Below are 49,153 nucleotides of genomic sequence, written 5' to 3'. Positions count from 1 at the left end.
TGCTATCCTGAATGTGCTTCACCTCCCATTCAGGTGGTGCCGGGTCCGGGGTGATGGTCCCCCACACCCCCCTTTTTCTGTAAAGCGGAAAGGCCTGCCCGCACTCGTTCCAAAAGCCCCGCCCCCACCAAGGCCTTGGCCCGGAGAAGGGCGTTTTTCACCGCTAACGGGTCGGCGGAACCGTGGCCGACGAAAACCGCCCCCTCCACCCCCAGAAGGGGCATGGCCCCGTACTGGGAGGGATCCACCTTTTCCTTCAACTTTCGCAGGGCCCCCCGGGCCAAAAGGGCCCCCAGCCTGGCCAAAAGGCTTCCGCTAAGGGCCTCTTTGACCCAGCCCAAGAGCACCTTGGCCTCCCCTTCCGCCAGCTTCAGGACCACGTTTCCCGTAAAACCATCGGTGACCACCACCTCCGTGGTGCCCAAGAAGATGTCCCGCCCTTCCACGTTGCCGAAAAACCGCTCCCCCAAGGCCTTCTTCAGGAGGGGATAGGTTTCCAGCACCAGGGCGTTCCCCTTCCCTTCCTCCTCGCCGATGGAAAGGAGGCCCACCTTTGGCGCTGGCAAACCGTTGGCCTCGGCATAGGCCAGGCCCATGGCCGCGAACTGCACCAAGAAGGAGGGGCGGCAGTCGGCGTTAGCCCCCCCGTCCAGGAGGAAGGTGCGCCCCCTTTGGCTGGGGAACTCCACCAAAAGGGCGGGCCGTTCCACCCCCTTCACCCGCCCTAGGGTGAAAAGGGCCGCGGCCATGGTGGCCCCGGTGTGGCCCATGGACACCACCGCCTGTACCTGGCCCCGCTTTAGGAGGTCCATGGCCACCATGATGGAGCTTTCCCGACGCTTTCTCACCTCGGTGGCGTGCTCCTCCATGGGAATCCAGTCCGGGGCGTGGTGGATGGGCAAGGAGGCCCCATGGCGGGAAAGCTCCGCCCGCAAGCGGGCCTCTTCCCCCACCAAAAGGACCTCCACCCCTTCCTTGGCTGCCAGGAGGGCCCCCTGAACCGTGACCCCGGGGGCATGGTCCCCCCCCATGGCGTCCAGGGCGATCCTCATGCGCTTGGCGGCAGGTGCTTCTGAATCTTGGCCTCAAAGTTGCGCTTGGGCTGGGCCCCCACCAGCACCTCCACCGGCTGGCCGTTTTTGAAGAGGATCACCGTGGGAATGCTCATGACCCTAAAGCGCATGGCCGTCTTGGGGTTTTCGTCCACGTCCAGCTTGGCCACCACGACCTTCCCTGCGTACTCCCTGGCCAGCTCCTCCAGGATGGGGGCGATCATGCGGCAAGGGGCACACCACTCCGCCCAGAAGTCCACCAGGACCAAGGGATATCCGGCTAGGGTCTGGTCAAAGTTGGCGTCGGTAACCTCTATGGGCTTCGCCATACCCCACCACTTTAAAACAAAACCCCGAGGGCATACACCCCCGGGGGGAACCCTTAGGGTTATCGCTTCTTCTTGCCGCCCTTCTTACCCCCCTTGCCGCCGAAGCCCCCGGTGCCTCGGAGGAAGCTTTTCAGCTTGTTCTCAAACTCGGGGGATTGCTTGGGCAGGCGCCTGGGCCTGGGAGGTGGAGCTCCTTCTGGGGCAGGGGTGAGGTCCTTGATGGAAAGGTCCAGCCGCCCCTTGGCATCCCGGCCCTTTACCATCACCTGGACGATATCCCCCTCGTTGAGAAAGTCCCGCACGTTCTTCACGAACTCATGGGCGATCTGGGAGATGTGCACCAGGCCCTGCTCGCCCCCCGGGAGCTCCACAAAAGCGCCAAAATCCGTAACCCGCACCACGCGGCCCTCTACCACACTTCCTGCTTCTAGGTCCACTTTCCTTCTCCCTTTGCGCGGCGGTGATCCGCGATGCCCCCACTATAGCACAAAGGGGCGCACCCCCTTCCGGTCCAAGGGGGCCAGGAGCTCGGCAAAGGTGCGTCCAAGCACGGGGTGCCGCCCCTCAGGAATAAGGTCGGCCAGAGGCACCAGGACAAAGGCCCGCTGGGAAAGCCTAGGGTGGGGCACCTCGAGGCCCTCCTCCTGCAAGACCAGGTCCCCGTATAGAAGGAGGTCCAGGTCAATGGTCCTTGGCCCCCAAGGCTCCTTCCGCTCCCGCCCCAGGCTCTGCTCCACCGTCAAGAGGGCCTCCAGAAAAGCCCTGGGGGAAAGCTCCGTGTCCACCTCCGCCACCAGGTTCAGGTAAAGGGGCTGGGGCGGGCCCACGGGCTCGGTTTCGTACACGGGGGAAAGGCGAAGGAGACGGGTTTTCTCCAGGCGGGAAAGGAGGGAAAGGGCCTTTAGCAGGTAGCCTGCCCGGTCCCCCAGGTTGGAGCCCAAGCCCACATAGGCCAGCACCCTCCCAGTCTATCCGTTGACAGGAGGCCCCCATCCCCCTACCCTGAAGGGGAGATGGCCGCCTGGGGCAAAACCTAATGGGCCTGGGAAGCCTGGCTTCCCGGGCCTGCCCGGGGGCTTTTCTTTTGGAGGCGAGCATATGGTTAAGGAGGTCTACGAAGACTGGCGCACCCTCCTCGAGGCGGAAAAAGCCCTGGACACCGGCGTCTACACCAAGCACGACCTGCTTTTGGTGCGCGGGCAGGGGGCTAGGGTCTGGGATGCCGAGGGCAACGAGTACATTGACTGCGTGGGGGGCTACGGGGTGGCCAACCTGGGCCACGCCAACCCTGAGGTGGTGGCGGCCATCAAGGAGCAGGCGGAAACCCTCCTTTCCATGCCGCAAACCCTTCCCACCCCCATGCGGGGGGAGTTCTACCGCACCCTGGTGGGCCTTCTCCCTCAGGAGCTCAACCGGGTCTTCCCCACCAACTCCGGCACCGAGGCCAACGAGGCCGCCATCAAGTTCGCCTGGGCCCACACCAAAAGGCGCAAGCTGGTGGCCGCCATGCGGGGCTTCTCCGGGCGCACCTTAGGAAGCCTTTCCGTCACCTGGGAGCCCAAGTACCGGGAGCCCTTCATGCCCCTTTTGGGGCCGGTGGACTTCATCCCCTATAACGATGTGGAGGCCCTGAGGCGGGCGGTGGACGAGGAAACGGCGGCGGTGATCCTCGAGCCCGTCCAGGGGGAGGGGGGGGTGCGCCCCGCTACCCGGGAGTTCTTGGAAGCCGCTCGGGAAGCAACCCGGGAAAAGGGAGCCCTGCTGATCCTGGACGAGATCCAGACCGGCATGGGCCGCACCGGGAAACGCTTCGCCTTTGAGCACTACGGGGTGGTGCCCGACATCCTCACCCTGGCCAAAGCCCTGGGGGGCGGGGTGCCCATAGGGGCGGCGGTGATGCGGGAGGAGGTGGCGAGGAGCATGCCCAAGGGAGGCCACGGCACCACCTTTGGCGGCAACCCCCTGGCCATGGCCGCCGGGGTGGCGGCCCTGCGCTACCTGGAACGCACCCGGCTTTGGGAACGGGCCGCGGAGCTTGGACCGTGGTTCATGGAAAGGCTCAGGGAGATCCCCTCCCCCAAGATCCGCGAGGTGCGGGGGCTTGGGCTTATGGTGGGCCTCGAGCTCAAGGAAAAGGCCGCCCCGTACATCGAGCGCCTGGAAAAGGAGCACCGGGTCTTGACCCTGCAGGCGGGCCCCACGGTGATCCGCTTCCTCCCCCCTTTGGTCATTGAAAAGGCGGATCTGGAGCGGGTGGTGGAGGCGGTGCGGGCTGTGCTAACCTAAGATGAGCGCAAACGGCTTGGATCCCGTTGAGTTCCTGATGGGGGCCCTAAAGATCCCCTCCCCCTCGGGTGAGGAACGCCTGGTGGCGGAGTACCTGGCGGAGGGCATGGAACGGCTTGGGCTTAAGGCCTTCGTGGACGAGGCGGACAACGCCCGGGGCCAGGTGGGGCAGGGGCCCACCCAGGTGGTCCTCCTGGGGCACATCGACACCGTCCCCGGGGTGGTACCCGTAAGGCTGGAGGGCAACAAGCTTTTTGGTCGGGGGGCGGTGGACGCCAAGGGCCCCTTCGTGGCCATGGTTTTCGCCGCCGCTGGGCTTTCGGAGGAGGCGAAAAGGCGCCTTACCGTTCACCTGGTGGGGGCCACGGAGGAGGAGGCCCCTAGTTCCAAGGGCGCCCGCTTCGTGGCTCCCAGGCTGAAGCCCCACTACGCCATCATCGGGGAGCCCTCGGGCTGGGAAGGCATCACCTTGGGGTACAAGGGGAGGCTTCTGGTAAGGGCAAGGCGGGAAAAGGATAACTTCCACTCCGCCCACCACGAGCCCAACGCCGCCGAGGAGCTCATCAGCTACTTTGTGGCCATCAAGGCCTGGGCCGAGGCCATGAACGTGGGGCAAAAGGCCTTTGACCAGGTGCAGTACACCCTAAGGGATTTCCGCATCCAGCCGGCGGAGCTCAAGCAGGTGGCGGAGATGTTCTTTGACCTGCGCCTGCCCCCCAGGCTTCCTCCGGAGGAGGCCATCCGCCACCTCAGCGCCTACGCGCCCCCCACCATTGAGCTGGAGTTCTTTGGCCGGGAGGTACCCTACCTGGGCCCCAAGGACACCCCCCTGACCCGGGCCCTAAGGCAGGGGATCCGCAAGGCGGGGGGCAAACCCGTCTTCAAGTTGAAAACCGGCACCAGCGACATGAACGTCCTGGCCCCCCACTGGAACGTGCCCATGGTGGCCTATGGGCCAGGGGACTCCACCTTGGACCACACCCCCTACGAGCATATAGAGGTGGAAGAGTTCCTAAAAGGGATTGAGGCCTTACGGGAGGCCCTCGAGGCCCTGGCCAAAACCCACGCACCCCCAGAGAAGGTGGGCTAAACTTGGGGCGTGGTTGCCTATTGGCTTGGGTCCCTGGCCCTTATCCTATTCCTCGGCCTATTCCCTCCCACCGCTCCTTGGAGCGAGCGCTTTTTAACCCCCCTGGTGGCCCTGATAGGCGGGGGTATTCTCCTTGGGCACCGGGAGAAACCCTTTGGATTAGGGCTTTTCTTCTTGGGCCTGGGCGATCTGGCTTGGACCCTTGAGGACCTGGGCCGCCTGCCTCGAGGACTCTACCTGGAGTTTCCCTACCTTATAGGGTACGCCGCCCTGACCTGGGGACTCCTTTGGCTTCCGGGAAAACCGCCCCGCCTGAGCCTTTGGCTCCTGCCCCTGGGGCTTTTAGGCATGGGCTCCGCCTTTCAGCCCGAACTGGGTATAGACCGCCTCTACACGGTCTGGGACGCCCTCCTCCTTCTCCTCCTCCTGCCGCGGTTGGAACCTATTTTCCAAGAGGGCATCGGAGGACGGGCCCTTTGGGGGGCGGGTCTCCTTCTCTTTTTGGTGGCGGACATGGCCTACGCCTTCTTGGAGGCGGCCGGGGGGTACCCCACCGGGCACCCCGTCCACCTGCTTTGGACCCTGGGCTACCTCCTCCTGGCCCTGGGGGTGCTGGAGGAGCGAGCGGGGAGGGCCTCCTTTCTGGGGCAGGCCCTGGCCCTTGGGGGGCTCTTCCTGATGCCCGCTTCCTTGTTAAACGACCCGTCCCCTTGGGAAGTGCGGGTCCTGGCCCTTTACGGCGGTCTGGTGGGAGGGTTGGGCCTCCTTTACGCCAACCATCTGGAATGGCGCCGTACGGAGGAGAAGGGATTGCGTTGGACCCGGTTCCTGGAGGAGCTCGCCCGCCTCTCCCCCAGCGTGACCCAGACCTTGAGCCCAGAGGCTCTTCTAAGGGGGGCCCTCGAGGCCACCCGCCACCTCCTCCCCACGGCCGTGGGCCTGGAGGTGCGGGGGAGGCGGGGCCTGGTGGGGGAAAGAACCGCCCATGCCCTCACCATTCCTTTAAGCGGGGATGCCGCCTACCTCTACTTGCAAAAGCCTCTGGAAGAGCCCATCCCCCCAGGCTTCCTCTCCCTCTTGGGGGAGCGGATAAGGCAGGTGCTGCGCCAGGTGGAGTGGGGCACCTTAGCCCTCACCGATCCCCTCACCGGCCTCCTGAACCGGCGGGGCCTGGAGGTGGAACTGCCCAAACTCCTGGCCCTGGCCCGGCGCTACCAGGCTCCCCTAAGCGTGGTCATGCTGGACATAGACCATTTCAAAAGGGTGAACGACACCTACGGCCACCCCGTGGGGGATGAGGTTCTAAAGCTTTTGGGCCGCATCCTCAAGGCCAGCGTGCGGCAGGAGGACCTGGCGGTGCGCTATGGGGGCGAGGAGTTCCTCCTTTTCCTCTATGGCGCGGGCCGGGAAGCCGCCAAGGAGGTGGTGGAGCGGATCCGCTACCGCTTCCGCAGCCAAAAGGTGGACCCCATCCCCTACCCCCTCACCCTTTCCGCCGGCATTGCGGGTGGGGAGGTTCCCGAGAACGAGGCCCAGGTGGAGGAGTGGATCCTAAAGGCCGACTACGCCCTTCTAAGGGCCAAGGAAACGGGCCGGGACCGGGTAACCCTGGCGTAAACCCCTACTTCTTGGGCATCATCTTGGCCATGAGCCCCTCCAGGGCCTTCATGTCCTGGTTCAGGTGACCGAAGGCTTTGCCCAGGGCCTTAAGGAGGAGGAAAAGCACGCCCAAGGCCTTCTGCACCTCGGGGTCGGAAAGCTGCCTCAGAATCCCGGCCAGACCCACCCGGGGCGGGTCCCGCAGGACCTCGGGGGTGAAGGTCTCCCCCAGGCCCCGTTGCAAGGCTGAGGCCATCATGCCGATGGCCGCAGGCTCTATCCGGGAAAGGATGTCCAAAATGTTGGCCCCGTGGGAAAGAAGCCGCAGCACCTGGGGCTCCATGAGCATGCCCAAGCCCTCACCGAAGTTTTCCGTAAGGTGCCCCAGGAAGGCTAGGGCTCCCGATTCTTCCAACTTCTCCAGGGTGTCCGCCAGCTTCTCCAAAGCCTCCGCTTGGTCCAGAAAGCGGGCCAAGAGGGAGACCAGCTGCAGGTTTTGGGGCTCCATGAGAAGACCCAGGTTCTCCGCCAGGGTTTCCCCGGTACCTACCTGGGCCAGAAGGCCGAGCCCGCTTTTTTCCAAGACCTCCTCTATATGGGCTAGCCTTTCTTCCACCGTAAGCGTCTTTTCCATGGTCCCTCCTACTCGATCAAGGTGGCAAACCAGAAGCCTTCAAAGAGCATCTTGGTGATCCGCACCCACTTACCCACGGCCATCACGCCACAAGAAGGCATGCCGGTGCCCGCCAGGAGCTTTTCAAAGGAGCACTGGGGCAAAAGGGCGTTGTCCCCGAAGTCCATGATGCACATGGCCACGGGGTTAAAGGGCTCGCCAATGTAGGCCCCCTTGAGGTCGGAGGCGATGACCCCGGCCACGTACTCCCCTTGGAAGTGGGCCACTACCCCGGCTGGGGGTAGCAGGAGGGAGGGGTTCACCGTGTCCCCAATGACGAAGACGTTGGGGAACCTGGTGGAGCGGAAGGTCATCTTGTCCACCTCGGGGAAGCCGTTGGGCCCTGCCAAGGGGGATTCCCGCACCACCCGGTTGGGGGCAAAGGGCGGCGTGAGGATGAGGAGGTCGTAGGCCAGCTCCCGCCCGTCCTTGGCCTTCACCTTTCCTCCCTCAAAGGCCACCGGCTCAAACTCCCCGTGGAAGACGATGCCTTTAGAGCGGAGGATCTCTAGGACCTTTCCGGAGATCACCGGACCCATACCCGCCAGCGGAAGAGGATTCAGGTGGAACACCTCCACCGTGCTCTTCTGGCGAAGACCCTTTACCTTCAGGGCAAACTCCACCTGGCCCGCCACCTCATAGGGCGCTGGGGGACAGGGGTAGTAGGGCGAGGAAACCCCCACCACCACCTTGCCGCCCTTGAAGTTCTTGAGGGCCTCCCTCAGCTTCAAGGCCCCCTCGAGGCTCCAAGGGGCGTGGCCATCCGGGGCGGGGGAGGGCAGGGCCTCGGCCCCCAGGGAAACGATCAGGTAGTCGTAGGCCAGTTCCCCCGCGCTGGTCTTAACCCGGCTGTTGGCGGGGTCTAGGGCCTCCACCGTGGCCTGCAGGAAGGCAATGCCCCGCTTTTCCAGGTTGGCCAAGGGCCTACGCACCTGCTCGGGTTCGCGCATGCCAAAGGCCACCCAGGGGTAGGCGGGCATGAACTCGTGGTGGGTGCTCCTATCCACCAGGGTGACCTCCGCCTCCTTGCCCAGAAGCTTTTTCACCTTATTGGCCGCCACCAGGCCACCCGAACCGCCTCCTAGGACCAAAACCTTCGCTGCCATCTTCCACCTCCCGGGTACCCTTACCGTGTACCCCTAAGCCTAGGATGCTCCCCGCCTGCTTGTGAAGGTAGGTGCAAATGCCCCGAAGCCCAAAAAGAAAGGCCCCACCCGGGGTGGGGCCAGGCACAAACCCCGCCCTAGTCCGCGCGCAACCGGGAGAGGAAGAGGAGGGCCAAGCCCAGAAAGCCCACCACCTCCCCCACCCCTACCCCCCGCCCCAGGGCGGGAAGCACGTACCAGGCCAGGTGCAAAAGGCGGAAGAGGGGGATCCAAAGGGCCACGGGCAGAAGGTAACGGGCCTCCCGTTTGGGGAGGTTGGTGAGGAGGTAGAGGAAGGGGAGAAAGAAACCCCCCACCGCCCACAGGGTGGCCACGGTCCCCCATGGTCCTTCTAGCCGCCTCAGGTAGAACTCCACCTCGTGGGCTAGGTCCGCCCCCCAGATGATGATCAGGGTGGTGGCCTCCACGTAGATCCAGATGATGGAAAGGGCCAGAAGGAGATTGGTATGGTTCTGGGCCTGGCCCATGAGGGCCGCATTACCCTTGCGGGCCGCCAGGGCCACGGCCACCGAAAGCGCCAAGAGGGCGGCGGAAAGAAGGAGGATGGCCCCGAAGGAGGCGGAGTAGAAGTGGGCCTCGAGGGCCATGAAGAGGTCATAGGAAAGGAAGGTAGCGGCGGCGAATACCAGGGGCAGCCCCCAGGCCCCCACCTCCGAGCGGTGCTCCCCTGGCTTTAGCTTCAGCAAAACCCAAGCGAAGAGGGCGAAGAAGACGACATAGCGCAACAGCATAAAGGGGGCATTCAGGTACCCCGAACGGTGGGCCAGGATGGGATCCAAGTTGGCCCCAGGCCGGGCCCAGGGGAAAAACTCCGGCAGAAAGAGAAAAAAGGGGAGCCCCAAAAGCCCCATGAGGGGGAGGAGGCGGGCCAAGGGGTACAGATAGGGCTCTAAAGGAACCCCCCAGCGGCTGGTGAGGGCGTTGTGCAAGAGGAGAACCAACAAGGCCCCCAAGGAGAGCAGCAGGAAAAAGGCAAAGGGGAAGTAGGCTGCCGGAGCCCCAAAGAGAAAGGCCAGGGCGTAGAGGAAGATGCCCAAAAAGAAGGGGGCCGAACGGTTCCGCTCAATAGACCTCTGCATTCACCACCTCCAAAGGACAGGCCTCCTCCAAGAGGCACTGCTTGATGTAGCGGGCGATGAGCCAGCGCTCCCTTTCCGGGATGCGGCTCTTATAGGAAAGCATCCGGCCAAAGCCGTTGGTGGCGGCAAAATAGAAGTACCCCTCGGGCATGGCCTTTACCCCGGGGTCCTGGAAGGAACGGGGCTTGGGCATCCCCAAGGGAACCACCCGCCCGTCCCCCTCCGCGTTGAGCCCGTGGCAGATGGCGCAGAAGGTGCGGTAAAGGGCCTTACCCCGGATGAGCTCCTCCGTGGTGAAGGTGTAGGGGTTGTCGGCAAAGCCGCCCTCGGGCTTAAGCCCGGTGCGCACCTCCAGGTTCAGGTTCTCCCCAAAACGAACCCGTTCCGGAGCCACTTGCACCTGCAAGGGGGCCTCCCGGAAAGGCCGCACCTTGGGCTGGTCCCACATCCAGCCGCAGGCGGAAAGGAGGGGCAAAAGGAGAAAAAGGAGCCTAGTCACGCCGCACCTCCTCCACCTCCGCCCCCAGGCGGGCCAGAAGCCCCTTGGTGCCCTCCAGGTCAAACCGGGGATCCGAGGCGTAGACGAAAACCCCGTACTCGTCCAAAAGGACCCGCACGTACTCCCGGGCCTGCACTGCCGGGTGCCAGGAAAGGGGCAGGCCGTTGTTATAGAGCAGGAAGAGGAAGATGCCCACGGTGATGGTGAGGATGGTGAGCTCAAAGGTCACGGGGATGAAGGCGGGCCAACCCAAAAGGGGCTTGCCCCCGGCGTTATGGGGGTAGTCCAGGGTGGTGTAGACCTGCAGGAAAAGCCCCAGGCCCACTCCCAAGACCCCCAGGAAGAAGGCGATCCAGGGGATGCGGCCATCCCCGCCCAAAACCTCCTCAATCCCTTCCACGGGATTAGGGGTGAGGGCCTCGAGGCGCCGGTACCCCTCGGCCTTCAGGACCTTCAGGGCCTCAAGGAGCTTTTCTGGCGAGTCAAAATAGGCCATGAGTCCGTAGAGCATGCTTCCCTCCTAGTGCTTCCTCAGGCGGTGGAAGAGGTGGACCATCTCCGCCACGGCGATGGGGGGGAAGAGGCGGATGAAAAGGGCTAGGCCAAAGAGGAAGAAGCCGATGGTCCCCAAGAACAGGGTCCAGTCCACCCAGGTGGGGTAGTAAAGCTGGGCGTTCCCCGGCAAGAAGTCCTTGGACAGGCTGATGACCACGATCACAAAGCGCTCCAGCCACATGCCCACGTTGGCCAGGATGGAGAAGACGAAGAGCCAGGTGAGGTTCTTGCGGAAGCGGGGAAACCAGAGGGTCTGGAGGAGGACCACGTTGATGAGCATCATGGCCCAGTAGTAAGGGGCGTAGGGCCCGGTCATGCGCCAGATCTGCTGCGCCCACTCTGCGGGCTCCCCCGCATACCAGGCGATGAAGATCTCCAGGAGGTAGATGTAGGCCACCCCCAGGCCGCTGGCCAAGGTCACCTTGGCCATCCAGTCCAGGTGGCGCTCGGTAATCACCCCTTCCAGGCGGTACCACCTTCTTAGGGGGATGATCAGGGTGAGGGCCATGGCAAAGCCGGAGTAAATGGCCCCGGCGGCGAAGAAGGGGGGGAAGACCGTAAGGTGCCAGCCCGGAACCAGGCCATAGGCAAAGTCCATGCTCACCACCGAGTGCACGGAGATCACCACCGGGGTGGCCAGGCCCGCCAGGAGCACGTACACCGCCCTATAGCGTTGCCAGTGCACGGCATTCCCCGTCCAACCCAAGGAGAGCCACCCGTAAAGCTTCCTCCGCCAACCGGTGCTCCTCTCCCGTAGGAGGGCCAAGTCCGGAATCAGGCCCAGGTACAGGAAGAGGGTGGAGATGGTCAGGTAGGTCATGATGGCCAGCACGTCCCAGGAGAGGGGGCTCTTGTACTGGGGCCAGAGGGCCATGTGGGTGGGGTAGGGCATGACCCAGTAGAAGAGCTGGGGCCGGCCCATGTGGATGAGGGGGTAGGTGGCCGCCGCCAGCACGGCGAAGAGGGTCATGGCCTCGGTCACCCGGTTCAGGGAGTCGCGCCAGTTCTGGCGCATGAGGACCAGAATGGCGCTGATGAGGGTCCCGGCGTGGCCGATACCGATCCACCAGACGAAGTGCACGATGTCAAACCCCCAGGCCACGGGCTGGTTGATGCCCCAGGTGCCCAAGCCCTTCACGAAGGTAACGAAAAGGGCATAGAGCCAGACCAAGGTAAGGGCAGCCCCCACGGCCACCACCACCTTCCAGGGCCTGGGGGCCGGTTTCTCCACAGGCTCCAAAAGCTTTTCCACCAAGGTCTTTTCCGTCCACTCCCCTTGGATCAGGTCGTGGTCGGGATGGGGTTCCTTACGCGCCATGCTCCCCCTCCTTCAGCTTGGGATTAGGGTTTTTCAAGTGGGCCAGGTAGGTGGTGCGGGGCCAGGTGTTGGCCTCCTCCAAAAGGGCGTAGTGCCGCCCCTCCTTGCGGTGGGCCTGGATGGGGTCCTCCGGGTCCAGAAGATCCCCGAAGTGGATGGCCTTCCCGGGGCAGACCTCCTGGCAGGCGGTCTTGATCTCCCCGGTGCGGATTTTTCTTCCTTCTTGGGCCGCCTTAGCCCGGGTATTCTCAATGCGTTGCACGCAGTAAGTGCACTTCTCCATTACCCCACGGCTACGGATGCTCACCTCGGGGTTCATGAGGAGGGCCAAGGGGCTTTCCTTGGCCTTGCGGGGATCGCCTTGGCCCACAAAGGCCTCCCCGTAGGGGAAGAAGTTGAAGCGCCGGGCCTTGTAGGGGCAGTTGGCGGAGCAGTACTTGGTGCCCACACAGCGGTTGTAAACCATGAGGTTCAGGCCTTCGTCGGAATGCTCCGTGGCCGCCACAGGACACACCGCCTCGCAAGGGGCCTTCTCGCAGTGCTGGCACATGACCGGCTGGTGCACCACCCCTTCCTCGGCGAAGTAGCGATCTATGCGGATCCAGTGCATCTCCCGTCCCTTCTGCACCTCCTCCTTCCCCACCACGGGGATGTTGTTCTCCACCTGGCAGGCCAGGGTGCAAAGCCCGCACCCCAGGCAACGGCTTAGGTCCACGGTCATGGCCCAGGCGTGCTCCCCTTGGGGCCAAGGGGGGTAGAAGGAAACCCGCTTTTCCTTGTGGGGCTCGGCCTCGAGGGCCTTGGCCTCCTCCAGCACCTTCACCGCCTCCACCTCGCCCAGATACCCGTGGTACTGGGTGGAGACCAAGGGATAGTGCCGGCCTGTGGAGGAAAGTTCCAGGGGCCAGACCACCCCTTCGGGATGGAAGAAGTGGGAAAGGGGAGCCACCCCACTCCCCTTGGGTAAACCCGGCAAGGGCCATAGGGGCAGGAGGGCTTCCCTTTCCCCAGCTTTAACCCGCATGAGGGGCCGTTTGGGATCCGCCTTCCGCTCCCTAGCCCGGATATCCCCCAAAAGACCCAGGGCCTCGGTATCCTCCTCCCCCAGGAGCAGGGCCCCATCCCACACCAGGCGGCTTAGGGGCCGGGGAAGCTCCTCCAGGTAAGGGTTTTCCCGGTAGCGGCCGTCGTAGAGGCTGGCATCCGGGCGCAGGGCAATCTCCAAAGGAGCCTCCTGCCGCAAAGGAGGGAGGCGGCCCTCCAGGCCTGGGGATACCTCCAGGGAAAGCGCCTGGGCCTCGGCCAGGGGCCTTCCTTCCACCAGGGCCCGCTTCTCCTCGGGACTAAGGGCAGGAACCTCTTCCCCAATAAGCCCTGCCACCACCTCCTCCAGGCTCTTCCCGCCCCACAGGGGCTGGATGAGGGCCTGGGAGGGCCAAAGCCGCCCTTCGGCATCCCGGTACTGGCCGGAGGCCTCGAGGGGGTGGGCCAAGGGCAGGCTCCAGACCGCCGCCTTGGTGGGGTAAAGGGAAAGCGCTGCGGAAAAAGCCTTGTCGGAAAGGTTAGGCAAAGGGCCCTCCGCCGCCCACACCAGCCTTGGCGCCCTCTCCGCTTCCGCGAAGGCCTTGGGCGTGGCCACCTCCCGCTCTGGGGGCTCCACGTAGCGCACCGGAGCCTTAAGGGCCCCGTTGATGGCCATGGCCAAGGCCTGGGCCCCGGGGGAAAGCTGGGGGCCAGGAAGAACCACCCCACCCCGCCTCAGGTCCTCCGCCAATACGGGAAGGAACCCCCCGTACTCCGAGGCCGGGCTCCCCGGCACCACCCCCAGGGCCTGGGCCAGGGCCAGGAGGAAGGCCTCCACCTGGCTAGGCTTTAGGGCCAGGCGGTGGTCGGCCATGCTACCCAAAAGGCCCGCCCCGCTTTCCACCGCATAGATGCGGTTCATGGGGGGCAGGCGCCTTTGGCTCAGGGCCTCCCACCAGAGGTAGCCCGCAGGGTGCTCGTGGAGGTCCACATCTACAAGGAGGACCACCTCCGCCTTCTCCGGAGCGTAAACCGGCCAGGCCCTTTGCCCAAAGGCCAGCTCCGCGCCCCGGTAGATGTTCTCCAGGCTCCAGGCCTCAAACCGGGCTACCCGTAGGTTGGGGAAGCGGGCCTGGGCCCTTTCCAAGAGGCCCTCGAGCCTGGGAGAGGTGAGGCGGGGTAGGACCAAGAGGGTCTCCCCTTCCCCCAAGGCCTTCCGCCAGGCGGCATAAAACCCCTCCCAGTCCGGCGCCTTCCCTTGGCGAGCCGGGTCGTAAAGGGCGTAGAGGCCTGCCAAAGGATAGGGGCTCATGGCCCGTTGCAAAGGGGCCAGGAAGAGGGGCCTTTCCTGGTAGACCTTCACCCGCACCGGCTCGGCGAAGCCGGCATGGGGATAAGCGGTGACAAACTCCGCCTCCCCTCCTTCCACCACCCACTCCGGCTGGCGTACGTAGGGGACCCCCTGGCGGCGCACCACCGGGGTACAGGCCGCTAGGGACAAAAGCCCTAGGGCCAAAAACCCACGCCGGGTTACGGGGCCAAAGGGGAACTCCTCGCGGAAAAGCTCTTTTTCTAACGCACCTTCATAACCGCGCCGCTCTTTCATGGGGCCTCCTAACGGTGACAGGTGTTGCAACTGGTGAGGGCTTCCACCGAGCGAACCTGGTAGAGCTCCTTAAGCTTCTTCCCCAGTTCGGGGTCCGGGGTGTAGGCCATGTTGAAAACCTGGTCCTTGGGCCTGAGGTGGGCCTCAGGGTGCCGGTGGCAGTCCAAGCAGAACTTCATGGTGAAGGCCTGGGGCTGGTAGACCACCGCCATCTGGTCCACCCGGCCATGGCACTCCGCACACCCCACCCCCTTGGCCACGTGGGCCGCGTGGTTGAAGTACACGAAGTCCGGGAGGTTAATCACCCGGTTCCAGCGCAAAGGCTCGCCGGTCTCCCAGCTTTTGCGCACCAAGGCCAGGTTGGGGCTATCGGGCTTGATGAAAGTGTGGCAGGTCATACAGGTCTCCGTGGGGGGAAGGCCCGCATAGGAAGCATGCTCCACGCTGGAGTGGCAGTAGCGGCAGGAAAGCCCTAGGCCCCCAGCATGGAAGGCATGGCTGAAGGGCACGGGTTGCGCCACGGGCTGCGTGCGGTACTCAAAGGCTCCCACCGCCACCCCGGAAAAGACCACCACCAGGAGAGCGAAGACCCCTAGAACCGTTCCCCAGAAGAAGGTTTTCACCCATCGGTTGCGCCGGCGCATGCCACCTCCAGTCTTAAAGGGCAAGACTACGGGCAGGAGGAGAGAAGTTCAATCAAGGGGGTCTGGTGATTCCATAAGCAAGCTTCCCCTTCCCGTGTCTACCCTTTAGCAAGCTCTTCTCACGGGTACACTAGCGCAAAGGGGAAGGGACAAATGTCCCCCAGGCCAACCTTGACAACCGAAGGGCTTTTGTTAAACTGAAGCTTGCGCGTAAGGCGCGCCCTGCCGGGATGGTGGAACTGGTAGACACGCCATCTTGAGGGGGTGGTGCCCGCAAGGGCGTGCGGGTTCAAGTCCCGCTCCCGGCACCAAAAGGCCCTGAGGGGCCTTTTTCTTTATGGGGCTTCTCCTGGAGCGCACCCTTAAGACCCTCGAGGACACCCAGGCCCTGGCCGGGGAGGTCCTGCCCCTGTTGCCGGAAGGAAGCCTGGTGGTCCTGCAAGGGCCCTTAGGGGCAGGCAAGACCACCTTCGTCCGCTTCCTGGCCCAGGCCTTGGGCTTTGGGGGAAGGGTCACGAGCCCCAGCTACACCTTGATCCACACCTACCCCACCTCCGAAGGCCCCCTGGTGCACGCCGACCTCTACCGCCTTAAGGACCCCGCCCTTCTCCTTCCCCAGCTGGAAGCCTCCCGGGAGGGAGCCCGCCTGGTGCTGGTGGAGTGGGGGGATCCCGAGGCCCTAGGGGCCGACTTCCTCCTCCGCCTCACCCCCCAAGGGGAGGTGCGCCTCGCCCAGCTATGGCAGCTCCACCCCGGCCAGGAGGAGGGCATCCAGCAAGGCTTCCCGCCCAGCCCGCCCGGCGAATAGGGCCACCACCTTTCCCTCCGCGTCCACCACGAAGGTCCAGGGCTGGCCCACCACCTTGAAACGGTTGGCCACCTCGTGGGGCTTGTCCTTCTCCGAGGCCAGAAGGGGAAGGAAGCGGGGGTAGGCCTTCATGTACTCCAGCACCACCTCCCGGGTGTCCTTGGGCTCTCGGCTGATCACGTAGAAGGGCACCTTGGTCTCCTCCGCCACCCGGTGAAGCCCAGGGAACTCCGCCCGGCACACCGGGCACCAGCTGGCCCAGAAGACGATGACCGCAGGCTTCTTCATGGTGGCAGGGGTAACCAGGTTCCCCTTGGGATCCAAAAGGGAAAACTCAGGCAGGCGCTGGCCCAGCCCCACCGCAAGGGCCAAACCCAGAAGCACAAGCCACCCCACCCAACGCCCTAGCATGCCTCCATTGTGTACCCTAGCGGGGGTGGGTGTGTAAACCATCTCACCTTGGCCGCCGTAACCTTTTCAGATCGTGGTCCGGCCAGATGCCATCCGCCACCAGGTGAAGCCATTGGGAAAAGTAGTAGCCCAAAAGGGCAAAACCCCAAACCTCCCAAGGCCAAGAGGGTAGCCTCAGGGAAAACCCCATGCCCAGATACCCCGCGAGGCCTTGGGCCAGAACCGCCAAGCCCCCAAGGAGCCCCACCAGGTACCCCAGCCGGGTCAAGGGCCCCAGCACCCAGGTGTGGGAAAGCCCCCGGTGGCGGAATAGCCATCCGTAAGGGCGCCAAAGGAGGCCCAAGAGGCCCCAACGGCGTTGGGAACGCGTCCCCTTCTCCGCCAAGTCCAGGTCCGGGGAGAGGAGAAAGGTCCCCGCCAGGTAGGCCAGGGCAAAGGCCAAAGCCCTGGGCTCCTCCGGGGAACCCCCATAGGCCAGGTAGGCCACTGCCACCCCGCCCAGGACCGTCAGGTTGATGGCCTCGTGCACCCGCCCCGAGGGCATAGGGCCATCCTAAAGGGCAGGCAGGGGAAAACGCTCCCCCGCCGACAGGACATCCATCCGTAGCCCCTTAACCCCCCGGCCCGTGTACTCCGCCCCTCCGGCATCCACCAAGGTGACCTCCCCCGCCCAGACCTCGCCCAAGCCCCTAAGAAGGCGGAGGGCGGTGTTTTCCAATAGGCCCAGGCCCACCAGGTCCGGGTTGTCGGCCACCAGGCGGGAAAGGGCCAGAAACCGCCCCCGTTCCTCCACCCGGGGGAGGAAGACCAGGCCCCGGAGAAGGGCCAGGCCCAAGGCGGCCCTCACCTCCCCTTCCAGGGAGTAGAAGGCCGCCTCCCCCAGGAGGCCCGCCGCCTCCCCCAAGGCCACCACCCCACCCCCCTGCCGGTGAACCTCCAAAAGGGCCTGAAGGAGCGGGCTTCCCCGTATTAGATCCAAAAACTCCGGCAATCCCTCCGCGGCCAAGAAGACCAGGGGGCTTTGGGCCACTGCCTGGGCCACCAGGGGATCAAAGGCCTCCTCCCGGCGCCTGAGATAGAGCACCCGTCCCTGCCTGAGGCCCAGGCTGCGGTAGGCCAACCGCCAGGCCTCCGCCAGGTCCCGCAAGGGATAGGGCACCAAAAAGAGGGCCTCCCCCCGGGCCTCCTCCAGGAGCCTGGCCTCCACCGGACGCAAGGCCCCCCGAAGGGGATCGGCGGTCAGCAAGGCGAAAAAGCCCTGGCGCATACCGACCTCCTATACCCCTAGGGTAATGCCCTCCTCATGAAAGGAAAAGGGTGGTGTGGTAGACTTGAGGGCGTGGCCGCGATGGTATCCCCCCCGGGGGCCTTATCCAAGGACAAGAGGAGGGCCATCCTCGAGGCCACCTTGGAAATCCTCCGGGAGATGGGGCTTTCCGGGCTGAAGATGGAGGAGGTGGCCCGGCGGGCGGAGGTGGGCAAGGGCACCATCTACCTGTACTTCCGCGACAAGAAGGACCTCTTGAAAAACCTGGTGGAGGAAAGGACCTGGGCCTTCTACCGGGAGGTGGAGGAGGTGGTGCGCCAAAAGGCGCCCTTTTTTGTGCGCCTGGAAGCCCTCTTGCAAAAGCGCTTGGCCTGGATCGCCGAATGGCGAGGCCTGTGGGCCGCGGTAGCCCGGGAGGCCATGGAGGACCCCACCCCTTGGCTCAAAGGGCTTCACCAGCACTACCTGGACCTTTTGGAGGAGCTGGTGCGAAGCGGCCAGGAGGAAGGAGCCGTGCGCCCGGGGCTTTCCCCCAGGGCCACCGCCCACGTGATCGCGGCCTTGGGGTGTACGCCTCAGCTAGAGGTAGAGGCTTATTTGGAGCATCTCCTAGAGGTGCTCCGGAAAGGAGTGGCGCCGTGAAAGAGTTCCGTCCCGGCGACAAGGTGGTCCTGCCCCCTTACGGGGTTGGCGTGGTGGCGGGCATAGCCCAACGGAGCGTGAGCGGAGTAAGTCGGGCCTACTACCAGGTGGACTTCCCCGGTTCCCGCTCCAAGGCCTACGTACCCGTGGAAGCCCCCCAAAGCGTGGGCATGCGCAAAGCCCTGGCCCCTGAGGAGGTACCGGTGATCCTGGACCTCCTCAAAAATGGGCGCATGCCCCTGCCCAAGCAGTGGGCCGCCCGGCATCGCAAGACCAGCGAGATCCTGGCGGACGGGAACCCTTACCGCATCGCCCAGATGGCGGGCCAGCTCAGGGCTTGGGAGCTGGAGCGGGGCCTGCCGGACCTGGACCGCCAGGCCCTAAGGCGGGCCATCTACCTGCTGGCGGAAGAAGTTTCCCAGACCTTGGAGATAACCGTCCAAGAAGCCAAGCGCCTCTTTGAGGAGGCCTGGGGCGAAGAACTGAACTGAGGAAACGCTTGGCCGACCAGGGGCCCCGGAATCCGGGGCCCTTTCCCCTCCCGCCTCCGCCTAAAGGAGGAGGCTCCAGACTTTCTTTTCCATCTCCAGGATGCGGGCCAGGTAGCGCTCCACCACCCCAGGGTCCAGCCCCTCCACCTGGCCCTGGGCCATCACCTCCAGGTCAAAGAGCACCGCTTGGAACTCGGGAGCCGCCCAATGTTGGGAAAGTTCCTGCCAGGGTCCATCTCCCTCCACGTGGGCGTTCCAGGCCTCCAGGAAAAGGTGGTTCAGGAAGTAGAAGAAGACCAGGCGGTAGGGATAGGAAAACCCCTCCATCTCCTGGAGCAGGGCGACGTACTCCTGCCGCACCGGATGGACCGGCTCCTTAGGATCCGCCCCTTGGGAAAGGAGCCAGTCCAGCTCTTCTACCGTGGCCATGAGGGCCTGGACCAAAGGGGCCCGGTGGGGATGAGGGGCATCCCGCAAAAGCCCCACCTGAAACCGGTATAAGGCCTCCACAAAGGGGAAGTCCTGCTTGAGCCAAAAGGCGAAGCGTTCCTCATCCCAGCGGATGGACAAGGCCTTGATCTCTTCCAGGGCCTTGGGGCAACAGCCAAACAGGTCCCTAAACAGCCCCATGCTCCCCCCCCAGGACCCCATAGCGCACATACCCTGAATGCCGGAGGGCTTCCGCCACCTTCCTGGCGTGGTCCTCGCTCTCTGCAAACCCAAAAAAGGCGCTACCCGAGCCCGTCATGAGCACCCCCCTTAGCCCCTGATCCCGCAGCCTGGCCTTCACCCGGCGGAGTTCTGGATAAAGGCGGAAGGCAGGGGCCTCGAGGCTATTCCAGTAGGGGGGCTCCTCCCCTCTTCCGAGGGCCTCGAGGATCTCCCCCACGGGAAGGTCGGGCCCAAAGTCGTGGGGCTTGACCTCCGCATAGACCCTGGGGGTAGGAAGGCGCAGGCCCGAGGAAAAGACCACCACGAAACGAGGGGGTAGGGAAAGGGGCCTTAACCTCTCCCCCACCCCGCGGGCCTCGGCCACCCCCCCTCGGAGGAAGAAGGGCACATCCGCCCCCAGGGAAAGGGCAAGGGCCTGGAGGTCCACCTCCGCGGGATAAAGCTCCTTTAGGCCCAAGAGCACCTGGGCGGCATCCGAGCTGCCCCCGCCCAGGCCTGCCCCTTCGGGTAGGGCCTTTTCCAATACGATGCGCACCCCCCCGGGCCAGCCTGCCGCCTCCAGGTAAGCGGCCGCCGCCCGGTAGGCCAGGTTCCTCCGCCCGTAGCGCCCGCGGAACTCAATCCCCTCGGGGATGGGTTCCAAAAAGAGCCTATCCCCGAAGGAAAGCGCGGCAAAAAGGGTATGCAGCTCGTGATAGCCATCCGGCCTCTTGCCGAGGAGGGAGAGGCCCAGGTTCACCTTGGCCACCGCTAGGCGTTCCATACCTGCGCCAACGCCTCCGCCAAAGGCAGATCCTCCGGATAGGTGATCTTAAAGGCCGTCCTCTCCCCTTCCACCAGGGCCACGGGATACCCCAGGGCCCTCACCAGCTGGGCGTCGTCGGTGGCGGCCAGCCCCCGCCTCCTGGCGTAGGCATGGGCCTCCCGCAGGAGAGCGGTGAAGAAGCCCTGGGGGGTCTGGACCAGGCGCAGGGCCTCCCGGGGCACCACCTCCCCGTAGGCCTCCCCCTCTGGGCGGATCAGGGTGTCGGGAAGGGGCAGAACCGGCACCGCGGCCCCCGTGGTGCGGGTGGCCTCGAGGACCCGCCCTATCAGCCCCCGGCTCACGAAGGGCCGGGCCACATCGTGCACCAGGACCAAGGGGAGGCTTGCCGCTTCCAAAAGGCGGGAAACCGACTCCTGCCGGGTCCTGCCCCCCTCCAGAAAGGCGGCGCGAAGCCCCCTAGGGGCCTCCGCTCCCGGGGGAAGGGCCACCAGGACCTCCGCCGCCTCTTGGAAGGCCCCCAAGGCCCACTCCAAGAGGGTCTTCCCCCCCACCCGCAGGAAGGCCTTGGGCCCTAGGCCCAGCCGCTCCCCGTTCCCAGCAGCAGGGATGAGGACGGAGTACATCGCGGGCTCACCTCCGGGCAAAGCCGCCACGCCCCCATGGTAGCATGGGCCCCATGAGCCTTTGGGAAGCCCTTCTCTTGGGGGTGGTGGAGGGGCTCACCGAGTTCCTACCCGTGTCCTCCACCGGCCACCTCACCTTGCTCTTTCACCTCCTGGGCCTGCCCATCCAGGAAGACCCCTTCCTAAAAACCTTCCTCATCGCCATCCAGCTGGGAGCCATCCTGGCCATTTTGCTGCTTTATGGCCGGCGTTTTGCGGTGGACCGGGCCCTTTGGCTGCGCATAGGCGTGGCCTTCCTACCCACCGCCGCCATGGGCTTCCTCCTCTACCCCCTCATCAAGGGGAAGATCCTGGGGGATGACGGCATCGTGGTCTTCTTCCTCTTCTTCGTGGGCCTGGTCCTCCTCCTGGCGGACCGCCTGGCAGAACGGGCCCGCTATGGGGATGTGCTGGAGCTACCCTGGGCCCGGGTGGCCCTGATCGGGGTTTTCCAGGGGCTTGCCGCCCTCTTCCCGGGCACCAGCCGCAGCGGGGCCACCATCCTGGGAGGACTTCTTCTGGGCCTAAGGCGCAAGGCGGCGGCGGAGTTCAGCTTCCTCCTGGCCCTGCCCACCATGCTGGCCGCCGTGGGCTACGACCTCTTCAAGAGCGCCCCGGCCGTACCCCAAGGGGGCTGGACCCTCCTCGTGGTGGGCTTCCTCGCCGCCTTGGTCACCGCCCTCCTCACCGTGCGCTGGATGCTTTCCTTTGTGGAGCGCCACGGCTTCAGGCCCTTTGCCCTCTACCGCATGGCCCTGGCCCTGGTCTATGCCTACTTCTTCTTACGCTAGGGCCAGGACCCGGTCCAGGGCCTCGAGGAATCCCTGGTAAAGCTCCCGCCTGGCCCCCTCCCCCATGAGGCCAAGCCGCAGCACCTGGCCCCGGGTGGGCCCGATCCCCCCCGCCACCGCCACCCCTTGGGCGTAAAGGCCTTTCACCAGGCGATCCGCCTCCACCCCTTGGGGGGGGCGCACCACCAAAACGGTGGGCAAGGGGCTGGCCTTGGGGTAGAGGCGAAAGCCCCGCTCCTCCAGCTCCCCAAGGAGCCAGGCGTACACCTCCTGGGCCCGCTTTTGGCGGGCCTCCACCCCCTCCTCCAGGACCAGGTCCAGGGCCTCCAGAAGGGCGTAGTGCAGGAGGACCGGGGTGGTGTGATGGTACCCCCCCCGCTCCCAATGCTCCGCCACCCGCTCCAGGTCCAGGTACCAGCCCCGCCTAGCGGTGAAGGCCCGCCGGGCCTCGAGGCTCACCGCCACCGGGGCCAAACCCGGGGGGGCGGAGAGGCACTTCTGGCTCCCTGTGAAGACGTAGTCCACCCCCATCTCCCGCATGGAGAAGGGAAGCATCCCCAGGGTGGTGACGGCATCCAAAAAGAAAAGGGCCCCGGCCTCCTGGGCCAGGGCCCCGATCTCCCGGGCCGGGTTCAGCACCCCGGTGGAGGTTTCCCCGTGCACCAGGGCCACCATGCGGTAGGGCCTTTCCCTTAGGGCCTGGGCCACGGCCTCCGGGTCCACAGGCTCGCCCGGGGGAAACTCCAAAACCGTGGGCTCCAGGCCGTGCACCTGGGCCATCTCCGCCACCCTTCGGGAGAAGGCCCCGTTCACCAGCACCAAAACAGGGCCCCGATCCAGGTTGGCCAGGCCGGCCTCCATGCCCAGGCTTCCCGAGCCCGCCAAAGCGGCCACCAAGGCTCCTTCTCCGGGGTCAAAAAGCCAGCGGAGCCTCTCCTGGATGGCTCGGTTCACCGCCAGCACCTCGGGGTCTAGGTGGCCGCGCATGGGGCGCATAAGGGCCTTCTGCACACGTTCCGGGATGGGGGTGGGTCCAGGGGTCAGAAGCAGCATCTCGCCTCCTCTACGCCCGTGGGAAGCGGGCATAAGAAAAGCCCCCGCGGCCAGACCGGGGGGGCCCTTCCCGCAGGAAGGGGCCCCCTACCGGATAGCTCGCAGGAGCCTCATTGGGGAACACTTTAGCCTAAGCCCCTTTCCTTGTAAAGTGCTAGTTGGATGAAGGACTACTACGCCATCCTGGGGGTGGGCCGGGAGGCCACCCAGGAGGAGATCAAAAAGGCCTACCGAAGGCTCGCCCTCCAGTACCACCCCGACCGCAACCCTGGGGACAAGGAGGCCGAGGAGCGCTTCAAGGAGATCAACGAGGCCTACGCCATCCTCTCCGACCCCGAGAAGCGGGCCCAGTACGACCGGGGGCTTCTGGGGGCGCCGGAGTTCCAAGCGGAGGACCTCTTTGACCTCTTCGCCCAGGTCTTCGGCTTCCGCTCCGGGCGCACCGCTCCCCGGGGGGAGGACCTCGAGGCCCAGGTGGAGGTGGCACTGGAGGACCTGCTCGGGGGAAAAGAGGTGGAGGTGGCGTATGCCCGGCTGGTCCCTTGCGAATCCTGCCATGGCCAGGGGGGCAAGCGGGTGGCCTGCCCCACCTGCGGAGGCCGCGGGGTGGTGGAAACCTACCGCCAGGGCCTCTTTTCCGGCTTCGTCACCCGCTCCACCTGCCCCCACTGTAAAGGGCAGGGCTACCTCCTGGCCGAGGCCTGCCCCACCTGCCGGGGCCGGGGCCGGGTGGCCCGGGAGGAGAGGGTCCGGGTGAGGATCCCCCCGGGCATGGACGAGGGCCAAATCCTCCGGGTCCCGGGCTACGGCAATCTGGCCCCAGGAGGCCCCGGGGACCTCTACGTGCGCCTTAGAATCCGGCCCCACCCCCATCTGGAGCGGGAAGGCCCCCACCTGGTCTACCGCCTGAGGATCGGCCTAGCCCAGGCGGCCCTGGGCACCCGGGTAGAGGTACCCGGGCTCTCTGGGCCCATTCCCCTGGACATCCCTCCAGGCACCGGGCACGGGGAGGTGTTTGAGCTCCCAGGGGAGGGCCTTCCCTACCCCGGGGGCCGGGGAGCCTTAAGGGTGGTGGTGGAGCTTTCCGTACCCAAACACCTTTCCCCCAAGGCCAAAGAGCTCCTGAGGGCCTACGCGGAGGAGGTGGGGGAAAAAGTAGCCCCCGAGGGCTTTTGGGAAAAGCTCAAGGGGCTCTTTCGCAAATAGGACCCCTCGTGGTACACTGAGGCATTCCGGGTGGCTATAGGGTGGCCCCTGGGGTCTAAAGCAACCCCTAAAGCCCCGGATACGGGCCTAAGGGCCCGGAAGAGAAGGAGCAGTATGCAGAAGGGTCGGGTCAAGTGGTTCAACGCGGAGAAGGGCTACGGCTTCATTGAGCGCGAGGGCGACACCGATGTGTTCGTCCACTTCAGCGCCATCAACGCCAAGGGGTTCCGCACCCTGAACGAGGGCGACATCGTCACCTTTGACGTGGAGCCGGGCAAGAACGGCAAGGGCCCCCAGGCGGTGAACGTCACCGTGGTGGAGCCAGCCCGCAGGTAAAGGGTAACCTGGACCGCCGTGGGGAGGTCTCCCCACGGCGCTAAACTTTTGGGGAACCCATCACCCCATTCTCAGGCTCGGACCGGTAGCATGGGAGGGATGCGGACCCTCAGCATTAGCCTGCGCCCCGTGCATCCGGAGGACGCACCCCTTTTGCACGGGCTCTTCCTGCGAAGCCCAGGGTACTTCGCCTTGATCGGTATGGAACCCCCGGCCCTAGAGGACGTGGCCCGGGACCTGGCCACCCTAGAAAGGGACGAGCGCCGCCGGGCCTTTCTCCTCCTCCTGGAGGAGGAGGTGGTGGGCTACCTGGACTACAAGCTCCACTACCCCGAGCCCGAGGACGCCACCCTAAGCCTCCTCCTCATCCGGGAAGACCGCCAGGGCCAGGGCCTAGGACGGAGGGCTCTGGAGCATCTCCTAAACCACCTTACGGGGGCCGAGCGGCTTTATGCGGTGGTCTACGGCAACAACGCCCGGGCTAAGGACTTCTTCCGGGCCCAGGGCTTCCGCCACGTGAAAGACGGGGGCCCCACCCTAAGCTGGTACGTGCGGGAGTTATAAACAAAACCCCGCCGAGGGTCCCAAGCCCCCTGGGCCGAAGGTTTAGCCCTTAGCCCAGCCCGGCCAGCTTGCGGTTTTTCTCAATGTAGGACTTCCACTGCTCGGGAACGTCCTCCTCAGGGAAGATGGCGTTCACCGGGCAGGCGGGCACACAGGCCCCGCAGTCAATGCACTCCTCGGGGTGGATGTAGAACTGGTCCCCCCCGTCGTAGATGCACTCCACGGGGCAGACCTCCACGCAGGACTGGTCCTTTACGCCGATGCAGGGTTCACAGATCACGTGCGGCATCCTTCACCTCCCGAGCTACCGCTCCCCCCTATTTTAGGGCAGCAGGCCCTTTGTCAACCGCCTAGGCCCCCAGGTGCCGGAAGAAGGCCTCCCGGGAGATGGCCCCCAGGACCTCCTCCCCCCTGACCACCAGGACCAGGGGTTGACGCAGGAAAAGGGGGGAAAGCTCGCTCACCGCCACCTCGGCCTCCACGCTGGGCACCTCCTCTAAGGGCAGGATGTGGTCGGAAAGGCCCAAAAGCCCCACCGGACGCCCCTCCTGCACCAAAAGGGCCACCCCCCGGCCCTCGTAGGCCTCCAGGGCCTCCACCTGGGGCAAAGGCTTCGCCAAGCGGCGGGCCGGGGTGGGCCAGAGAAGCCCGGCGGTGAGCAAGGTGGTGCAGGGCACCCGTACCGCCTTCTTGGCCACGTAGAGGGCAAAGGTGAAGAAGAGGAGAAACCCTAGGCCTTCCAGGAGGCCGGTAAAGTTAAAGTGCTCCCACCCCAGCCTGCCCCCGCCCCCCAGAAGGGAGTGGAGGAGGTAGGAAAAAAGAAGGCCCAGCACCAAGGCAGCCAGATAGGCGAAAAGCCCGGCCAGGCGGAGTTCCTTCACCGTACGCATGGGCTTAGCTTACCAGGTCCTCCTCCCGGTCCACGTCCACCCCCACCTCGGGGTAGGGGGTGATGAGGGCCCTGGCCTCCACCCCCAGGATCCTCTTGGCCCGCGCCTCCAGCTCAGGAAGGGTAAGCCGGCCCAGGAGAAGCTTAAGGAGGATATCCCAGCCGATGAGCCGGGCCAGGGCCCAAGGCTTCTTCCTAAGGGCCACCACCCTTTGGGCCAGGGGCAGGGCCTGGAAGAAGAGCTCCTTGTGCAAAAGCAACAGGTTTCCCCCGGTGAAGACCCCTTCCCTAAGCCGGGCGTAGGTGCGCCGGGTATGGGGAAAACGGGCCTCCACCGCCCCTTTGGGCACGATGGGGTAAACCAGGGCGGCTTCCGGGGCCTTTTCCAGCACGAAGCGCACCGCCTCCGGGCTCAGGTGGGGGAGGTCCGCGGTGGCCACCAGGACCCGGCCCTCCGCGTGCCCCAGGGCCGCCTCCAGATTGCCAAGCAGACTCCCGGTGTCGGGCAGGGTAAGGCGGGGGGAGGGGGCTAGGCCTGGGTTCTCCCCCACGTAGATGGCGGAAAGCCCTGCCTCCTGCAGGGCGGAAAGCACCCACTCCGCCATGGGCCGGCCCCGATAGGGCACCAGGGCCTTGCTCCGCACCCCGTACTTGCGGGCCCAAGCCTCCTCACCGCCTCCCAAGACGATGGCCTCCACCTCCCTATGCTAACGGCTTATCCTTTGGGCATGGTCCGCTGGTTGGCCCCTTTAGGCCTTTTTCTCCTTTGGGCCCTCACCCTCTACGCCTATCCCCATCTGCCATCCTCCATCCCCGCCCACGGGAACGCCCAAGGGGAGGTCACCCGGTACGGAAGCCGCCTCGAGGTCCTCCTCCTACCCCTCGTCGTTACCCTTCTCCTCTACCCCCTCCTGGCCCTAGCCCCCAGGTCCTTGGGGAAACCACCTGCCATCTGGCCGTGGCTGGAGGCCGCCACCGTCTGGAGCTTCACCCTCCTGCAAGGCATCTTTCTCTACGCCGCTTGGGCCCAGGCCCAGGGGATACCCTTCCCCCTGGGAAGGGCTCTTTTTATAGGGGTAGGCCTGGTCTTCCTGGCCCTAGGCCTCCTCCTCCCTCACCTTCCCCCTAATCCCGTGGCCGGGGTCCGCACCCCCTGGACCCTGGCGGACCCCGGGGTCTGGCGGAAAACCCAGCGGATGGCCGGCCTTGTCCTTACCCTCCTGGGCTGCTGGGCCTGGGTAGTGGCCCTTCTGGGGGGTGAGGGACCCTGGCTTTGGGCCTGGCTTCTCGCCCTGGTCCTAGGGGGCCTTTACCTGGCCCTCTTTTCCTACCGGGCCTGGAAGAAGCCCCTCTAGAAGGCTTCCCGCCGCGGAAACCCACGGCGGGAAACCCCCCCTTGGCGGTGGCCCTCAGAGGGGTCTAAGGGTAAACCGCAGCACCTGGTTTCCGCTGACCTGCACCGTCTCCACCAGGGTGCGGTACCCAGGGGCCACCAGGGTGAGCTCGTGCTGGCCAAAGGGCGCCTCGAGGCGCAGGTAGCCTCCCTTGGCCACCCCCACCTCTTCCCCGTTCAAGAAGACCCGGGCCTCCACGTTCAGGTAAAGCTCCAACACCGCCCGCACCGGGAGGAGCTCCACATAAAGCCTCACGGACTCCCCGGGGCGCACCTCCACCTGGGCCCGGTACTCCCCGTAGCCGGGGGCCAGGACCCGCACCTCATGGAGACCGGCCTCCAGGCTTACCCTCAAGGGCGCCCGGCCCATGAGGCGGCCATCCACATAGACCTCGGCCCCCTCGGGCCTGGCCTCCAGGTAAAGCTCCCCGGTGCGGATGGGCCTAAGGCTGGCGGAAACCCGGGTCTCCCGGCCCCGCTCCACCCGCACCGTGGCCCGGTAGGGCTCGTAACCGGGGGCCCTAAACTCCACCTGGTAGGTCCCCTCATCCAGGACCAGGCGCAAGGGGGTGCGGCCCCGCAAGGTGCCGTTCACGTAGGCCTCGGCCCCCGTGGGGTTGGACTCCAGGAAGAGGGTCCCGGTGCGGGAAACGGGGTTAAGGCGCACGTCCAGCCGGGTGGTCTCCCCCCTTCGCACCTGGACCGTGGCCCGGTAGGTCTCATAGCCGGCCAGCCTAAGCTCCACCTGGTAGCGGCCTTCGGGCAGGCTTAGGGAAAGGGGGGTACGGCCCCGGAGGGCCCCCTCCACGTACACCTCGGCCCCCGAGGGAGTGGAGGAGATGACCAGGGTTCCCTGCCTGGGCTCGGGCACCAGCTGGGCGAAGACCTGCACCCGCTCCCCCGGCTTCGGGTTCACCGTCACCCGGTAGGGCTGGTAGCCGGCAAGCCGGAGCTCCACCTCCTGCCGGCCAGGGTTCACCTGGAGGGTGAGAGGGGTGCGCCCAGAAAGCCGGCCATTGAGGTAGACCTCGGCGCCGGTGGGCCTGGAGTCCACCACCAAGGTGGCCAGGGCCGGGCTAGGTGGGGGAGCCGTCACCCGGCCCACGTAGTAGCGGGCCACGTCCGTGACCCAGTCCTTGGGGGGAAGGGGCTCCACCACGATGGAAAGCGCCCGGGCCAGGCCTTCCGCCCCTTGCACCCGCAGCCGGTTGGCCTCCACATCCAGGATCTCCCCCAAGGAGAGGGGGCGCTTGCTGGCCACGGCCAGGATGCGGTCCTCCCCTTCCGGGCCGGTCACCGTGTAGCGGTAGCGGGCCCCTTCCGGGGGAAAGCGCCGGGTCTCCCCCGCCCGGAGGAAGTTCTCCCGCTCAAAGGCGTTGGGCAGGATGGGGTCAATCCTGCCATCGGCGTTGATGTTGAAAAGGTAAACATAGGCATCCTGGTTCACGTTCACGTAGATGAAGATGGGCTCACCGATCTGATAAACGCTCGTGCCCCGCTTTCCTGGATCCTTGTCCACCCAAACCCTTACCTGAAGGTCGGTGGGCACCGGGTTCACGAGGATGCCCTGGGGGCTTATCTGCTGGGCCAACGCCGCCCCCAAACCCAAAATGGCCAAAAGCAGTTTCCGCATAGCCCTCACCTCCGCCCTCAGGCTAAAGCCTCCCTGTGAAAATCCTGAGGGAAAAAGGCCAAGGCCCCTTAAGACTCGGCGTAAGCCCCTAAGGTGCGGAAGCGGCGGTAACGGTCTTGGTAGAGTTCCTCCGGGGAAAGCTCCTTGAGCTCCTCGAGGGTCCTTAGGAGGGCTTCCTTGATGTTCTGGATGGCCTTCAAGGGATCCTTGTGGGCCCCGCCCTCGGGCTCGGGAACGATGGCGTCCACCACCTTCTGGGCCAGAAGGTCCGTGGGCGTGAGCCTCAGGGCCTCGGCGGCCTTGGGAGCCTCCTTGGCCTCCCGCCAGAGGATGGCCGCGCAGGACTCGGGACTAATCACCGAGTACCAGGCGTTTTCCATGATGAGGACCCGGTTGGCCACCCCGATGGCCAAGGCCCCCCCGCTTCCCCCCTCCCCCAGGATGAGGGCGATGGCGGGAACCCTCAGGCGGCTCATGCGCTGGATGCTCTGGGCGATGACCCAGGCCTGGCCCCGCTCCTCCGCGGAAACCCCCGGGTAGGCCCCCGGGGTGTCAATGAAGGAGATGAAGGGATAGCCGAAGCGGTCCGCCAGGTCCATGAGGCGCATGGCCTTGCGGTACCCCTCGGGATGGGGCATGCCGAAGTTGCGCTGCAGGTTCTCCTTGGTGTCCCGCCCCTTTTGGTGGCCTACCACCACCACCTTTTCCCCCTCTAGGTAGGCCAGCCCCCCCACGATGGCGGGATCGTCGGCGAAGGCCCGGTCCCCATGGAGTTCCAAAAAGTCCTGGAAGGCCTTCTCCAGGACGTCCAAGGTGGTGGGGCGGCCCGGGGCCCGGGCCAGCTGCACCCTTTGCCAGGCGGTGAGATGGCCATAGACCTCCTGCTTGAGCCGGGCCAGGCGTTCTTCTAGGAGACGGATCTCCGCCTCGAGGTCCACCCCCGTGGTGCGGGCCGTCTCCTTCAGCTCGGCGATGCGTTTTTCCAGCTCTAGGATGGGCTTTTCAAACTCCAGTGCCATAGGAAACCCCGGGGTGCAGGTGGCGAAGGACCTGGACCACTTCCGCCTTCAGCCTCCTGCGGTCCGTGACCCGGTCCACCATGCCGTGCTTCAGCAAGAACTCCGAGCGCTGGAAGCCCTCGGGGAGCTCCTGGCGGATGGTCTGGCGGATAACCCTGGGCCCGGCAAAGCCGATCAAGGCCCCAGGCTCGGCGAAGATCACGTCGGCCAAGGCGGCGAAGCTGGCGGTAACCCCCCCGGTGGTGGGATCCGTGAGGATGGACACGTAGGGAAGCCGCCTTTCCCAAAGGCGGTCCAGGCTCATCACCGTCTTGGCCATCTGCATGAGGGAAAGGGCCGCCTCCTGCATCCTGGCTCCCCCCGAGGCCGCCACGATCACCAGGGCCCGGCCCTCCGCCGCCGCCCGTTCTGCTCCCCGGGCGATCTCCTCCCCCACCACGCTCCCCATGGAGCCACCGGCAAAGGCGTAGTCCATGACCATGAGGACCGCAGGCACCCCGCCGATGGCGCAGGTACCCCCCAGGATGGCGTCGGGGCGGCCGGTTTCCTCTTGGTAAGCCTTAAGCCTTTCCCGGTAGGGTTTGGTGTCCACGAAACCCAAGGGGTCCAAGGGCTTAAGCCGGGTGATCTCCTGGAAGGTGCCGGCATCGGCCAGCATCTCCACCCGCTCGGGAGCGGGCACCCGGTGGTGGTGGCCGCACTTGGGGCAGACGTACAGGTTCTCCTTAAACTCCTTCTTATAGAGCTGGGCCCCACAGGCCTCGCACTTGGTCCAAAGCTCGGGGACGTCCCGGTTCTCCCCGCTGGGCCTTTTCCTTCGGAAAAGCCGCTCTAGGGCCACGCTACGCCTCCTTGGGGGCTTCCAAGGCCCTGGTCTCCCCCGCCAGGCTCTGGCCGATGAAGACCGCCCCCGCTTCCACATCCAGGGCCTGGGCCCGAATGGTGCCGGTGAAGCGGGCCGTCTTGGAAAGGCTGACCTTGGTGGCCACCAAGTCGGCCTTGACCTCCCCGTGGATCTGGACGCTTCCTGCCTCCACCCTCTCCCCCTCCACCCGGCCCGTGCGGCCCACCTCCAACTCCCCTTCCACGTAGACCGAGCCCTTGACCAGGCCGTCAATGCGCACCTGGCCCTTGGCCTTCAGGTCCCCCAGGACCTCGGTGTCGGGCCCCAGGTAGGTGAGGGCCCCGTTTTGCCTCCTCCCCAGCATCCGCCCCATTTTAACGGGAGGCCCAAAGGGGGTCTAGGTAGGGCCTGGGGTCCAAGGGGGTGCCGTAGCGGTAGACGCTGTAGTGGAGGTGGGGGCCGGTGGAGCGGCCCGTGGAGCCCACGTACCCCAGGACCTGCCCCCTTTCCACCCTCTGCCCGGGGTGCACCGCCAAGCGGGAAAGGTGGCCGTAGAGGGTCTGGTACCCCTCCGCATGGTCCAGGAGGACGGCAAGGCCATAGGCCCCCATCCAGCCCACCTGGGCCACCACCCCGCTTCCCGTGGCGTAGACGGGAGCCCCATAGGGAGCGGCGAAGTCTAGGCCGTCGTGGAACTCGTACCCTGGGCCGAAGGGGTTTTTGCGCGTGCCAAAAAAGGAGGTGACCCCCTTGTACCCCCGTAGGGGCAGGCCCTGGGGAAGGCTTCGCTCCACCTCCAGGGTCCTTTCCAGAGCTGGGACCACCTCCTTAAGCTGGTTCTTGAGGTCCAGGACCTCCGCCCGCACCTCCGCCCAGCCCGCCAGGGACTCCTCGGCCACGGCCCCACCCCCCCGGCCCCCTTCCTGGTAGCGCACGGGAAGGGCGTTCAAGGGGGAAAGCCCCGCCCGGCGGCGGAGCTCTTCTATGGCCTTCTTGATCTCCTCCAGCTCCCTTTTGGTGCGCTTGGCCTCCTCCGAGAGGGCCCCGTTTTTGCTCCGCTCCGCCTCGAGGGCCAGGGAAAGCCTCCGGGCCTCCTGGGAAAGGGCCTGGAGGCGGACCTCCAGGGCGCGGGCCTCCCGGCTCCTATGCCAGAGGTAGAGGTTGGCCCCGGTCCAAAGGGTTAGGAGGGCCAGGAAGAGGGCCACGGCCCACCCCGGCAGGACCACCGCCCGGCTTCCCCCGCCGCTTCGGGCCAGGAACAGGGTATAGCGCACGGGCCTTTTCCAGCGTCGCTTCATCCGGCAAGAGTATACCCTACCCCCTCGCCCCTAAGGGCAAGGCCACTGGTTGGGGCCAATGGGTTGACCCTTAGGGCAAAGCGTCCAAGACCAGGGGCAGGGGGTTGGCCTCCTGGCCCAAGCGGAAGGCCTCCCTTAGATGGCCCAGGGCCTCCTCCAGGCCCCGGCCATGGTGGTAGACCAGGGCTAGGGCCTCCTCCCTTGCCACCCGGTCCCCGGGCTTTTTCAGGAGATGGACCCCCACCCCGGGGTCAATGGCCTCGCCCTTTTTCCTTCGCCCACCCCCCAGGGCCAAGACCGCCAGGCCCACCCGGTAGGCGTCCACCTCCTGCACCACTCCCTCCCCTTCCGCCAAAAGGGGCAACTCCTCCCCTAGGGGAAGCAGGGTGAAGTCCTCCACCACCCTGGCCTCCCCCCCTTGGGCCTCGAGGAAGGCCCGGAACTTCTCCAGGGCCTCCCCGCTTTCCCAGGCCCTCCGGGCCAGGCCCGGGTCCAACCCTTCCAGCCCCAAGGCCTCCTCCGCAAGGCGCAAGGCCACGGCCACCAGATCCTCAGGCCCCTTCCCCTTTAGGGTCTCTATGGCCTCCCGCACCTCAATGGCATTCCCCACCGCCCGGCCCAAGGGGGTCTCCATGCTGGTGAGAAGGGCCCTCACCCTGCGGCCCGCCCCCTGGCCGATCTCCACCATGGTCTTGGCGAGAAGCCGGGCCTCCTCCAGGGTCTTCATGAAGGCTCCCTTGCCCACCTTCACGTCCAACACGATGCTCCTGGCCCCAGCCGCCAGCTTCTTGCTCATGATGGAGCTGGCGATCAAGGGGATGCTCTCCACGGTGGCGGTCACGTCCCTTAGGGCGTAAAGCTTTCCGTCCAAGGGGGCCAGGTCCGGGCTTTGGGCGGCGATGACCAGGCCGATGCGCCGGGCCCTATCCAGAAACTCCTCCTCCGTCATCTCCCCCCGCCAGCCCGGCACCGACTCCAGCTTGTCAATGGTCCCCCCCGTGTGGGCCAGGCCCCGGCCCGACATTTTGGCGAAGGTGCAGCCCGCCGCCGCCAGGATGGGCCCCACCACCAGGCTCACCTTGTCCCCCACCCCCCCGGAGGAGTGCTTGTCCACGGGGTGGGGCAGGTGGGAAAGGTCCAAAACCTTTCCGGAATAGGCCATGGTTTCCGTAAGCCAAAGGGTTTCCTCCCGGTCCAAGCCCCTTAAGAAGGCCGCCATGAGCCAGGCGGAGACCTGGTAGTCCGCCACCTCTTCCTTCAGGTAGCCGAGGAGGAAGGCCTCGAGGTCCTGGCGCCTATGCCTAAGGCCCTCCCGCTTCTCGCGGATGAACGCCACCGGGTTCATGCCCCCATGCTACGCCAGGGCCACGGCCGGGCGGTACCGCCTTGGCATCGGGGGGTTAGGGCACCTCTTCCCTTCGGAGGTCTCCGAATCCCGCCTGGAGTATGACCGGGACGTCAAGCTTCCCCTTCAGTGTGTAGGAGAAACTGAGCCCTCCCAGGGGTGGACATTCCCTGGGCCCTGGGGTGATAATCTAGCTGATGGATAGGGGAAAGCCCAAAGGAGCGGAGCCAGAAAGCCGGGTGCTGAGCTTGGACCCCCGGGACCGCCCCCTTTATACCCTCCGGGAAGCCGCCCGTTACCTAGGCATCCCCGTAGCCACCCTTCGCACCTGGGTGCGTGGGAGAAGCTACACCACGGCCCAAGGGGCAAGGTGGTCTGAACCCCTGATAACCCCTCCAGAAGAAGGCCACCTGCTCTCCTTCCACAACCTGGTAGAAGCCAATGTGCTCGCCGCATTAAGGGAAGTGTTTGGTGTCTCGATGGCCAAAATCCGACGCATGGTGAAGTACGCCATGGAGCACCTTGGGGTAGCCCGCCCCTTGCTGCTTGACCTGAAAGCTGGCCTTGGCGACATCTTTGTTAGGGATCCTCAAGGATTGCTGTCGCTGAGTCGTTCCGGCCAACTAGCCTTGGAGAAAATCCTAGAGAGCTACCTGGCTAGGGTGCACCGGGATGCAAGGGGAAGGCCGCTTCGTTTCCACCCTCCCGTAGCTGACCAAATACGCAGCAACCGGATCGTGCTGGATCCGCAAGTAGCCTTTGGCGCGCCCACCGTGAAAAGTATCCGAACCCGCATCATTGCGCTTCGTTATGATTCCGGTGAAACCCCCACGTCCCTAGCTGAAGACTACGGCATCAGTGTAGAAGACGTGAAGGAAGCGATCCTTTTCGAGGGCAGGGCTGCGTGAGTCCCACCTACTTCTGTGACCGGAATCTTGGCCGCAAGTTCCCCTTACACCTTCGCCAACTAGGGCTAACCGTAGAACTCCACGATGACCATTTCTCCCAAGAGGAACGGGACGAAATATGGATTCCCCAGGTGAGCCGGAAACAATGAGAAAAGGAAGTGCTCCTAGCCTACAGGGCCAGGGTAATCCTCTTACCCAAGCCCAAGCAGCAAATGCCAGGCTGGCTTGTTCAGGTAGCCCAAGAGTTCGCAAATGCCCAAGCCCGGATCACACGGTTCATAGAGAGAACCCCCCCGCCCTTTGTAGCCCGATTCCGGATCACAGAGAAGAAAGGTAAAAAACGCTATCACCTAAAATGCCTTGACCTCTAGCGTTCAGTACGCCTGCCCCGTGGCCTTGGTGAGGAGAAGCCTGAACTCGTGGGGGCTGGTGGCGGCGGAAAGGGCGTCCTCCAGGGAGATGAGCCCCTGGGTGTAGAGCTCCACCAGGTGCTGGTCAAAGGTGTGCATCCCGTGGATGGAGCCCTCCATCATGGCCTCCTTGATCTGGGGAGTCTTGTCCTCATCCTTGATGAGCTCCCGCACGTAAGGGGTGGCGATGAGAACCTCCAGGGCCAGCACCCTCCCCTTCCCGTCTGCCCGGGGTAAAAGCCTCTGGGAAAGGATGCCCAGAAGGGACTCGGCAAGGAGAATGCGCACCTGCTGGTGCTCATGAAGCGGGAAAAACTCGATGATGCGGTTGATGGTCCTCGCCGCATCCAGGGTGTGGAGGGTGGAGAGCACCAGGTGCCCGGTCTGGGCCGCCATGAGGGCAGCCTCCACCGTTTCCTTGTCCCGCATCTCCCCAATCAGGATCACGTCGGGGTCCTGGCGCATGGCGTACTTTACCCCGGAGTAGAAGCTATCCGTGTCCAGCCCCACCTCCCGCTGCACCACCAGGCTCTTCTTGTGCTTGTGCAGGAACTCTATGGGGTCCTCAATGGTGACGATGTTCTTGGCGTAGTGCAGGTTGATATGGTCAATGAGGGCCGCCAGGGTGGTGCTTTTGCCGCTTCCTGTGGGCCCGGTGACCAGGATGAGCCCCCGCTCCTTGGCGGCGAGCCCCTCCATCACCTCCCGGGGCAGGCCCAAGGCCTCAAAGCTGGGAATCACCTCGGCCACCACCCGCATCACCAAGCCGAAGCTTCCCCTCTGCCTCAGGAGGTTGCAACGGAAGCGGGCCACCCCCGGGATGGTGTAGGCGAAGTCCAGCTCCTTGCGGTACTCCACCTCCTCCCACTGCTCCGGGGTAAGGAGGGCTTTGGCGATGGCCTCCGTGTCCTTGGGGGTTAGGGGCCGGTTGCCAAAGGGCTTCAGCTTCCCATCCACCCGGATCACGGGCGGGGCCCCCGCCTGCAAGTGGATGTCCGAGGCCCGGGCCTGGACCATGGCCTTGAGCATCTCCAAGAGGCTTTGCCTACCCTCCTGGGGAAAAGCTTCGCTCATGGGTAGACCTCCAGGTTATCGATCAGGCGCACCTCGGGAAAGCGGCCCGCCACGATCCCCCTGGCCCCGGGCACAAAGCGGGAAAGGGGCAGGAGGGTTTCCGGGTGCACGATGGCCAGATAGTCCGGGCGGAACTCGGGCACCCCCTTGAGCACTTCCTCCCCTTTTTCCAAGGCCTCGGCCACGCCTTTTCCCCCCAAGGCCGCCTCCCGCATGGCCCAAAGGGCCCGGTAGAGCACCGTGGCCTCCTTGCGCCTTTCCGGGGACAGGTAGACGTTGCGGCTGGAAAGGGCCAGCCCATCCTCCTCCCGCACCGTGGGCACCCCCACCACCTCCAGGGGAAAGCCCAGGTCCCGCACCATCTTGCGGATCAGCAAAAGCTGCTGGTAGTCCTTCTCCCCAAAATAGGCCCGGCTTGGCCCCACCAGGAGGAAGAGCCTAGCCACCACCGTGGCCACCCCTTGGAAGTGCCCAGGGCGCACCTCCCCCTCCCATAGGGCGGTGAGGGGACCCTCCACGGTGATGCGGCTGGAAAACCCCGCGGGATACATCTCCTCCACGCTGGGGGCGAAGAGGAGATCCACCCCCGCCTCCTCGAGCAGGGCCCGGTCCCGCTCCAGGTCCCGGGGGTAACGGTGGTAGTCCTCCCCGGGGCCAAACTGCAAGGGGTTGACGAAGATGGAAACCACCACCAAGGGGTTTTCCTTGCGGGCCCGCTCCACCAAGGCCAGGTGCCCCCGGTGGAGATACCCCATGGTGGGAACAAAGCCTATCCCCTCCCGAGGAAGGGCCTGCCGGAGCTCGGCCACGGTGTGCGCCACCTTCACGGGCTTAAGTATACTTTCCCCGTGGGCAAGAAGAAGCGTGAGGAAAAGCTCAAGAAAAAGGCCCTGAAGGAATGGGAGGAGAGGCGGCCCAAAACCTTCCGCGAAGCCCTTAGGTATTTCCCCGGAATCTTCTTCCGCACCACCTTGGTGGTGATGGCGGCCACCCTCCTCATCCTGCTCACCGCATCCCTGGGCCTCACCTGGGCCCAAAGCATGTGGTTCCAGATCCTGGTCTACCTGGGGTTTTACCTTCTCTTTCAGCGCTTCATCATGGGGCCCTTGGCCCCGCCACGGCTGAAATAGGAAGGATGGCCGGGGCCAGCCGCGGGCCCAACCTCCTGGGGGTGGCCCTTTTTCCCAAGGCCCCGTGGCGGCGTGGGGGCCACCAAGGGGGAAGCCCTTTTACGGGGAAAGCCCCTGGTCATGGAGGCCCTTTCCCCCGCCACGGGAGGCCCAGGACCGGAGGGAGAGGATGCGGGCCTACCTGGGCTTGGCAAGCCTTCAGGCCTAGCCCATCCTTAACCCCCAAAGCAAGGGGCTTGCAGGGTACTTCCGCGAGGAAATGGGCTATAGCCCTAAGGCCTAGCCCGGCGGCCCGGTGCCCTGCCTGGGTTACCCTTAGACCTGGAAGCCCTCTACTCGGCCCTGGACTAGGCCCAGGGCCTTAACCCTTAAATCCTCTCGGCGTCCGCCCAGAAGCCCTCGAGGTCGTAGTACTCCCGGGCCTCGGGGGTCATGAGGTGGACCACCACCTCCCCGTAGTCCAGGACCACCCAGCGGGGGCTCTGCCCCTCCGTGGGCCGGGGCCGAAGCCCCGCCTCCCCCAGCTTCTCCTCCACGTGGCGCTCCAGGGCCTGGAGATGGGGGGTGCTGGTGGCGCTGGCCAGGACGAAGTAGTCCAGGCTATCGGACACCGCCCTCAGGTCCAGGGCCACCACGTTTTCCGCCTTCTTTTCCCCAAGGAGATCCTTGATCCTCGCTACCAGCTCCACAGCCTCCAGGGTCTTTACCATCTGCCCCTATTCTACCAGGTCGGGCCCCAGCTCCACCACCACCCCCACCACCGGTTGGTGCGGCGCCAGAAGGGGCAGGTGGAAAAGCTCGGCGAAGTAGCCGCCCGCCTCGAGGTCCTTGGCGTACACAGCGCTTCGCCCCACCTCCGCCTCCTCCACCTGCACCTCCACCCCCTCCCGGGCCAAAAGGGCCTGGCCCCAAAGGACCAGCTCCCTTTCCCCCCGTAGGCGCACGGGAACCTGCGGCGGGGATGAGGGCAGGGTCCGGCCCATCCATGCGGCCAGGACCTGGGCCTTGGCCCCCTCGTCCACATAGAGAAAGGTCCCCCTCCCCTCCCGGGTGGGCAGGGTGGCCAGGGAAAGCCTGAGGCCCTGGACTGCGGGGAAGTGGGCCAAAACCTCCTCCAGGGAGAGGTCCGTGTCCAACTCCCGCCAAGCCTCCCTTAGGGCCAAGGCCAAGGCCGGCCAGGTGCGGGGGTCCTGGGCCTTCTTGAGCACCTGGGAAATCACCCCCTTGATGCGGTCCAAGCGGGCATAATCCCCCAAGGCATCGTGGCGGAAGCGCATGTACTTCACCGCCTCTTCCCCGTTTAGGTGAAGCCTGCCCGCAGGGAAGTCAATGAAGAGCTTGGCCGCCCGGTCGGTGTAGCGCATGGGGCGGTCCAGGTAGACCTCCACCCCCCCTACCGCATCCACCACCCGGGCCACGCTTTCCAGGGTGAGGATGAGGTGCCTTTCCGCCACCAGGCCCGTGGCCTCCTCCACCGCCCGCTTCAGGAGCTCGGCCCCACCCCGGGCGTAGGCGCTGTTGATCTTGCCCCCCGCCACGGGGCTAAAGAGGTCCCGGGGAATGGCCAAGGCCCTAGCCTCCCCTCCCCGGATGCGCACGTAAAAGATGGTGTCCGTGCGGCTTCCCGGGCCGCAAGGGGTGTGGTAGCCGCAGTACTCTATGTCCCGGGCCGCCACCACCACCCCCATCTCGGGCAAGGGTCCCGCCCTTAGGGACCGCACCTCCCCTTCCCCCAGAGGCCTGGGCCAGGAAAGCACCCCCCCAAGGGCAAAAAGGGCTAGGGAAAGGAGGAGAAAGGAAAGCCTAGGGCGCATCCTGCAAGCGATGGTAAACCGCCAAGGTCCGGGGATGCATGGGGATACCCTTGGCCTTCAGGTAGGCCACCTTGTTCCCCACCGCCAAGCGGTAGGCCTCAAGAAGCCGGCCCGAAAGGGCCAGGTCCCGGATCTCCCCGTTCACCCCCCGGCCCGGCTCGGAGATGTCGGCGATGTATAGGGCCATGCCCAAGGGGTTCCGGGGGTCTACCCCGTACACGTGCCCCTCCACCGCCTCCAGGACCTCCTGGTCCTCCACCCCCCAGCCCTGGGCCAGAACCCGGGCCGCCCGGCCGTGGAGGGAGAGGGGATGGGCCCTTTCCACCTCGTTTTCCGGTGGGGCCAGGCGGAGGAGCTCCTCCTCTCCCAGATCGCGGGCCGCGTCGTGCAGAATCCCTGCCAGATAGGCCCTCTCCCCATCCAGACCGTTCCGTTCGGCAATCTCCCGGGCCAGGGCCGCCACCCGCTCAATATGGGCCCAGCGCTCGGGGCGGACCAGGGCCTTCACCTTCTCCTTTAGCTCAGCGGTAGAAACCGTGCCGTTCAAGGTACACCTCCACGGGCCTAGGCACCCAGAAGCGCACGCTCTGGCCCTCCTTGAGGCGCCTGCGGATCTCGCTGCTGGAGATCCCCACCTCCGGGACCAAAAGGGGCACCACAGGCACCGGCATCCGGTCCAAGGGGTAGCCGGGCCGGGCCACGGCCACCAGGGTGGCCAGTTCATGGAGCCGGTGCCCCTCCTTCCAGGTGAGGACATCCCGGTAGGCATCCGCCCCGGTGATGAAGAAGAGCTCATCCCCTGGGAAAAGCCTCCGGGCCTCCCTTAGGGTGTCCACGGTGTAGCTCAGGCCAGGCCGGTCCAGCTCCAGCCTCGAGGGCCAAAACCCCTCCTCCTCCGCCGTGGCCAGGAGGACCATCTCGTAGCGGGCCCAGTCGGGGGCCACGGGGGTCTTGTGGGGGGGGCGGGCGGCCACCACGAAGAGCACCCGGTCCAGCCCCAAGGCCCTTTGGGCCTCACTGGCGGCGATCAGGTGCCCCAGGTGGATGGGGTCAAAGCTCCCGCCAAACAGCCCAATCCGCAAACCCGCCCTCCCTAGCCCGGGATGTACTCAAACTCCCGCTCCCCGATGCGCACGATATCCCCCGCCCGCACCCCCTTGGCCTTAAGGGCCGCCTCCACCCCATGGCGCCGGAAGACCTCCTGCAGGTAGCCGGCGGCCTCGGAAAGGTCCCCCTTAAGCCGCTTAAGGTAACCCTCCAAGGCGGAGGAGCGCACCTGGTACACCCCTTCCTCCAGGGGCACCACCTCCACCCCGGCCTCCACCTCCACCCTGGGGGTGGGCTTTGGAAGCTCGGGGGCCGGGGTGGCCTTCACCAAACTGAAGAGGGCTTCCTTTAAGGCTTCTAAGCCTTCTCCCGTTAGGGCGCTTACCGCAAGGACGGGAAGCCCCTCCTGGGAAAGCTCCGCCACCTTTTGGGCCACCTCCTCCGGCCCCAGGAGGTCCACCTTGTTGAGGGCGATGAGGCTTGGCCGCCTGAGGAGGGCGGGGTCGTAGGCCTCCACCTCCTTCCGCAGGGTGCGTAAAGTCTTAAGGGGCTCCTGGGTGGCGTCCAGAACGTAGAGCAGCACCCGGGTGCGGGCGATATGCCTTAGGAACTCAAGCCCCAAGCCCTTTCCCTGGCTGGCCCCCTCAATGATCCCCGGGATGTCCGCCAGGGTGAAGCGCTCCTCTTCCCCCACCTCCACCACCCCTAGGTTGGGGCTTAGGGTGGTGAAGGGATAGGGGGCGATCTTGGGATGGGCCCGGGTGGTGGCGGCCAGGAGGCTGGACTTGCCGGCGTTGGGGTAGCCCACCAGGCCCACGTCGGCGATGAGCAGGAGCTCGAGGCGAAGCCGCCTCCTTTCCCCCTCCTCCCCGGCCTCGGCAAAACGGGGGGCCTGGCGGGTGGGGGTGACGAAGTGCCTATTCCCCCTTCCTCCTTCCCCTCCCCGGGCCACCAGGAGAACCTGGCCTTCCTCCGTGAGGTCCCCCAGGAACTCCCCGGTATCGGCATCAAAGACCCGGGTACCCCGGGGCACCTCTAGGTAAAGGTCCCGTCCAGCACGGCCATGTTGGCCGCTTCCCTTCCCGTGCTCCCCGTCCTCCGCCTTGTAGGTGCGCTTGGAAAGCTCTGCGAGGGAGTCCACGCTTCCCCTAGCCCTCAGGTAGACGCTTCCCCCACGACCCCCATCCCCTCCATCGGGGCCGCCCTTAGGCACAAACTTCTCCCGACGGAAAGAGATGGCACCGTCGCCACCCCTACCGGCAGCGACGGTGATGGTCAGGACGTCTTGGAACATCCAGGCTGTCCCTTGGCCTAGGCCAAGGGGCGCACGTGCACATAGCGGCCTAGCCGCCCCTTATCCTGGAACTCCACCACCCCGTCCACTAGGGCGAAGAGGGTGAAGTCCCGGCCCATGCCCACGTTCTTGCCAGGCTTGAACTGGGTGCCCCGCTGGCGCACCAGGATGTTCCCCGCCTTCACCACCTGGCCGCCATAGCGCTTTACCCCTAGGCGCTTGGCCTGGGAATCCCGGCCGTTTTTAGTGGAACCCAAACCCTTTTTATGTGCCATGGCTCACCCCTGAATCTCCTTGATGAGGATTTCCGTATAGGGCTGGCGGTGCCCTTTCTTCCTGCGGTACTGCACCTTGGCCTTGAAGCGGGAGACGGTGATCTTCCTGCCCTTGCCGTGGCCCAGGACCTCGGCCACCACCTTGGCCCCCTCCACGAAGGGAGCGCCCACCACCGTCCTCTCCCCACCCAGGAAGAGCACGGGAAGCTCCACCTGGCTTCCGGGCTCGGCCTCGAGCTTCTCCACCCGCAGCCTAAGCCCAGGCTCCACCCGGTACTGCTTTCCACCGGTCTTGACAATGGCAAACATGGCTTCCCCTTCCTAAAGGCCCCCAAAGGGGCTACCGGCTTTCTACTATACCCAACCTAAGCCACTTCTTCAAGCACCGAAAAAGGCTGCTTCAGAGGCCGTTTCTAAGGACTAGCCTTTTGCCAAGCGGCTTAAACGATATGGTCTACCACCTCCCGGAAGTAAAGAACCGTCCGCTCCAGCCCCTCCCGCACTGGCACCTTGGGCTCCCAACCCAGGAGTCGCTTGGCTAAGCTAATGTCCGGACGGCGTTGCTTGGGGTCATCCTCGGGTAACGGCCGGAAAACAATGGGAGAAGAACTCCCCGTAAGCTCCCGAACTAGGTGGGCCAAGTCCAGGACCCGGTACTCCTCAGGATTGCCCAGGTTGACAGGATAGGGATACCCCACCTCCATAAGACGAAAAAAGCCCTCCACCAAATCATCCACGTAGCAGAAGGAACGGGTCTGGCTCCCGTCCCCATATACGGTAAGGGGCTCCCCCTTGAGGGCCTGCACAATGAAGCTGGACACCACCCGCCCATCCTCCGGGTCCATAAAGGGACCATAGGTGTTGAAAATGCGGGCAATGCGTATGGAAAGCCCGTGCACCCGGTGGTAGGCCACGCTCAAAGCCTCCGCATACCGCTTGGACTCATCATAAATGCTCCGGGGGCCAATAGGGTTCACGTTCCCCCAGTACGTTTCCGGCTGAGGGTGGACTAAGGGATCCCCGTACACCTCGCTGGTAGAAGCCAGGAAGAAGTTGGCCCCCTTGGCCAAGCTAAGGTCCAAAAGGTGCCGCGTACCCTCGGCGTTTACCAAAAGAGTCTCCAGGGGAAGTCTGAGGTACCGGGGTGGCGAGGCCGGAGAGGCCAGGTGGAACACCCAGTCCAAGGGGCCTTCCACCTCAAGCGGGTAGCGGACATCCGCTTGCAAAAAAGTAAAACCAGAATAGCGCCCCAAGCGCTCCAGGTTCCGCCTCTGCCCAGTGGCCAAGTTGTCCACCCCCAGCACCTCATGCCCCTCCTTGAGCAGCCTCTCCGCCAAATGGCTCCCCAAAAAGCCCGCCGCTCCCGTGATCAGGACCCTCATCTACCCCCTCCTAGGAACACCCGTTGGGCAGAGCCTCCAGAACACCCCTCGCCGGCACCCCCACCCCCAGGTAGCGGTATCCCGCCGCCCCCAGCCTATCCCGGTCCAGGTGGTTGCGGGCGTCCACCACCAAGGGAATACGCATCAGGGCCTTCAAAGACTCCCAAGGCCACGTCCGGTACTCCGGCCAGTCCGTGGCCAGAACCACCGCATCCGCATCCCGAAGAACCTCCTCCGGTCCTTCCCCGTACTCCAGGGGCAAGGCCACCTCCCTCCTGGCCCGGGGAAGGGCCATGGGGTCGTGGGCGCGGACAAAAGCCCCCCTCTCCAGCAGGGAAGCCGCCAGTTCCAGGGCAGGACTCTCCCGAAGGTCATCCGTATGCGGCTTGAAGGCCAACCCCAACAAGGCAATGGTGCGCCCCTTCAGGGTTTTCAGCTCCCCCAAAAGTTTCTCCACCACCCGCTGCCTCTGCAGGGCGTTCACCTCTCGGGTGGCCGCCACCAGGAGCATGGGCACACCGTATTCCCGCCCCATGGCCAGAAGGGCCAGGGTATCCTTGGGAAAGCAGCTGCCTCCCCAGCCCAAACCCGCCCCCAAAAACCGGTGGCCAATGCGGCTGTCCAAACCTATCCCCCGGGCTACCTCCCGGATATCCGCCCCCACCCGCTCCGCCAACCCGGCTAGCTCGTTGATAAAGCTGATCTTCATGGCCAAAAAAGCGTTGGCCCCATATTTGATGAGCTCCGCAGAAGCAGTATCGGTGGTGATAAAGGGCACCGCCCCCATTCGCTCAGGCCGGGGCAGAAAAGGAGGTGGGACAAAGCTCTGCTCCAAGATGGGTTCGTAAAGCTCCCGCAGCACCTCCAGGGCCCGCTTGTCCTCCGCACCCACCACAATGCGGTCCGGATAAAAACTGTCGTACACCGCCTGGCCCTCCCGGAGAAACTCCGGGTTGGAAGCCACCGCAAAGGCCAGCGGCTCCTCCCCGTATGCCTCCCTATAGGCCCGCCGCACCAGCGCCTCCACGTAGTTGCCGCTCCCCACAGGAACCGTGGACTTGTTCACCACCACCGTAAACCCCGGGCCTAAGTGCCGCCCAATACCCTCGGCCGCAGCCCGCACCTGGGAAAGATCCGGGGACCCGTCGGCCCCCGCAGGTGTTCCCACCGCCAAAAACACCACCTCGGCCCCCGGGATGGCCTCCTCATACCTGTGGGTAAAGGCCAAGCGGTCTTGGGCTAAACCCACCAACTCCTCAAGGTAAGGCTCAAAAAAGGGAAGCCTTCCCGCCTTCAGGCCCTCCACCTTCGCCTTATCCACGTCCACCACCGTCACGCGATGCCCCAGATAGGCCAACACCGCTCCAGTGGTCAGCCCCACGTAACCCGCCCCCACCACTGTTACCCGTTGCATATACGCACCCCCAAAAGAGAATAGCATACGGCCTCCATAAAATCCCAACGATGCCCGGTCGTGTAAGGTATGAAGGGGGCTTGCGTATAAATGTGGTAGCAGATAGATAATGCTAAGGGAGGGGAAACTGAGACCGAGGTTTTGCAGACCCTCCTAGAGGGCGACCGGGAGGTTCGTTTGGGGCAGGAGCCTCAAAACGGGCCAGCCTGGCCTAGGTGCGTTGCCAGGACAGGGCCTTGCTGGACCAGGACTTGGTCAGCCCCGTAGTTGGTTTGCCCTTCCAAACGTACCGCTGACACCAAGAGGGCTTGCCGAAACCCTGTCAGAAAGGCGTCATCCCCTTGCGGCTTCCGGCTGGGGCGGCCGCAGGGCCTCCGCCACAAAGGCTGCCATCACCCCCAGCACCAGCCCTAGGAAAACCGCCAGGGCCAGAATCAGGGCCCGCTTGGGGGCTACCTTCTCGTAGATGGGGTAAGCGGGGGCGATCACCTGGGCCAAGGAGTTTTGCGAGCTGGCCAGCTCAATCCGCAAGTCCGTGCGCTTCTGCGCCAGGGCCACATAGGCGTTGCGGGCCAGCTCCAGGGCCTGGCGCACCCGTTCCTCCTCCACCTGGGCCCGGGCCACCCGCTCCTTGAGCAGGTTGATGCGGGCCTCCACCTGGGCCATGCGGGCCTCGAGGGCCGCCTTGCGGGAAAGGAGCCGGGCCTCCTCCGCCTGGGCGTCAATGAGGGCGCTCCTCAGGCGCTGGTACTCGGGGTTGGGGTTGTCAAAGGCCAGGTCCGTAGCGGTAAGGTTGGCAATCTGGTCATACCGGGCGCGGAAGGCCTCGTAGGCCGCCTTTTTGGTGTTGAACTCCAGGAGGATGGCCTCCTTTTCCAGCTCCTGGGACGCAAGCTGGGCCTTAAGGGACCGGATACGGCGGTCGTACTCCCCTAGGTTCCGCTCCAAAGCCGCTTGCTCAGCCTCGAGGGCCGCCTTTTGCCCCTCTAGCTCCACCACCTGGTCCCGGAAGCGCAGGACATCCGGGCTCACCTCCCTCAGCTTCACCTCCGGCTTCGCCGCCAACCGCTTCAGGTTCTCCGCATACCGGTACACCGCATTGTAAATGTCCCGCGCCGTGTCCAGCTCCAGCAACAACCGCACCCGCCTGGTCTCTTCCTCCGCTATCCGCTCCTGCAAAGCCTCCACCTGCGGCAGCAAACGCGCCTCCTCGTCCCTTAAGGCCTTCTCCTCCCGATCCAGGGCTGCCAGATCGGCCCGCAAGTCCAAGGTTGTTACCAGGAGCTTCTGGTGGGTGGGGTTCAGCTCTTGATTCCTAAGTTTCAAACCCACCAACGCCTGAAGATCCCCTCCCCGAGCAATGGCCGCGGCCACCGCAGGATCGGCCACCACCTCTCTTTCCAAGGCCAACAGTTTGGGCTCTTGGGCAAGTTGCGCTTCCGCCTCCTCCAGGCGCTTTTGGAGCACAGCTCTGTCCGTGGGAATCTTTGCTAAACGCTGCCGTATCCCCGCCACCCGGTCAGCAAAACCCCCTAACTGCTGCTTCAACACGTTCAGCTGGCTCTCCCGCTGGTACGCCTGCCACGCCGCCTCCGCCGCCTTCACCCGGGCATCCGCCTCCCGCAAACGCTCCGCCACCAAGGCCTCCGCCTCCTCCACCGTCAAACCCGCCACCAGGTTCTCTATAGAGAGGCCAGGGAGTTGGGCCTTGTACTCCGCCAAGCGGGCTTGGGCTTCCTTTAGCCGGGTCTGAAGGACCGCCAGGTCCTTGCGAAGGGCCAGCAGCCTGGCCTGGGCCGAAGCATACCCTTCCGTATAGGCGCCCAACTCCGCCTGCCAAAGGGGAATGCGCTCCCGCCCCTGGAACTGCTCCAAGGCTTGGGCTGCCGCCACATAGCTCTGCCTGGCCCTTTCGGCTTCCCGCTTGAGATTCTCTTGGGCCTCCCTCAACCGCCTGCCGATGATGGCCAGCTGCTCAGGGCTGGTGCCAATGGGCACCAAGGCCGCCTGGCGCCGGGCCTCAGCCTGAAGGGCCTGAATCCTCCCCTGCACGGCCGCCAAGTCCCGCTCTAAGGCCGAACGCTCCTGGTCTAGGCTCACCCGCTCGCCGGTCTTGGCCTCCAGCTCCGCCTTGTCCTGGGCCAGGGTGGTGGAGCGCTGGAAGGCCTCAAAACGGGCCTGGGCCTCCTGGTAGGTTTTTTCCGCGGGGGCGATCTGCTCCTCTAGGGCCTCTAGGTTGGCCTCGAGGCGGGCCAAGGGAATGCGGTTCACCCGCTTCACCACCGCCTCCGCCCAGAGGTTGGCCGCTTTGGCCGCCACCTCGGGGCTTGGGGCCTGGACCGTTAGGGAGGCCACCACCGGGGGCACCTGCCCCTGGGGTACCACTTGCTGGCGGGGGGTTTCGTTCTTTATGCGAAAGTCCTTCACCATGCGCTCCACCCCGGGACTACGCCCCTGGTCCTGCCAGGCGGTGGGGAGCCTCCCCTCCTTGCGCAAGGCCTCCCACACCTCCCGCACCACCTCCTCGGAAAAGGCCAGGGCCTTTAGCCCCTCAAAGGTGAGGAGGCTTTGCCCCTGAACCTGAATGCGTTGCTCCAACTGCGCCTGCACCTGCACGGGAGCTACGTTCACCGTGGCGGTGGAGGCATAGCGAGGCTCCGCGATGAAAAACCCGTAGACCAGGGCCAAAGCGCCAAAGAGCACGGGAAGGGTGAGAATCCAAACCCGTTGGCGCTTGAGGGTTTCCAGGATGTCCCTTAGGGAAAGCTCATCGGAGGGGGTTTCCACCATAACGCCGCCCACTATACCCTATCCGAGCCAGGGGAAGGAACGCCCCCAGGATGATAGCTAGGAACAAGGTGCTGGAGCACTTCCCGAATCCTTTGCCCATCATAGAGGCGGGATACCCGATAGAGCTCCTCCAATAACTGGGGAAAGTCCGGGGGGAGTTGGCCCTTCTTGGCCACCCAGATCTTCTGGTGCCGGGAGGCCTCCACCCCCTCCTCGGCGGTGAGGAGCTCCTCAAAAAGTTTTTCCCCCGGGCGCACACCCGTAAACACGATGTCTATATCCCGGTAGGGCTCGAGGCCCGCCAGGCGGATCAGGTCCTTGGCCAGGTCCAGGATCCTTACGGGTTCTCCCATGTCCAGCACATAGACCTCGCCATTACCCCCCATGCCACCCGCTTGCAACACCAACTGGGCAGCCTCGGGAATGGTCATAAAGTAACGGCGCATTTCCGGATGGGTCACCGTCACCGGCCCCCCCCTCTTGATCTGCTCCAAAAAAATGGGCACCACGCTCCCTCGGCTTCCCAAAACGTTGCCGAAGCGGACGGAAACAAAGCTTTGCCCAGGCAAGGCCCGCAAAGCCGCCCAGGCCACCACCTGCTCCGCCACCCGTTTGCTGGCCCCCATCACCGACGTGGGGTTTACCGCCTTATCGGTGGAAATATTTACCAGGCGCTCCACCTTAAATTCCAGACAGAGTTCCGCCACGGTTTGCGTTCCGCGCACATTGTTAAAAATGGCCTCGTCGGGATGGGCCTCCATGAGGGGCACATGCTTGTGGGCAGCGGCATGGAAAACCACGTGGGGCCTATAGAGCTGGAAGATGCGGTGCATGCGGTCCTGGTTCCGCACATCGGCCACCACCACCTTGTACTGGAGTTCGGGATAGGAGGCTTCCAACTCCCTTTCCAAGAGGAACAGGCTATTCTCCCCCCTTCCCAATAGGATCACCAGCTCGGGGCTGAACCGGGCCACCTGGCGTACCAGCTCGCTGCCAATGGAGCCCCCCGCCCCCGTGACCAGGACCACCCGCCCTTCCAGGTAACCCGCTATTTCCTCCACCCTCAGGCGCACGGGCTCCCGGCGAAGGAGGTCCTCCAAACGCACTTCCCGTATTTGGGAAATCCCCACCCGACCGGAGAGGATCTCATAAATCCCCGGCAGGATGCGGTACTGGATACCTGCGGCCCGGGCCAGGTCCACCACCTTCCGCACCACAGCCCCGGGGGCTGAAGGAATGGCCACCAAAACCTCCTCCGCCTCAAGGGCCCGGGCCACCCGGGGCAGGTCGTCCAGGGCCCCCCACACCCGCACCCCAGCAATGGTCTGTCCCCTTTTGTTGGGATCGTCGTCCAGGAAACCCACCGGGTAGAGGCCAGCCTCCGGATGGCGGAGCATCTCCCGCACCACCATGCTTCCCGCCTCCCCCGCCCCCACCACCAAGACCCGGCGCCCTCTAACCCCCTTGCCCCTTTTGCTCTCCCAGTAGAGGCGCACCCCTAGGCGCATCCCCCCTAGGAACAGAAAGGCCAAAGCAGCAGAGATGATGGGCACGCTCCGAGGTAGGGGAAGATAAGCGCTAAGGAGCAGGGCAAAGGCAAAAAGGATACCGCCACCTGTGGCCACCGCCACACCTAACCGCAGGAGATCCCGCACCCCCACCCGGCTCCAGGCCTGGCGGTGGAGGCCAAAAAGGAGGATGAGAAGGGCCTTAAGGGGGACACCCAACAGGGTGTAGACAACCGCGGCTTCTCGGTATTGGGGCGGAAGCCCCTCCAAGCGGAGCACCAGAGCCAAAGGCGCCGCCAAGGTCCAAAGGGAGAGGTCCAAAAGAAACTTGATAAACCCACGCATTCCAGGCTTATCTTAAACGCAAGTGGGGTGAACGCACCCTGAATGTGACGACTCCCCGCTCTAAAGAGCAAGGCTTCTCGGCTCCGGGTGTAAACCCGTCACCGAAGGCTCCGTCCGAGCCCTGGCCAAGATGTTCACTGCCGCGGCCACGTCCCGATGTAGGAGAGTGCCACAAGAGGGACAGGTGAACTCCCTGACCCACAAGGGCTTCTTCTCCCGGTGTCCGCAGACAGGGCAATCTTGGCTCGTGTACTTGGGGTCCACCTTGATGACCCGCCTACCAGCTTCCGCCGCTTTGTAGGCAAGGATTTGGAGAAACTGCGCCCACCCCGCATCCTGTACACCCTTGGCGATGTTGGAGCGGGCCAAGGCTTGGATGTTGAAGTCTGCATGGACAATCACCCCGTAGCGGTTTACAAGCCTCCTGGCAAGTTTGTGGTGGAAGTCCCTGCGCTGGTTGGCGACCTTACGGTGCAGTTTGGCAAGCTGTTTTGTGGCCTTCTTGTACCGGTTGCTACCCCTTTTCTTTTGAGAGAGCTTCCTTTGGGCTTGAACAAGCTTTTCTTGGGCCTTCTGGTAGTACCTAGGGGCTTCTACCCTCTCCCCGTCAGAGGTGACAAGAAAGTGAGGGTTGGTGCCCAGGTCTATCCCCACCTGATTGTCATTGGGGGGTAGGGGTTTAGGGTCCACCTCACAGACGAAGATGATGTACCATTCGTCTCCTTCCCTTTTTACCGTAGCCGTCTTTATCTT

Annotated in this window: 56 protein-coding genes and 1 tRNA gene; 15 read left to right on the top strand and 42 right to left on the bottom strand. The window is 65.0% G+C overall.

Annotated elements, in window-relative coordinates; genetic code table 11:
- Positions 1 to 29 precede the first annotated feature (29 nt).
- Genes plsX through folK form a run of 4 tightly spaced genes read right to left on the bottom strand, consistent with a single transcriptional unit; the run spans position 30 to position 2,340 of the window.
- Positions 30 to 1,052 (bottom strand): phosphate acyltransferase PlsX, encoded by a 1,023-nt coding sequence (gene plsX / locus L0D16_RS07845; RefSeq protein ID WP_243031060.1) that lies wholly within the window; start codon positions 1,050 to 1,052, stop codon positions 30 to 32.
- Positions 1,049 to 1,381 (bottom strand): thioredoxin, encoded by a 333-nt coding sequence (trxA, locus tag L0D16_RS07840; protein WP_243031059.1) that lies wholly within the window; start codon positions 1,379 to 1,381, stop codon positions 1,049 to 1,051. Before trxA ends, plsX begins: the two co-directional genes overlap by 4 nt.
- Positions 1,382 to 1,440: 59 nt before the next feature.
- Positions 1,441 to 1,818 (bottom strand): RNA-binding protein S1, encoded by a 378-nt coding sequence (locus tag L0D16_RS07835; RefSeq protein WP_114313471.1) that lies wholly within the window; start codon positions 1,816 to 1,818, stop codon positions 1,441 to 1,443.
- 42 nt (positions 1,819 to 1,860) lie between these two features.
- Positions 1,861 to 2,340, bottom strand: coding sequence for a 2-amino-4-hydroxy-6-hydroxymethyldihydropteridine diphosphokinase (gene folK / locus L0D16_RS07830; RefSeq protein WP_243031058.1), 480 nt, complete (start codon positions 2,338 to 2,340; stop codon positions 1,861 to 1,863).
- Between the two features lie 139 nt (positions 2,341 to 2,479).
- Between folK and lysJ the strand changes: the two genes are divergently transcribed.
- The 3 genes from lysJ to L0D16_RS07815 are packed head-to-tail and all read left to right on the top strand — an operon-like array spanning position 2,480 to position 6,374.
- A complete protein-coding gene (lysJ, locus tag L0D16_RS07825; RefSeq protein WP_243031057.1) occupies positions 2,480 to 3,667 on the top strand; it encodes a [LysW]-aminoadipate semialdehyde transaminase LysJ in 1,188 nt (395 codons plus the stop codon).
- 1 nt (position 3,668) lies between these two features.
- Complete coding sequence (locus L0D16_RS07820; protein ID WP_243031056.1) at positions 3,669 to 4,757, top strand: [LysW]-lysine hydrolase; 1,089 nt, start codon at positions 3,669 to 3,671, stop codon at positions 4,755 to 4,757.
- A gap of 9 nt (positions 4,758 to 4,766) precedes the next feature.
- Positions 4,767 to 6,374 carry a GGDEF domain-containing protein gene (locus L0D16_RS07815; RefSeq protein WP_243031055.1) on the top strand — a complete coding sequence of 536 codons (1,608 nt, stop codon included), beginning with the start codon at positions 4,767 to 4,769 and terminating at the stop codon, positions 6,372 to 6,374.
- Between the two features lie 4 nt (positions 6,375 to 6,378).
- On the opposite strand, the gene L0D16_RS07810 is transcribed toward L0D16_RS07815, so the two are convergent.
- The 8 genes from L0D16_RS07810 to L0D16_RS07775 all read right to left on the bottom strand — a co-directional run bounded on the left by L0D16_RS07810 (position 6,379) and on the right by L0D16_RS07775 (position 14,919).
- Positions 6,379 to 6,990 carry a helical membrane plugin domain-containing protein gene (locus L0D16_RS07810; RefSeq protein WP_243031054.1) on the bottom strand — a complete coding sequence of 204 codons (612 nt, stop codon included), beginning with the start codon at positions 6,988 to 6,990 and terminating at the stop codon, positions 6,379 to 6,381.
- A gap of 8 nt (positions 6,991 to 6,998) precedes the next feature.
- Positions 6,999 to 8,135 (bottom strand): NAD(P)/FAD-dependent oxidoreductase, encoded by a 1,137-nt coding sequence (locus L0D16_RS07805; RefSeq protein WP_243031053.1) that lies wholly within the window; start codon positions 8,133 to 8,135, stop codon positions 6,999 to 7,001.
- A 137-nt stretch (positions 8,136 to 8,272) separates the two neighbouring features.
- Positions 8,273 to 9,274: a hypothetical protein gene (locus L0D16_RS07800; RefSeq protein ID WP_243031052.1), complete on the bottom strand. Its 1,002-nt coding sequence runs from the start codon at positions 9,272 to 9,274 to the stop codon at positions 8,273 to 8,275.
- Positions 9,258 to 9,722 carry a c-type cytochrome gene (locus L0D16_RS07795; RefSeq protein ID WP_243031063.1) on the bottom strand — a complete coding sequence of 155 codons (465 nt, stop codon included), beginning with the start codon at positions 9,720 to 9,722 and terminating at the stop codon, positions 9,258 to 9,260. The genes L0D16_RS07800 and L0D16_RS07795 overlap by 17 nt, the downstream gene beginning before the upstream one ends.
- Positions 9,723 to 9,765: 43 nt before the next feature.
- The gene (locus L0D16_RS07790; protein WP_243031051.1) at positions 9,766 to 10,284 is read right to left on the bottom strand and encodes a DUF3341 domain-containing protein; all 519 of its coding nucleotides are present in this window, start codon (positions 10,282 to 10,284) and stop codon (positions 9,766 to 9,768) included.
- 9 nt (positions 10,285 to 10,293) lie between these two features.
- Entirely contained in the window at positions 10,294 to 11,646 is a 1,353-nt protein-coding gene (gene nrfD / locus L0D16_RS07785) for an NrfD/PsrC family molybdoenzyme membrane anchor subunit (protein ID WP_243031050.1), read from the bottom strand.
- Entirely contained in the window at positions 11,636 to 14,275 is a 2,640-nt protein-coding gene (locus L0D16_RS07780; protein WP_243031049.1) for a 4Fe-4S dicluster domain-containing protein, read from the bottom strand. The genes nrfD and L0D16_RS07780 overlap by 11 nt, the downstream gene beginning before the upstream one ends.
- 8 nt (positions 14,276 to 14,283) lie before the next feature.
- Complete coding sequence (locus L0D16_RS07775; protein WP_243031048.1) at positions 14,284 to 14,919, bottom strand: cytochrome c3 family protein; 636 nt, start codon at positions 14,917 to 14,919, stop codon at positions 14,284 to 14,286.
- A gap of 224 nt (positions 14,920 to 15,143) precedes the next feature.
- On the opposite strand from L0D16_RS07775, the gene L0D16_RS07770 reads away from it, so the two are divergent.
- Positions 15,144 to 15,230 (top strand) — tRNA-Leu (locus L0D16_RS07770).
- Positions 15,231 to 15,256: 26 nt separating this feature from the next.
- Complete coding sequence (tsaE, locus tag L0D16_RS07765; protein ID WP_243031047.1) at positions 15,257 to 15,727, top strand: tRNA (adenosine(37)-N6)-threonylcarbamoyltransferase complex ATPase subunit type 1 TsaE; 471 nt, start codon at positions 15,257 to 15,259, stop codon at positions 15,725 to 15,727.
- On the opposite strand, the gene L0D16_RS07760 is transcribed toward tsaE, so the two are convergent.
- Genes L0D16_RS07760 through L0D16_RS07750 form a run of 3 tightly spaced genes read right to left on the bottom strand, consistent with a single transcriptional unit; the run spans position 15,656 to position 17,405 of the window.
- Positions 15,656 to 16,138: a TlpA family protein disulfide reductase gene (locus tag L0D16_RS07760; RefSeq protein ID WP_243031046.1), complete on the bottom strand. Its 483-nt coding sequence runs from the start codon at positions 16,136 to 16,138 to the stop codon at positions 15,656 to 15,658. The two genes, tsaE and L0D16_RS07760, sit on opposite strands and share 72 nt — an antisense overlap.
- Positions 16,139 to 16,181: 43 nt before the next feature.
- Positions 16,182 to 16,682 carry a DUF2227 family putative metal-binding protein gene (locus L0D16_RS07755; RefSeq protein WP_243031045.1) on the bottom strand — a complete coding sequence of 167 codons (501 nt, stop codon included), beginning with the start codon at positions 16,680 to 16,682 and terminating at the stop codon, positions 16,182 to 16,184.
- Positions 16,683 to 16,691: 9 nt separating this feature from the next.
- Complete coding sequence (locus tag L0D16_RS07750) at positions 16,692 to 17,405, bottom strand: type 1 glutamine amidotransferase family protein (protein WP_114313486.1); 714 nt, start codon at positions 17,403 to 17,405, stop codon at positions 16,692 to 16,694.
- Positions 17,406 to 17,477: 72 nt separating this feature from the next.
- Here L0D16_RS07750 and L0D16_RS07745 point away from each other — a divergent pair, with 72 nt between their 5' ends.
- Both L0D16_RS07745 and L0D16_RS07740 read left to right on the top strand, forming a co-directional pair.
- Positions 17,478 to 18,047, top strand: a complete 570-nt coding sequence (locus L0D16_RS07745) for a TetR/AcrR family transcriptional regulator (RefSeq protein ID WP_243031044.1) — start codon at positions 17,478 to 17,480, stop codon at positions 18,045 to 18,047.
- Positions 18,044 to 18,538 (top strand): CarD family transcriptional regulator, encoded by a 495-nt coding sequence (locus L0D16_RS07740; RefSeq protein WP_114313488.1) that lies wholly within the window; start codon positions 18,044 to 18,046, stop codon positions 18,536 to 18,538. Before L0D16_RS07745 ends, L0D16_RS07740 begins: the two co-directional genes overlap by 4 nt.
- Positions 18,539 to 18,598: 60 nt before the next feature.
- Here L0D16_RS07740 and L0D16_RS07735 read toward each other — a convergent pair whose 3' ends face one another.
- The 3 genes from L0D16_RS07735 to ispD are packed head-to-tail and all read right to left on the bottom strand — an operon-like array spanning position 18,599 to position 20,599.
- Positions 18,599 to 19,168 (bottom strand): TenA family protein, encoded by a 570-nt coding sequence (locus L0D16_RS07735; protein ID WP_243031043.1) that lies wholly within the window; start codon positions 19,166 to 19,168, stop codon positions 18,599 to 18,601.
- Positions 19,155 to 19,973: a 4-(cytidine 5'-diphospho)-2-C-methyl-D-erythritol kinase gene (gene ispE / locus L0D16_RS07730; protein WP_243031042.1), complete on the bottom strand. Its 819-nt coding sequence runs from the start codon at positions 19,971 to 19,973 to the stop codon at positions 19,155 to 19,157. The genes L0D16_RS07735 and ispE overlap by 14 nt, the downstream gene beginning before the upstream one ends.
- A complete protein-coding gene (gene ispD / locus L0D16_RS07725) occupies positions 19,961 to 20,599 on the bottom strand; it encodes a 2-C-methyl-D-erythritol 4-phosphate cytidylyltransferase (RefSeq protein WP_243031062.1) in 639 nt (212 codons plus the stop codon). The genes ispE and ispD overlap by 13 nt, the downstream gene beginning before the upstream one ends.
- A gap of 53 nt (positions 20,600 to 20,652) precedes the next feature.
- Between ispD and L0D16_RS07720 the strand changes: the two genes are divergently transcribed.
- A complete protein-coding gene (locus L0D16_RS07720; protein ID WP_479725468.1) occupies positions 20,653 to 21,429 on the top strand; it encodes an undecaprenyl-diphosphate phosphatase in 777 nt (258 codons plus the stop codon).
- On the opposite strand, the gene L0D16_RS07715 is transcribed toward L0D16_RS07720, so the two are convergent.
- Positions 21,421 to 22,482, bottom strand: coding sequence for an alanine--glyoxylate aminotransferase family protein (locus L0D16_RS07715; protein WP_243031040.1), 1,062 nt, complete (start codon positions 22,480 to 22,482; stop codon positions 21,421 to 21,423). The two genes, L0D16_RS07720 and L0D16_RS07715, sit on opposite strands and share 9 nt — an antisense overlap.
- 162 nt (positions 22,483 to 22,644) lie before the next feature.
- On the opposite strand from L0D16_RS07715, the gene L0D16_RS07710 reads away from it, so the two are divergent.
- The 3 genes from L0D16_RS07710 (at position 22,645) to L0D16_RS07700 (ending at position 24,588) form a co-directional block, all read left to right on the top strand.
- Positions 22,645 to 23,688 carry a DnaJ C-terminal domain-containing protein gene (locus L0D16_RS07710; protein WP_243031039.1) on the top strand — a complete coding sequence of 348 codons (1,044 nt, stop codon included), beginning with the start codon at positions 22,645 to 22,647 and terminating at the stop codon, positions 23,686 to 23,688.
- 114 nt (positions 23,689 to 23,802) lie between these two features.
- The gene (locus L0D16_RS07705; RefSeq protein WP_014516375.1) at positions 23,803 to 24,024 is read left to right on the top strand and encodes a cold-shock protein; all 222 of its coding nucleotides are present in this window, start codon (positions 23,803 to 23,805) and stop codon (positions 24,022 to 24,024) included.
- 90 nt (positions 24,025 to 24,114) lie between these two features.
- Entirely contained in the window at positions 24,115 to 24,588 is a 474-nt protein-coding gene (locus L0D16_RS07700) for a GNAT family N-acetyltransferase (protein WP_243031038.1), read from the top strand.
- Between the two features lie 49 nt (positions 24,589 to 24,637).
- On the opposite strand, the gene L0D16_RS07695 is transcribed toward L0D16_RS07700, so the two are convergent.
- The 3 genes from L0D16_RS07695 to L0D16_RS07685 all read right to left on the bottom strand — a co-directional run bounded on the left by L0D16_RS07695 (position 24,638) and on the right by L0D16_RS07685 (position 26,175).
- A complete protein-coding gene (locus L0D16_RS07695; protein ID WP_015716251.1) occupies positions 24,638 to 24,877 on the bottom strand; it encodes a ferredoxin in 240 nt (79 codons plus the stop codon).
- 61 nt (positions 24,878 to 24,938) lie between these two features.
- Positions 24,939 to 25,478 carry a CBS domain-containing protein gene (locus tag L0D16_RS07690; RefSeq protein ID WP_243031037.1) on the bottom strand — a complete coding sequence of 180 codons (540 nt, stop codon included), beginning with the start codon at positions 25,476 to 25,478 and terminating at the stop codon, positions 24,939 to 24,941.
- A 4-nt stretch (positions 25,479 to 25,482) separates the two neighbouring features.
- Entirely contained in the window at positions 25,483 to 26,175 is a 693-nt protein-coding gene (locus tag L0D16_RS07685) for an NTP transferase domain-containing protein (RefSeq protein WP_243031036.1), read from the bottom strand.
- A 30-nt stretch (positions 26,176 to 26,205) separates the two neighbouring features.
- Between L0D16_RS07685 and L0D16_RS07680 the strand changes: the two genes are divergently transcribed.
- Complete coding sequence (locus L0D16_RS07680; RefSeq protein ID WP_243031035.1) at positions 26,206 to 26,832, top strand: DUF1648 domain-containing protein; 627 nt, start codon at positions 26,206 to 26,208, stop codon at positions 26,830 to 26,832.
- 54 nt (positions 26,833 to 26,886) lie between these two features.
- Here the strand turns inward: L0D16_RS07680 and L0D16_RS07675 are convergent, their stop codons facing one another.
- From L0D16_RS07675 to L0D16_RS07650, 6 genes are all read right to left on the bottom strand, one after another.
- The gene (locus L0D16_RS07675) at positions 26,887 to 28,503 is read right to left on the bottom strand and encodes a PEGA domain-containing protein (protein WP_243031034.1); all 1,617 of its coding nucleotides are present in this window, start codon (positions 28,501 to 28,503) and stop codon (positions 26,887 to 26,889) included.
- Between the two features lie 68 nt (positions 28,504 to 28,571).
- Positions 28,572 to 29,522, bottom strand: coding sequence for an acetyl-CoA carboxylase carboxyltransferase subunit alpha (locus L0D16_RS07670; RefSeq protein ID WP_243031033.1), 951 nt, complete (start codon positions 29,520 to 29,522; stop codon positions 28,572 to 28,574).
- Positions 29,506 to 30,363 carry an acetyl-CoA carboxylase, carboxyltransferase subunit beta gene (gene accD, locus L0D16_RS07665; RefSeq protein WP_243031032.1) on the bottom strand — a complete coding sequence of 286 codons (858 nt, stop codon included), beginning with the start codon at positions 30,361 to 30,363 and terminating at the stop codon, positions 29,506 to 29,508. The genes L0D16_RS07670 and accD overlap by 17 nt, the downstream gene beginning before the upstream one ends.
- A 1-nt stretch (position 30,364) precedes the next feature.
- On the bottom strand, positions 30,365 to 30,730 hold the full coding sequence (locus L0D16_RS07660) for a bactofilin family protein (RefSeq protein WP_243031031.1): 366 nt from the start codon (positions 30,728 to 30,730) through the stop codon (positions 30,365 to 30,367).
- 10 nt (positions 30,731 to 30,740) lie between these two features.
- The gene (locus L0D16_RS07655; RefSeq protein ID WP_243031030.1) at positions 30,741 to 31,664 is read right to left on the bottom strand and encodes a peptidoglycan DD-metalloendopeptidase family protein; all 924 of its coding nucleotides are present in this window, start codon (positions 31,662 to 31,664) and stop codon (positions 30,741 to 30,743) included.
- 70 nt (positions 31,665 to 31,734) lie between these two features.
- Entirely contained in the window at positions 31,735 to 33,009 is a 1,275-nt protein-coding gene (locus L0D16_RS07650) for a thymidine phosphorylase (protein ID WP_243031029.1), read from the bottom strand.
- A gap of 197 nt (positions 33,010 to 33,206) precedes the next feature.
- On the opposite strand from L0D16_RS07650, the gene L0D16_RS07645 reads away from it, so the two are divergent.
- On the top strand, positions 33,207 to 33,917 hold the full coding sequence (locus L0D16_RS07645) for a DUF433 domain-containing protein (RefSeq protein ID WP_243031028.1): 711 nt from the start codon (positions 33,207 to 33,209) through the stop codon (positions 33,915 to 33,917).
- A complete protein-coding gene (locus L0D16_RS07640; protein WP_243031027.1) occupies positions 33,914 to 34,066 on the top strand; it encodes a PIN-like domain-containing protein in 153 nt (50 codons plus the stop codon). Before L0D16_RS07645 ends, L0D16_RS07640 begins: the two co-directional genes overlap by 4 nt.
- Positions 34,067 to 34,291: 225 nt before the next feature.
- Here L0D16_RS07640 and L0D16_RS07635 read toward each other — a convergent pair whose 3' ends face one another.
- Both L0D16_RS07635 and panC read right to left on the bottom strand, forming a co-directional pair.
- Positions 34,292 to 35,401 (bottom strand): type IV pilus twitching motility protein PilT, encoded by a 1,110-nt coding sequence (locus tag L0D16_RS07635; protein ID WP_243031026.1) that lies wholly within the window; start codon positions 35,399 to 35,401, stop codon positions 34,292 to 34,294.
- Entirely contained in the window at positions 35,398 to 36,228 is an 831-nt protein-coding gene (panC, locus tag L0D16_RS07630; protein ID WP_243031025.1) for a pantoate--beta-alanine ligase, read from the bottom strand. Before panC ends, L0D16_RS07635 begins: the two co-directional genes overlap by 4 nt.
- Before the next feature lie 21 nt (positions 36,229 to 36,249).
- On the opposite strand from panC, the gene L0D16_RS07625 reads away from it, so the two are divergent.
- On the top strand, positions 36,250 to 36,531 hold the full coding sequence (locus L0D16_RS07625; protein WP_243031024.1) for a hypothetical protein: 282 nt from the start codon (positions 36,250 to 36,252) through the stop codon (positions 36,529 to 36,531).
- 368 nt (positions 36,532 to 36,899) lie between these two features.
- On the opposite strand, the gene rsfS is transcribed toward L0D16_RS07625, so the two are convergent.
- The 12 genes from rsfS to L0D16_RS07560 all read right to left on the bottom strand — a co-directional run.
- Positions 36,900 to 37,241, bottom strand: coding sequence for a ribosome silencing factor (gene rsfS / locus L0D16_RS07620; RefSeq protein ID WP_243031023.1), 342 nt, complete (start codon positions 37,239 to 37,241; stop codon positions 36,900 to 36,902).
- 6 nt (positions 37,242 to 37,247) lie between these two features.
- Positions 37,248 to 38,345 carry an LCP family protein gene (locus L0D16_RS07615; RefSeq protein ID WP_243031022.1) on the bottom strand — a complete coding sequence of 366 codons (1,098 nt, stop codon included), beginning with the start codon at positions 38,343 to 38,345 and terminating at the stop codon, positions 37,248 to 37,250.
- Positions 38,335 to 38,892 (bottom strand): bis(5'-nucleosyl)-tetraphosphatase (symmetrical) YqeK, encoded by a 558-nt coding sequence (gene yqeK, locus L0D16_RS07610; protein ID WP_243031021.1) that lies wholly within the window; start codon positions 38,890 to 38,892, stop codon positions 38,335 to 38,337. Before yqeK ends, L0D16_RS07615 begins: the two co-directional genes overlap by 11 nt.
- Positions 38,867 to 39,427, bottom strand: coding sequence for a nicotinate-nucleotide adenylyltransferase (gene nadD / locus L0D16_RS07605; protein WP_243031020.1), 561 nt, complete (start codon positions 39,425 to 39,427; stop codon positions 38,867 to 38,869). Before nadD ends, yqeK begins: the two co-directional genes overlap by 26 nt.
- 11 nt (positions 39,428 to 39,438) lie before the next feature.
- On the bottom strand, positions 39,439 to 40,686 hold the full coding sequence (gene obgE / locus L0D16_RS07600; RefSeq protein ID WP_243031019.1) for a GTPase ObgE: 1,248 nt from the start codon (positions 40,684 to 40,686) through the stop codon (positions 39,439 to 39,441).
- Positions 40,687 to 40,703: 17 nt separating this feature from the next.
- Positions 40,704 to 40,961, bottom strand: coding sequence for a 50S ribosomal protein L27 (rpmA, locus tag L0D16_RS07595; protein WP_114313514.1), 258 nt, complete (start codon positions 40,959 to 40,961; stop codon positions 40,704 to 40,706).
- A 3-nt stretch (positions 40,962 to 40,964) separates the two neighbouring features.
- Positions 40,965 to 41,270, bottom strand: a complete 306-nt coding sequence (rplU, locus tag L0D16_RS07590; RefSeq protein WP_243031018.1) for a 50S ribosomal protein L21 — start codon at positions 41,268 to 41,270, stop codon at positions 40,965 to 40,967.
- A 131-nt stretch (positions 41,271 to 41,401) separates the two neighbouring features.
- The gene (locus L0D16_RS07585) at positions 41,402 to 42,343 is read right to left on the bottom strand and encodes a UDP-glucuronic acid decarboxylase family protein (protein ID WP_243031017.1); all 942 of its coding nucleotides are present in this window, start codon (positions 42,341 to 42,343) and stop codon (positions 41,402 to 41,404) included.
- 10 nt (positions 42,344 to 42,353) lie between these two features.
- Entirely contained in the window at positions 42,354 to 43,757 is a 1,404-nt protein-coding gene (locus L0D16_RS07580; protein WP_243031016.1) for a UDP-glucose dehydrogenase family protein, read from the bottom strand.
- Between the two features lie 333 nt (positions 43,758 to 44,090).
- Entirely contained in the window at positions 44,091 to 46,547 is a 2,457-nt protein-coding gene (locus tag L0D16_RS12420; RefSeq protein WP_279231260.1) for a Wzz/FepE/Etk N-terminal domain-containing protein, read from the bottom strand.
- Positions 46,548 to 46,558: 11 nt separating this feature from the next.
- Positions 46,559 to 48,400, bottom strand: a complete 1,842-nt coding sequence (locus tag L0D16_RS07565) for a polysaccharide biosynthesis protein (protein WP_243031015.1) — start codon at positions 48,398 to 48,400, stop codon at positions 46,559 to 46,561.
- Positions 48,401 to 48,460: 60 nt separating this feature from the next.
- Positions 48,461 to 49,153, bottom strand: a 693-nt coding sequence (locus L0D16_RS07560) for an RNA-guided endonuclease InsQ/TnpB family protein (RefSeq protein WP_243031014.1), incomplete at its 5' end; no start/stop codon positions are given.

It is taken from the genome of Thermus altitudinis (genome assembly GCF_022760835.1).
GTDB classification, from domain to species: Bacteria; Deinococcota; Deinococci; order Deinococcales; family Thermaceae; genus Thermus; species Thermus altitudinis.
Note: the sequence above shows the minus strand (reverse complement) of the source record. Positions and strands in the feature narration are given on the sequence as shown.

Bases quoted from the DNA above. Each gene is read 5' to 3' on its own strand.
- L0D16_RS07650 (WP_243031029.1), bottom strand. From the start codon at position 33,009: ATGAACCCGGTGGCGTTCATCCGCGAGAAGCGGGAGGGCCTTAGGCAT.
- L0D16_RS07635 (WP_243031026.1), bottom strand. From the start codon at position 35,401: ATGAGCGAAGCTTTTCCCCAGGAGGGTAGGCAAAGCCTCTTGGAGATG.
- L0D16_RS07775 (WP_243031048.1), bottom strand. From the start codon at position 14,919: ATGCGCCGGCGCAACCGATGGGTGAAAACCTTCTTCTGGGGAACGGTT.
- L0D16_RS07580 (WP_243031016.1), bottom strand. From the start codon at position 43,757: ATGCAACGGGTAACAGTGGTGGGGGCGGGTTACGTGGGGCTGACCACT.
- L0D16_RS12420 (WP_279231260.1), bottom strand. From the start codon at position 46,547: ATGGTGGAAACCCCCTCCGATGAGCTTTCCCTAAGGGACATCCTGGAA.
- L0D16_RS07805 (WP_243031053.1), bottom strand. From the start codon at position 8,135: ATGGCAGCGAAGGTTTTGGTCCTAGGAGGCGGTTCGGGTGGCCTGGTG.
- L0D16_RS07615 (WP_243031022.1), bottom strand. From the start codon at position 38,345: ATGCGCCCTAGGCTTTCCTTTCTCCTCCTTTCCCTAGCCCTTTTTGCC.
- L0D16_RS07720 (WP_479725468.1), top strand. From the start codon at position 20,653: ATGAGCCTTTGGGAAGCCCTTCTCTTGGGGGTGGTGGAGGGGCTCACC.
- tsaE (WP_243031047.1), top strand. From the start codon at position 15,257: ATGGGGCTTCTCCTGGAGCGCACCCTTAAGACCCTCGAGGACACCCAG.
- L0D16_RS07710 (WP_243031039.1), top strand. From the start codon at position 22,645: ATGAAGGACTACTACGCCATCCTGGGGGTGGGCCGGGAGGCCACCCAG.
- obgE (WP_243031019.1), bottom strand. From the start codon at position 40,686: ATGTTCCAAGACGTCCTGACCATCACCGTCGCTGCCGGTAGGGGTGGC.
- ispE (WP_243031042.1), bottom strand. From the start codon at position 19,973: ATGGAACGCCTAGCGGTGGCCAAGGTGAACCTGGGCCTCTCCCTCCTC.
- L0D16_RS07735 (WP_243031043.1), bottom strand. From the start codon at position 19,168: ATGGGGCTGTTTAGGGACCTGTTTGGCTGTTGCCCCAAGGCCCTGGAA.
- lysJ (WP_243031057.1), top strand. From the start codon at position 2,480: ATGGTTAAGGAGGTCTACGAAGACTGGCGCACCCTCCTCGAGGCGGAA.
- L0D16_RS07670 (WP_243031033.1), bottom strand. From the start codon at position 29,522: ATGGCACTGGAGTTTGAAAAGCCCATCCTAGAGCTGGAAAAACGCATC.
- L0D16_RS07755 (WP_243031045.1), bottom strand. From the start codon at position 16,682: ATGCCCTCGGGGCGGGTGCACGAGGCCATCAACCTGACGGTCCTGGGC.
- L0D16_RS07675 (WP_243031034.1), bottom strand. From the start codon at position 28,503: ATGCGGAAACTGCTTTTGGCCATTTTGGGTTTGGGGGCGGCGTTGGCC.
- L0D16_RS07810 (WP_243031054.1), bottom strand. From the start codon at position 6,990: ATGGAAAAGACGCTTACGGTGGAAGAAAGGCTAGCCCATATAGAGGAG.
- L0D16_RS07645 (WP_243031028.1), top strand. From the start codon at position 33,207: ATGGATAGGGGAAAGCCCAAAGGAGCGGAGCCAGAAAGCCGGGTGCTG.
- L0D16_RS07790 (WP_243031051.1), bottom strand. From the start codon at position 10,284: ATGCTCTACGGACTCATGGCCTATTTTGACTCGCCAGAAAAGCTCCTT.
- L0D16_RS07795 (WP_243031063.1), bottom strand. From the start codon at position 9,722: ATGTGGGACCAGCCCAAGGTGCGGCCTTTCCGGGAGGCCCCCTTGCAG.
- trxA (WP_243031059.1), bottom strand. From the start codon at position 1,381: ATGGCGAAGCCCATAGAGGTTACCGACGCCAACTTTGACCAGACCCTA.
- rsfS (WP_243031023.1), bottom strand. From the start codon at position 37,241: ATGGTAAAGACCCTGGAGGCTGTGGAGCTGGTAGCGAGGATCAAGGAT.
- L0D16_RS07820 (WP_243031056.1), top strand. From the start codon at position 3,669: ATGAGCGCAAACGGCTTGGATCCCGTTGAGTTCCTGATGGGGGCCCTA.
- L0D16_RS07680 (WP_243031035.1), top strand. From the start codon at position 26,206: ATGGTCCGCTGGTTGGCCCCTTTAGGCCTTTTTCTCCTTTGGGCCCTC.
- L0D16_RS07565 (WP_243031015.1), bottom strand. From the start codon at position 48,400: ATGCGTGGGTTTATCAAGTTTCTTTTGGACCTCTCCCTTTGGACCTTG.
- L0D16_RS07715 (WP_243031040.1), bottom strand. From the start codon at position 22,482: ATGCTGCTTCTGACCCCTGGACCCACCCCCATCCCGGAACGTGTGCAG.
- L0D16_RS07750 (WP_114313486.1), bottom strand. From the start codon at position 17,405: ATGCGCCAGGGCTTTTTCGCCTTGCTGACCGCCGATCCCCTTCGGGGG.
- plsX (WP_243031060.1), bottom strand. From the start codon at position 1,052: ATGAGGATCGCCCTGGACGCCATGGGGGGGGACCATGCCCCCGGGGTC.
- L0D16_RS07760 (WP_243031046.1), bottom strand. From the start codon at position 16,138: ATGCTAGGGCGTTGGGTGGGGTGGCTTGTGCTTCTGGGTTTGGCCCTT.
- L0D16_RS07800 (WP_243031052.1), bottom strand. From the start codon at position 9,274: ATGCAGAGGTCTATTGAGCGGAACCGTTCGGCCCCCTTCTTTTTGGGC.
- L0D16_RS07690 (WP_243031037.1), bottom strand. From the start codon at position 25,478: ATGCGTACGGTGAAGGAACTCCGCCTGGCCGGGCTTTTCGCCTATCTG.
- L0D16_RS07705 (WP_014516375.1), top strand. From the start codon at position 23,803: ATGCAGAAGGGTCGGGTCAAGTGGTTCAACGCGGAGAAGGGCTACGGC.
- ispD (WP_243031062.1), bottom strand. From the start codon at position 20,599: ATGTACTCCGTCCTCATCCCTGCTGCTGGGAACGGGGAGCGGCTGGGC.
- rplU (WP_243031018.1), bottom strand. From the start codon at position 41,270: ATGTTTGCCATTGTCAAGACCGGTGGAAAGCAGTACCGGGTGGAGCCT.
- L0D16_RS07695 (WP_015716251.1), bottom strand. From the start codon at position 24,877: ATGCCGCACGTGATCTGTGAACCCTGCATCGGCGTAAAGGACCAGTCC.
- L0D16_RS07780 (WP_243031049.1), bottom strand. From the start codon at position 14,275: ATGAAAGAGCGGCGCGGTTATGAAGGTGCGTTAGAAAAAGAGCTTTTC.
- L0D16_RS07660 (WP_243031031.1), bottom strand. From the start codon at position 30,730: ATGCTGGGGAGGAGGCAAAACGGGGCCCTCACCTACCTGGGGCCCGAC.
- L0D16_RS07655 (WP_243031030.1), bottom strand. From the start codon at position 31,664: ATGAAGCGACGCTGGAAAAGGCCCGTGCGCTATACCCTGTTCCTGGCC.
- nrfD (WP_243031050.1), bottom strand. From the start codon at position 11,646: ATGGCGCGTAAGGAACCCCATCCCGACCACGACCTGATCCAAGGGGAG.
- L0D16_RS07585 (WP_243031017.1), bottom strand. From the start codon at position 42,343: ATGAGGGTCCTGATCACGGGAGCGGCGGGCTTTTTGGGGAGCCATTTG.
- L0D16_RS07700 (WP_243031038.1), top strand. From the start codon at position 24,115: ATGGGAGGGATGCGGACCCTCAGCATTAGCCTGCGCCCCGTGCATCCG.
- rpmA (WP_114313514.1), bottom strand. From the start codon at position 40,961: ATGGCACATAAAAAGGGTTTGGGTTCCACTAAAAACGGCCGGGATTCC.